The 57,671-nt window shown below is 69.7% G+C and carries 48 protein-coding genes (2 of these 48 running past the window's edge); 26 read left to right on the top strand and 22 right to left on the bottom strand.

Going from position 1 to position 57,671, the window contains the following annotated elements; genetic code table 11:
• On the bottom strand, positions 1–1,984 hold the 5' portion of the coding sequence (gene lon, locus OHB21_RS08095; protein ID WP_228790004.1) for an endopeptidase La. 383 nt of this gene lie to the left of the window's left edge; only the first 1,984 of its 2,367 coding nucleotides appear in the window; its start codon is at positions 1,982–1,984; its stop codon lies off the left edge, out of view.
• A 389-nt stretch (positions 1,985–2,373) separates the two neighbouring features.
• Between lon and OHB21_RS08090 the strand changes: the two genes are divergently transcribed.
• The 8 genes from OHB21_RS08090 (at position 2,374) to OHB21_RS08055 (ending at position 11,712) form a co-directional block, all read left to right on the top strand.
• Positions 2,374–4,002, top strand: a complete 1,629-nt coding sequence (locus OHB21_RS08090) for a peptide ABC transporter substrate-binding protein (protein ID WP_228789769.1) — start codon at positions 2,374–2,376, stop codon at positions 4,000–4,002.
• Between the two features lie 114 nt (positions 4,003–4,116).
• Complete coding sequence (locus OHB21_RS08085; protein ID WP_195125017.1) at positions 4,117–5,730, top strand: FAD-binding oxidoreductase; 1,614 nt, start codon at positions 4,117–4,119, stop codon at positions 5,728–5,730.
• Positions 5,731–5,864: 134 nt separating this feature from the next.
• Positions 5,865–7,220 carry a hypothetical protein gene (locus OHB21_RS08080; protein ID WP_067502937.1) on the top strand — a complete coding sequence of 452 codons (1,356 nt, stop codon included), beginning with the start codon at positions 5,865–5,867 and terminating at the stop codon, positions 7,218–7,220.
• Positions 7,221–7,379: 159 nt separating this feature from the next.
• A complete protein-coding gene (locus OHB21_RS08075) occupies positions 7,380–8,171 on the top strand; it encodes a TIGR03084 family metal-binding protein (RefSeq protein ID WP_067502934.1) in 792 nt (263 codons plus the stop codon).
• 416 nt (positions 8,172–8,587) lie between these two features.
• A complete protein-coding gene (locus OHB21_RS08070) occupies positions 8,588–9,307 on the top strand; it encodes a hypothetical protein (RefSeq protein WP_195125016.1) in 720 nt (239 codons plus the stop codon).
• Positions 9,308–9,339: 32 nt separating this feature from the next.
• Positions 9,340–10,518, top strand: a complete 1,179-nt coding sequence (gene lhgO, locus OHB21_RS08065; RefSeq protein ID WP_084537279.1) for an L-2-hydroxyglutarate oxidase — start codon at positions 9,340–9,342, stop codon at positions 10,516–10,518.
• A gap of 134 nt (positions 10,519–10,652) precedes the next feature.
• Complete coding sequence (locus tag OHB21_RS08060; RefSeq protein WP_067502923.1) at positions 10,653–11,123, top strand: SRPBCC family protein; 471 nt, start codon at positions 10,653–10,655, stop codon at positions 11,121–11,123.
• A 10-nt stretch (positions 11,124–11,133) separates the two neighbouring features.
• A complete protein-coding gene (locus tag OHB21_RS08055; protein ID WP_067503344.1) occupies positions 11,134–11,712 on the top strand; it encodes a ribonuclease H family protein in 579 nt (192 codons plus the stop codon).
• 91 nt (positions 11,713–11,803) lie between these two features.
• Here OHB21_RS08055 and OHB21_RS08050 read toward each other — a convergent pair whose 3' ends face one another.
• The 9 genes from OHB21_RS08050 to OHB21_RS08010 all read right to left on the bottom strand — a co-directional run bounded on the left by OHB21_RS08050 (position 11,804) and on the right by OHB21_RS08010 (position 21,311).
• Positions 11,804–12,595: a hypothetical protein gene (locus tag OHB21_RS08050; RefSeq protein WP_195125015.1), complete on the bottom strand. Its 792-nt coding sequence runs from the start codon at positions 12,593–12,595 to the stop codon at positions 11,804–11,806.
• Between the two features lie 128 nt (positions 12,596–12,723).
• On the bottom strand, positions 12,724–13,890 hold the full coding sequence (locus tag OHB21_RS08045; RefSeq protein ID WP_067502915.1) for an MlaD family protein: 1,167 nt from the start codon (positions 13,888–13,890) through the stop codon (positions 12,724–12,726).
• Entirely contained in the window at positions 13,887–14,978 is a 1,092-nt protein-coding gene (locus tag OHB21_RS08040; RefSeq protein WP_084537309.1) for an MlaD family protein, read from the bottom strand. Before OHB21_RS08040 ends, OHB21_RS08045 begins: the two co-directional genes overlap by 4 nt.
• Positions 14,979–14,986: 8 nt before the next feature.
• Entirely contained in the window at positions 14,987–16,096 is a 1,110-nt protein-coding gene (locus tag OHB21_RS08035; protein ID WP_195125014.1) for an MCE family protein, read from the bottom strand.
• Positions 16,093–17,088 (bottom strand): MCE family protein, encoded by a 996-nt coding sequence (locus tag OHB21_RS08030; protein ID WP_195125195.1) that lies wholly within the window; start codon positions 17,086–17,088, stop codon positions 16,093–16,095. The genes OHB21_RS08035 and OHB21_RS08030 overlap by 4 nt, the downstream gene beginning before the upstream one ends.
• Positions 17,088–18,131, bottom strand: a complete 1,044-nt coding sequence (locus OHB21_RS08025; RefSeq protein WP_067502901.1) for an MCE family protein — start codon at positions 18,129–18,131, stop codon at positions 17,088–17,090. Before OHB21_RS08025 ends, OHB21_RS08030 begins: the two co-directional genes overlap by 1 nt.
• On the bottom strand, positions 18,128–19,618 hold the full coding sequence (locus OHB21_RS08020) for an MCE family protein (protein WP_067502899.1): 1,491 nt from the start codon (positions 19,616–19,618) through the stop codon (positions 18,128–18,130). The genes OHB21_RS08025 and OHB21_RS08020 overlap by 4 nt, the downstream gene beginning before the upstream one ends.
• A gap of 6 nt (positions 19,619–19,624) precedes the next feature.
• Positions 19,625–20,488, bottom strand: coding sequence for an ABC transporter permease (locus tag OHB21_RS08015; RefSeq protein WP_067502895.1), 864 nt, complete (start codon positions 20,486–20,488; stop codon positions 19,625–19,627).
• Positions 20,489–20,492: 4 nt separating this feature from the next.
• On the bottom strand, positions 20,493–21,311 hold the full coding sequence (locus OHB21_RS08010; protein ID WP_084537308.1) for an MlaE family ABC transporter permease: 819 nt from the start codon (positions 21,309–21,311) through the stop codon (positions 20,493–20,495).
• 552 nt (positions 21,312–21,863) lie between these two features.
• Here OHB21_RS08010 and OHB21_RS08005 point away from each other — a divergent pair.
• Positions 21,864–22,538, top strand: coding sequence for a S1 family peptidase (locus OHB21_RS08005; protein ID WP_067502888.1), 675 nt, complete (start codon positions 21,864–21,866; stop codon positions 22,536–22,538).
• 265 nt (positions 22,539–22,803) lie between these two features.
• Here the strand turns inward: OHB21_RS08005 and OHB21_RS08000 are convergent, their stop codons facing one another.
• Together OHB21_RS08000 and lppU are read right to left on the bottom strand one after the other, a co-directional pair.
• Positions 22,804–24,252 carry an MFS transporter gene (locus tag OHB21_RS08000; protein ID WP_067502885.1) on the bottom strand — a complete coding sequence of 483 codons (1,449 nt, stop codon included), beginning with the start codon at positions 24,250–24,252 and terminating at the stop codon, positions 22,804–22,806.
• A 48-nt stretch (positions 24,253–24,300) separates the two neighbouring features.
• On the bottom strand, positions 24,301–24,909 hold the full coding sequence (gene lppU / locus OHB21_RS07995; protein ID WP_067503341.1) for an LppU family putative lipoprotein: 609 nt from the start codon (positions 24,907–24,909) through the stop codon (positions 24,301–24,303).
• A 208-nt stretch (positions 24,910–25,117) separates the two neighbouring features.
• Here lppU and OHB21_RS07990 point away from each other — a divergent pair, with 208 nt between their 5' ends.
• From OHB21_RS07990 to OHB21_RS07960, 7 genes are all read left to right on the top strand, one after another.
• Entirely contained in the window at positions 25,118–25,630 is a 513-nt protein-coding gene (locus OHB21_RS07990; RefSeq protein ID WP_067502882.1) for a DUF6764 family protein, read from the top strand.
• A 40-nt stretch (positions 25,631–25,670) separates the two neighbouring features.
• Entirely contained in the window at positions 25,671–26,999 is a 1,329-nt protein-coding gene (locus OHB21_RS07985) for a cytochrome P450 (RefSeq protein WP_195125013.1), read from the top strand.
• Positions 27,000–27,250: 251 nt separating this feature from the next.
• Positions 27,251–28,153, top strand: a complete 903-nt coding sequence (locus OHB21_RS07980; protein ID WP_228789766.1) for a L,D-transpeptidase — start codon at positions 27,251–27,253, stop codon at positions 28,151–28,153.
• A gap of 178 nt (positions 28,154–28,331) precedes the next feature.
• On the top strand, positions 28,332–29,258 hold the full coding sequence (locus OHB21_RS07975; RefSeq protein WP_067503334.1) for a carbohydrate ABC transporter permease: 927 nt from the start codon (positions 28,332–28,334) through the stop codon (positions 29,256–29,258).
• Positions 29,255–30,121, top strand: coding sequence for a carbohydrate ABC transporter permease (locus OHB21_RS07970; RefSeq protein ID WP_067502876.1), 867 nt, complete (start codon positions 29,255–29,257; stop codon positions 30,119–30,121). The genes OHB21_RS07975 and OHB21_RS07970 overlap by 4 nt, the downstream gene beginning before the upstream one ends.
• Positions 30,122–30,140: 19 nt before the next feature.
• Positions 30,141–31,469, top strand: coding sequence for an ABC transporter substrate-binding protein (locus OHB21_RS07965; protein ID WP_067502873.1), 1,329 nt, complete (start codon positions 30,141–30,143; stop codon positions 31,467–31,469).
• A gap of 24 nt (positions 31,470–31,493) precedes the next feature.
• Entirely contained in the window at positions 31,494–32,576 is a 1,083-nt protein-coding gene (locus OHB21_RS07960) for an ABC transporter ATP-binding protein (protein WP_067502870.1), read from the top strand.
• Positions 32,577–32,697: 121 nt separating this feature from the next.
• On the opposite strand, the gene OHB21_RS07955 is transcribed toward OHB21_RS07960, so the two are convergent.
• From OHB21_RS07955 to OHB21_RS07945, 3 genes are all read right to left on the bottom strand, one after another.
• Entirely contained in the window at positions 32,698–34,734 is a 2,037-nt protein-coding gene (locus tag OHB21_RS07955; RefSeq protein ID WP_067502866.1) for a M13 family metallopeptidase, read from the bottom strand.
• Positions 34,735–34,821: 87 nt separating this feature from the next.
• The gene (locus OHB21_RS07950; protein WP_067502863.1) at positions 34,822–35,199 is read right to left on the bottom strand and encodes a DUF397 domain-containing protein; all 378 of its coding nucleotides are present in this window, start codon (positions 35,197–35,199) and stop codon (positions 34,822–34,824) included.
• A 10-nt stretch (positions 35,200–35,209) separates the two neighbouring features.
• On the bottom strand, positions 35,210–36,061 hold the full coding sequence (locus tag OHB21_RS07945; protein WP_067502860.1) for a helix-turn-helix domain-containing protein: 852 nt from the start codon (positions 36,059–36,061) through the stop codon (positions 35,210–35,212).
• 130 nt (positions 36,062–36,191) lie between these two features.
• Here OHB21_RS07945 and OHB21_RS07940 point away from each other — a divergent pair, with 130 nt between their 5' ends.
• A complete protein-coding gene (locus OHB21_RS07940) occupies positions 36,192–36,731 on the top strand; it encodes a hypothetical protein (protein ID WP_067502858.1) in 540 nt (179 codons plus the stop codon).
• 3 nt (positions 36,732–36,734) lie between these two features.
• Here OHB21_RS07940 and OHB21_RS07935 read toward each other — a convergent pair whose 3' ends face one another.
• Positions 36,735–37,229 (bottom strand): DUF4190 domain-containing protein, encoded by a 495-nt coding sequence (locus tag OHB21_RS07935; RefSeq protein WP_067502856.1) that lies wholly within the window; start codon positions 37,227–37,229, stop codon positions 36,735–36,737.
• A gap of 134 nt (positions 37,230–37,363) precedes the next feature.
• Positions 37,364–38,128, bottom strand: coding sequence for a pirin family protein (locus tag OHB21_RS07930; RefSeq protein WP_067502854.1), 765 nt, complete (start codon positions 38,126–38,128; stop codon positions 37,364–37,366).
• A gap of 262 nt (positions 38,129–38,390) precedes the next feature.
• Between OHB21_RS07930 and OHB21_RS07925 the strand changes: the two genes are divergently transcribed.
• Both OHB21_RS07925 and OHB21_RS07920 read left to right on the top strand, forming a co-directional pair.
• Positions 38,391–38,852 carry an NUDIX hydrolase gene (locus OHB21_RS07925; RefSeq protein ID WP_067502852.1) on the top strand — a complete coding sequence of 154 codons (462 nt, stop codon included), beginning with the start codon at positions 38,391–38,393 and terminating at the stop codon, positions 38,850–38,852.
• A 321-nt stretch (positions 38,853–39,173) separates the two neighbouring features.
• Positions 39,174–40,493, top strand: a complete 1,320-nt coding sequence (locus tag OHB21_RS07920) for an MFS transporter (protein WP_084537278.1) — start codon at positions 39,174–39,176, stop codon at positions 40,491–40,493.
• A gap of 98 nt (positions 40,494–40,591) precedes the next feature.
• Here OHB21_RS07920 and OHB21_RS07915 read toward each other — a convergent pair whose 3' ends face one another.
• Entirely contained in the window at positions 40,592–41,122 is a 531-nt protein-coding gene (locus OHB21_RS07915) for a hypothetical protein (protein WP_067502849.1), read from the bottom strand.
• Positions 41,123–41,285: 163 nt separating this feature from the next.
• Here OHB21_RS07915 and OHB21_RS07910 point away from each other — a divergent pair, with 163 nt between their 5' ends.
• Entirely contained in the window at positions 41,286–42,875 is a 1,590-nt protein-coding gene (locus OHB21_RS07910) for a DUF4185 domain-containing protein (protein WP_067502846.1), read from the top strand.
• Here the strand turns inward: OHB21_RS07910 and OHB21_RS07905 are convergent.
• From OHB21_RS07905 to OHB21_RS07895, 3 genes are read right to left on the bottom strand one after another with little or no spacing between them, the layout of a single operon-like run.
• Complete coding sequence (locus OHB21_RS07905; RefSeq protein WP_195125010.1) at positions 42,853–43,728, bottom strand: 5-oxoprolinase subunit C family protein; 876 nt, start codon at positions 43,726–43,728, stop codon at positions 42,853–42,855. The two genes, OHB21_RS07910 and OHB21_RS07905, sit on opposite strands and share 23 nt — an antisense overlap.
• Positions 43,725–44,396 carry a 5-oxoprolinase subunit B family protein gene (locus OHB21_RS07900; protein WP_067502840.1) on the bottom strand — a complete coding sequence of 224 codons (672 nt, stop codon included), beginning with the start codon at positions 44,394–44,396 and terminating at the stop codon, positions 43,725–43,727. Before OHB21_RS07900 ends, OHB21_RS07905 begins: the two co-directional genes overlap by 4 nt.
• Positions 44,397–44,407: 11 nt before the next feature.
• A complete protein-coding gene (locus tag OHB21_RS07895) occupies positions 44,408–45,160 on the bottom strand; it encodes a LamB/YcsF family protein (RefSeq protein WP_195125009.1) in 753 nt (250 codons plus the stop codon).
• Between the two features lie 178 nt (positions 45,161–45,338).
• Here OHB21_RS07895 and OHB21_RS07890 point away from each other — a divergent pair, with 178 nt between their 5' ends.
• Positions 45,339–46,154, top strand: a complete 816-nt coding sequence (locus OHB21_RS07890; RefSeq protein ID WP_067502838.1) for a hypothetical protein — start codon at positions 45,339–45,341, stop codon at positions 46,152–46,154.
• A gap of 12 nt (positions 46,155–46,166) precedes the next feature.
• Here the strand turns inward: OHB21_RS07890 and OHB21_RS07885 are convergent, their stop codons facing one another.
• Entirely contained in the window at positions 46,167–47,627 is a 1,461-nt protein-coding gene (locus OHB21_RS07885) for a CCA tRNA nucleotidyltransferase (RefSeq protein ID WP_195125008.1), read from the bottom strand.
• Positions 47,628–48,158: 531 nt separating this feature from the next.
• On the opposite strand from OHB21_RS07885, the gene OHB21_RS07880 reads away from it, so the two are divergent.
• The 5 genes from OHB21_RS07880 to OHB21_RS07860 form a co-directional block, all read left to right on the top strand.
• A complete protein-coding gene (locus tag OHB21_RS07880) occupies positions 48,159–48,695 on the top strand; it encodes an NUDIX hydrolase (RefSeq protein ID WP_067502835.1) in 537 nt (178 codons plus the stop codon).
• Positions 48,692–51,175: a DUF6049 family protein gene (locus tag OHB21_RS07875; RefSeq protein WP_067502832.1), complete on the top strand. Its 2,484-nt coding sequence runs from the start codon at positions 48,692–48,694 to the stop codon at positions 51,173–51,175. The genes OHB21_RS07880 and OHB21_RS07875 overlap by 4 nt, the downstream gene beginning before the upstream one ends.
• A 1,168-nt stretch (positions 51,176–52,343) precedes the next feature.
• On the top strand, positions 52,344–56,096 hold the full coding sequence (locus OHB21_RS07870; RefSeq protein ID WP_113975135.1) for a murein biosynthesis integral membrane protein MurJ: 3,753 nt from the start codon (positions 52,344–52,346) through the stop codon (positions 56,094–56,096).
• A gap of 277 nt (positions 56,097–56,373) precedes the next feature.
• A complete protein-coding gene (sigM, locus tag OHB21_RS07865) occupies positions 56,374–56,934 on the top strand; it encodes an RNA polymerase sigma factor SigM (protein WP_067502826.1) in 561 nt (186 codons plus the stop codon).
• 115 nt (positions 56,935–57,049) lie between these two features.
• Positions 57,050–57,671 carry the 5' portion of a hypothetical protein gene (locus OHB21_RS07860; protein ID WP_195125007.1) on the top strand. 155 nt of this gene lie beyond the right edge of the window, so 622 of the gene's 777 nt are visible here — the first part of the coding sequence; the start codon lies at positions 57,050–57,052; its stop codon lies beyond the right edge, outside the window.

The raw sequence follows: 57,671 nt of genomic DNA, 5'->3' as shown, positions 1-57,671 counted from the left end.
GGTCGAGCACCTTCGGCTCGATCCCGATCTCCTCCAGGTGCGAGCGCACGTAGGTGAGGGCGATCTGCGCCGACTCCTTCATGACATCGCCCAGCTGACCGGTGAGGGTGAGTCCGCGCTCGCCCTCGGCGGCGTTGGCCTCGATGTAGAGGACGTCGCCACCCGCGCCCGTCACGGCCAGTCCGGTCGCCACACCGGGAACCGCGGTGCGTTCCACCGAATCCGGGGTGAAGCGGGGGCGGCCCAGGTAGTCCTTCAGATCGCCCAGACCGATGGTCAGGGTATCCGAAGGGCTTGCGGCCACGGACTTTTCGAGGACGTCGTCGTAGCCGAGTTCCGGGTCGTAGCCGAGTGTCGCCGCGCCCGAGGCATTCTCACCCTCGGAGAGCCGAGTCGCCGCCTTGCGCAACGCCTTCGCGATCAGGCGCTCCATCTGTCGGACGCCGGCCTCCCTGGTGTAATTGGCCGCGATCTCGCGCAGCGCCTCCTCGGTGATGGTCACCTCGTCGGCGGTCAGCGCGTTGCGCTCCAGCTGCCTGGGCACCAGGAAGTCGCGGGCGATGGCGACCTTGTCGGCCTCGGTGTAGCCGTCCACGGTGATCAGTTCCATGCGGTCCAGCAGCGGGCCGGGGATGGTCTCCATGACGTTGGCCGTGGCGATGAACAGCACGTCGGACAGGTCCAGATCCAGGTCCAGGTAGTGGTCGCGGAACGTGTGGTTCTGCGCCGGGTCCAGCACCTCGAGCAGGGCCGCCGCGGGATCGCCGCGGAAGTCGGAGCCGACCTTGTCGATCTCGTCCAGCAGGACGACGGGATTCATCGACCCCGCCTCCTTCATGGCGCGCACGATGCGGCCGGGCAGCGCGCCGACGTAGGTGCGCCGGTGCCCGCGGATCTCCGCCTCGTCGCGCACGCCGCCCAGGGCGACGCGAACGAACTTGCGGCCCAACGCCCGTGCCACGGACTCGCCCAGCGAGGTCTTGCCGACACCGGGCGGGCCCACCAGCACCAGCACCGCGCCGGACCCGCGGCCGCCCACGACCTCGAGGCCACGCTGGGCGCGCCGGGCCCGCACGGCCAGGTACTCGACCATGCGATCCTTGACCTCGTCCAGGCCGTGGTGGTCGGCGTCCAGCACCGCACGGGCGCCCGGAACATCGGTGGAGTCGGTGGTCTTCACCGTCCACGGCAGTTCCAGGACGGTGTCGAGCCAGGTGCGGATCCAGCCGGATTCCGGGCTCTGATCGCTGGCCCGTTCCAGCCTGCCGACCTCGCGCAACGCGGCTTCGCGCACCGATTCGGGCAGGTCGGCCTGCTCGACGCGGGTGCGGTAGTCGTCGGCGCCGTCGGGCTCGTCCTCGCCCAGTTCCTTGCGGATGGCGTTGAGCTGCTGGCGCAGCAGGAATTCCCGCTGGCCGCGCTCCATGTTCTCCCGGACCTCGTCACTGATCTTCTCGGTGACCTCGGCCTCGGCGATGTGGGATTTGGTCCACTCGATGAGGGTGGTGAGCCGCTTGGCGACGTCGGGAGTGTCGAGCAGTTCGCGCTTCTGATCGGGGGTCAGGTACGGCGCGTAACCGGCGGTGTCGGCGATGGCGGACGGGTCGGTGAGCTGATTGACCGCGTCGATGATCTGCCACGCCTCGCGGCGCTGCAACACCGAGACGACGAGCTTCTTGTATTCGGCGGCAAGCTCTTTGGTGCGGCCATCAGGGGCGGGAATCTCGACCGGTTCGGCCTCGACCCACAGCGCGGCGCCCGGCCCGGTGACGCCGTGGCCGATCTTGGCGCGGCGCTCGGCCTTGAGCACCGCGGCCGCCCCGCCGCCGCGCATGCGGCCGACCTGCTCGACGCTCGCGACCACACCATAGGAGGCGTACCCCTCGGTCAGTCGCGGAGCGAGCAGCACGGCCTCGGTCTTGCCGGCCCGCGCGGCGTCGATGGCCGCCTGCGCCGATTCGTCCAGTTCGATGGGCACGACCATGCCCGGCAGCACGATCGGATCGGTCAGGAACAGCACCGGCAGATTCTGAGGTGTAGTCACGTCTTCGACCCTTCCAAAAGTTGAGCGATGCCTACTCAACCCCGAGCCCCGGAGGTTTGTTCCGGCGATGTAGTCGAGTTCACTCAGAGCGAAGTCCGGGCCCGCGCGACAGCCCTGTGCCGGGGAATTGACGGTCGGTTCTCCGGGGCGGTGGTGATCAATGGTGCTCGGGTCCGCCACGGGTACCCGCGACCCTGGACGGTTGACCGGGTTTGATTGTCCTGCCGGACGACCCATGTCGGTCATCGTCCGGCGCTGCTGCACTGGGTGTGGGCCGCGCCGGGCCACTGCCGGAGCGTGCCTTGCGTCACGCACGAAAGGCAGTACCGATGCGAACATCTCGACTCGCGCTCAGCGTCGCCTCCCTCTGTATCGCGACCGCCCTGGTCGCCACGGTGGGCGGATGCGGCAGCGAGACCACCGCACCCACGGCCATGACACCGGCGGCGGCGGACACCCTCACCCTCAACACCACCGAGCCCGAGAACGCGCTCGTCCCGGGGAACACCACCGACGCGGGCGGCTCCAAGATCCTGCGCACGCTGTTCAAGGGTCTGGTGGACTACGACCCGAAGACGGCGGCGCCGCGCAACGCCGTGGCCGAGTCCATCGAGACGACGGACTCGCGGATCTTCACCATCACGCTGCGGCCCGACTGGACATTCCACGACGGCACCCCGGTCACCGCGCGCAGTTTCGTGGACGCGTGGAATCACACCGCGTACCGCCCGAACGAACAGCTGGGCGCCGGATTCCTCTCCGTCATCGACGGATTCGACGCCGTGCACCCGCTCGACCCGGCGATCGAGCCGAGCGCGCGGGAACTGCGCGGGCTGCGCCTCCTCGACGACCACCGATTCGTCGTCACCCTGGCCGCACCGCTGCCGAGCTTCGCGACCCGCCTGGGCCACCTCGCCTACGCGCCGCTGCCCGCGAAGTTCTTCGACGACCGCGCGGGCTACCTGGCGCGTCCGGTGGGCAACGGTCCGTTCGAGTTCGTCTCCCACACAAAGGGTTCCAGCATCGTCGTGGCCCGGCACGACGGGTATCCCGGCGCGGCGCGCCCCTCGATCGAGCGCGCCGAGTTCCGATTCAACGCGACGCTGGAGGCCGCCTACGCCGACGTGGTGGCCAACCGGCTCGACTTCCTGGAGGTCCTGCCCGGTGACGCGCTGGTGGGCGGGCGCTACAAGCGGGACCTGGCGGGGCGTCACTTCACCAGGGAGGGCACCGGCCTGCAATCGCTGACCTTCCCGCTCTACGATCCGCGCTTCGCCGATCCTCGGGTACGCCAGGCGATTTCGATGGCGATCGACCGGCAGGGTGTGATCGACGCGGTGTTCACCGGTGATCGACTGCCCGCCGACGGACTCGCGCCGGCCAGCGTGCGCGGCGGCACCACCGGCCAATGCGGCGACCTGTGCGCGCACCGTCCCCGAGAAGCGCGAGAGTTGTTCGACAGCACCGGATTCCAGGGCCCGATCGACATCATGTCGAATATCGACTCGGCCAACGAGAAATGGCTGACCGCGGTGTGCGATTCGATCACCGCCGCGCTGGATCGCGAGTGCCGGTTCCTGCCGGTACCGACGCTGAGCGAGTTCCGCAGGCAGATCAACGGACAGCAGATGACCACGCTCTACCGCACCGGCTGGGTGGCCGACTATCCGTCGATCGAGAACTTCCTCAATCCGCTCTACCGCACCGGCGGGTCGTCCAACACCGGGGCCTACAGCAACCCTGCCGTGGACGAGCTGCTGGCCCGCGCCGATTCCGCGGTCACCGACGAGCAGGCGTGGCCGCTGTACCAGGAGGCCGAGCGGCTGATCCTGCGCGATATGCCCGCGATTCCGCTGGTGGTGCCCGGCGTGCAGACAGGCTGGTCGGACCGATTGCGTGACGTGGTGGTGACGCCGTTCCGTGACCTCGACCTGGAAACGGTGACGCTGGCATCCTGAGCGGGCGCGCCACGGCCCCCGGCGGACGCCGTCGGGGGCCGTGCGCACCCTTGCCAGTTGAATTTGAGGTAATTTACCCTCTAGTCAATTCGCATCCGGTGGAGAGGACGTGGCATGACGACGAGGTCGTGGTGGGGTTGGGGGACCGTGGAAGGGGCGGTCACCGGGAGCGAGCGGGAGGAGTTGACCCGGCGGGTCGGGGCGATGCTGCCGGGCGCGGATCTCGCACCGCACGAGCCGCCGGACGTGACAGCGCTCGGCGTGGGAGAGGGCCGGGCGCGCGCGCCGGAGTCGTTGGCGCGGTTGGCATCCGGGGATCTCACCGATCGGGTGGCGCACGCGCACGGACAGGCGTTCCGCGATGTGGTGCGGTGCCTGCTGGGGCAGGTGACGAACGTGCCGGACCTGGTGATCCGTCCGGAGAACGACCAAGACGTGGTGGACGTGCTCGACTGGTGTACCCGCGCCCGGGTGGCGGTGGTGCCGTTCGGCGGCGGCACGTCGGTGGTCGGCGGGGTGGAACTGCGCGAGGCCGATGCGTACGCGGGCAGCGTCGCGCTGGACATGGGCCGGATGAACCGGGTGCTGGAGGTGGACCGGACCAGCCGTGCGGCCCGCATCCAGGCGGGCATGCTGGGCCCCGACATCGAGGCCGCGCTGCGCCCGGACGGGCTGACGCTGCGCCACTTCCCGCAGAGTTTCGAGTTCTCCACGCTCGGCGGCTGGCTGGCGACGCGGGCGGGCGGGCACTTCGCCACCGTCTACACCCACATCGATGACCTGCTGGAATCCCTGCGCGTGGTGACGCCGCTGGGCACGGGCGAATCGCAGCGGCTCCCGGGATCGGGCGCGGGCCCCTCCCCGGACCGGATGTTCCTGGGCTCGGAAGGCATCCTCGGCGTCATCACCGAGGCGTGGATGCGCGTCCAGGAACGGCCGCGGTGGCGCGCGGGGGCGTCGGTGGTGTTCGACGACTACGACAAGGCCGTCGCCGCCACCCGCGCGATCGCGCAGTCCGGGCTGTTCCCGGCCAACTGCCGCCTGCTCGATCCGGCCGAGGCGTACCTCAACGCGGGCACCGCCACCTCCGGCGGCGTCCTGGTGCTCGGTTTCGAATCGGCCGACCACCCGGTGGAGGCGTCCATGCGCCGCGCGGTGGAGATCTGCCGCGAGCACGGCGGCACGATGCCCGACGGCGTGCGCGTCACCGACTCCGCCGAGTCGAGCGCGCGGGCGGGCGCGGCCGACACCTGGCGCTCGTCGTTCCTGCGGATGCCCTACCAGCGCGACGCGCTCGCCGCGCGGTCGATGATCGTGGAGACCTTCGAAACCGCCTGCACCTGGGACAGATTCGACGCGCTGCGCGCCGCCGTGCTCGCCGCGGCGAACGACGCCTTCCGCGCGACCGGCGTGACCGGCGTGGTGACCTGCCGCTTCACCCACGTCTACCCCGACGGCCCGGCCCCGTACTTCGGCATCTATGCCGCGGGCACCTGGGGACGCACGGTCGAGCAGTGGGACGAGATCAAAGCCGCCGTCTCCGAGGCGCTCGCCGCCTCCGGCGGGACCATCACCCATCACCACGCCGTCGGCCGCGACCATCGGCCCTGGTACGACCGCCAGCGGCCGGACCCGTTCGCCGCGGCCCTGCGCGCGGCCAAGGCGACGCTGGATCCGGCGGGGATCCTGAATCCCGGCGTCCTCGTCGACCCGGTGGGCCCCGCCTGAACCACCCCCGCGACCTCGCGATTCCGCACCGTCTGTGACGGTGCGGCCGCGGCGTTGACACCCTCGCGAGCGCAATGAGAATGTGGGGTGCTCCGACACGCGCTCCGCACCCACGGCACTAGGGGGACCCCAGGATGACCACACTCGCCTCCGGAGTGTTCATCGACTGGGAGGAGCTGACAGGGCTGTCGAAATTCACCGTCGAACTGATCAGCTTCCCGATCTTCGCGGCGGCCGCAGGCTGGCTCACCAACTGGACCGGCGTGCTGATGCTGTTCTGGCCGGTACAGTTCCGCGGCTTCCGCGTGCCGGGGCTGTCCATCCTGTACCCGTATCTGCCGCGCCGCGTGCAGGTGCTGCCCACGTTCTCCGGTGACGGGCGCCAACTCGGCTTCCAGGGCTTCATCCCGGCGCGCGCGGAGAAGATGGCCAGCATCTGCGTCGACAAAGCGCTCATGCGGATCGGCAACCCGAAGGACTTCATCCACGAGCTGGACCTCGACGTCATCGCCGACTACATCGCCGAACTGGCGCGCCCGCAGGTACAGCAGGTCGTGGACGAGATGATGCACCGGGAGAACCCGGACCTGTGGCGCAGCATGCCGCGCCAGATGCGCCAGGTGATCTACCAGCGGGTGGAGCGGCAGCTGCCCTCGCTGTGCCGGCGCGCGTTCGAATCCCTCGGCGACAATATCGACCAGCTCATCGACGTGAAGAGCTTCGTCATCCGCTACCTGCGGGACAACCCGAACATCCTCAAGGACCTCACCACCACCATCGCCGAGCCGGAACTGAAGTTCATGGTGCGCATCGGCCTGCTCGGCGCGCCGTTCGGCCTGCTGCTCGCGCTCTACCTGCACGTGCACAACGACATCCCGGTGCTGGGCTGGGTGCCCGCCTGGGTGATCGTGCTGCTGGCCTCGGCGGCGATCGGCGTGATCGTGAACGTGATCGCGGTGAAGATGGTGTTCGAGCCGGGCGATCCGCAGCCGCGCTACAAGTACCTGTGGCGCCAGGCCCTGCTGGCCAAGCGCCAGCCGCAGGCCGCGACCGATCTCGCGCACCTGCTGGCCTACCAGGTCCTCACGCTGCCGAACCTGTCGGCCGAACTGCTGGAGGGCCCCAACGGCGACAAGACCCGTCAGCTCATCGAACGGCTCATCGCCGAGGAGATCCACCGCCAGCTCGGGCCGACCCACTCGATGGTGCGCGCGGCCTTCGGCAAACGGCAGTTCGACAACCTGACCGTCGGCGCGGCGGGTGTGGCGGTGAGCCTGGCGCCGAGCATGGTGCAGGACGAGGAGTTCGCGCGCGAGCAGGCGAAGAAGATCGACGAGTTCGCGGCGCGCAAGCTGCAGGAGCTGAGTCCCGGCGAGTTCATGGAGATGTTCTACGCGTCGGTGGAGCAGGACGCGTGGTTGTTGTATCTGCACGGGGCGGTGCTGGGGTTGGTGGTGGGGGCGCTGCATTTGGTGTTGTTCGGGTGGTGAGAGGGGGCGTTCGGGTTCGGGGGTAGGCATTCACCCTCTCGTTCGAGAGGGTTCGAATCCCTTAAAAAAGCACGCACGCTTGCATTTTTTCTACGGCGCTGCGATCCTGGGTCACACCTGGCACACACGGGGGTGTGCCGTGATCGGCAAGGGATTCTGATGGCTGACCTCGAGACGTTGCTCGCCGATTTCGCGGGCGAGTGCGCGGACCTGGAACGGCTCGTCGCGCCGCTGCCCGCGGCCCAGTGGGCCCGGTCCACACCGGCGCCCGGCTGGACCATCGCGCACCAGATCGCCCATCTGACCTGGACCGACGAGGTGTCGGCGATCGCCGCCTCGGATGCGGAGAAATTCGGCGTGCTGGTCGCCGAGGCCGCCCCCAAGGCCCTGACCTTCGTCGACGAGGCGGCCGAGGAGATGGCCGCCATCCCGCCCGCCGACCTCCTGGAACGCTGGCGCGCCGGGCGCGCGCGGCTCATCGAGACGCTGCGCGCGGTGCCCGCGGGCGTCAAGCTGCCCTGGTTCGGCCCGCCGATGAGCCCGGCCTCGATGATCACCGCCCGCATCATGGAGAACTGGGCGCACGGGCAGGACGTCGCCGACGCGCTCGGCATGCGGCGCGAGCCCACCCACCGGCTGCGGAACGTGGCCCACATCGGCGTGCGGACCAGGAACTTCGCGTATTCGGTGCGCGGGAAGACGCCGCCCGCCGAGGAGTTCCGGGTGGAGCTCACCGCGCCCGACGGCAGCGTGTGGACCTGGGGGCCGGAGGACGCGGCGCAGCGGGTGAGCGGGCCGGCGCTGGACTTCTGCCTGCTCGTCACGCAGCGCAGGCACCCTGACGACCTGGCGCTGGACGTGGTGGGCGCCGACGCGGCGGAGTGGTTGAGCATCGCCCAGGCGTTCGCCGGGCCGACGGGCGCCGGACGCACCGCGGGCCAATTCGCCTGAATATTGGGCGCGGCCTGAAGGTGAGCGACACCTGAATGTTCAGCACCCGGCCAGAGCAACGAATACCCGCCCCGAACAGCGAGCACCCGGCCGGACGAGACGCCCGGCCGGGTTCACCCGACCCGATTCGGTAGCTTCGGGAGCGGGCGAGCGCCACACTTGGGTGCGCCGTTCGTGTCGACGGCCGGACGCCGTTGGCCGGGTGTCTCATGGTGGCAGTCGAGAATGACGCTCGCCAGCTACATGCGTTTTACCCGTTCGTCAGCGCGCGGAAACATCCACCGGCCGGTGGAATGTGATCCTGCTCCCAGCGAGGGGGCGCGTTCCGGGGCCGCGACCTAAACTGGACAAGCGTACGGCTTCCATCGGTGCGGGCCGTCGCCGTGCAGGCAGCTACGCGGAGGAAGGAACGCATCGTGACAGCACACAACCCGGCTCAGGTCGTGCGCCTCGGCGCGGTGGTGTTCGCCGGAGCGGCCAGTCTCAGTCTCACGGTCGCCGCCGGTGCCTACGTGGTCAATCAGATGGCGAGCACCGCGGGTTCCGGTACCCATGTCGCGGCGCCGCCGCAGTCTCCCGGACCGGTTCTGGACAACTTCGCGCCGAATCCCGGCCCGCGCGCGGGCTCGCCCGTGCTGGTCGCCAACGGTGACCGTTCGCCCGCCGTCTACCAGGCCGCCGTGTACCCGGCGACGCCGGAAGTCGCTGTACCGCAGACGGATTCGGTGGTCGAGCCGTCGCGTCCCGCAGGTGTGGGCGGCCGGGTCGGCCTCGGCACCACCTATGTCGGCGCGCGCGTCGCCCCGGTGCATACGAACACCGTGGCGTTCACCGTCGATACCAACGCTTTCTCGGCACTCACCGACATCCTGCTCTCCGAACCCGTGCAGGAGCGCCTCGGCGTGCACATCGACCCGGCCGGGATCACCCAGGTCCGCACCGAACTCGACACCCGCAGCGGCGAGATCACCTTCGTGCTGTCCGACGCCAACCTCGGCGAACACGAGGTGCAGTTGCAGCGCAAGCCCGCCCCGGCCGACGTGCCCGCGCACGCGACGGACCCGTCCGCCGCGCAGCCGCAGGCCGACGCACCATCGCAGGCCACCGCACCCGACGCGGGCACCGTCACCCTCTGAGTCCGCCCGCGCCGGGCAGTAGGGTCGGCGTCGTGTACGACTACTGCGTGATCGGCGGCGGCATCGTCGGCGTGGCGACGGCGCGACGGCTGCTCGAACGGCACCCAGGTGCGCGTGTGGTGCTGATCGAGAAGGCCGCCGGCCTCGCCGAACACCAGACCGGTCACAACAGCGGCGTGATCCACTCCGGAATCTATTACGAGCCGGGCAGTCTCAAGGCCGAGCTGTGCCGCCGCGGCGCCGCGTGGACGAAGGAATTCGCTGCCGCGCAAGGGATTCCGTTTCAAGTGTGCGGAAAGCTGTTGGTAGCTACCGACTCCGGTGAGTACGTGCGGATGCTGGCGCTGCACGAGCGGTCGGTCACCAACGGGGTGGCGGTGGAACTGCTCGACGCCGCCGAACTGGCGCGCCGCGAACCGCGCGTCACCGGCGTCGGCGCGCTGTTCGTCCCCGGAACCGGCATCATCGACTATCGGAAGGTGACGGCGGCACTGGCTGCGCGGGTACGCGAGGACGGCGGGGAGATCGTGCTCGGCGCGGAGATCACCGCGATCGACGAGTCCGACGCGTCGGTCACCGTGTCGGGACCGGCGGGTTCCTGGACCGCGCGCACCCTGGTGGTGTGCGCCGGACTCCAGGCCGACCGGATGGCACGCCTGGCCGGGCTGGACATCGACTTCCGGATCGTGCCGTTCCGCGGCGAGTACTACCGCCTGCCGCGCGCCCGCGCCGGACTGGTGCGCACACTCATCTATCCGGTGCCGGATCCGAGCCTGCCGTTCCTCGGCGTGCACCTGAGCCCGACCATCGACGGTGACCTGACCGTGGGCCCCAACGCGGTGCTCGGCCTGTCCCGCGAGGGCTACCGCAAGGGCAGCGTCGACCTGCGCGACGCACGGGACGCGCTGGGCTTCCCCGGTCTGCACCGGGTCGCGCGCACCCACCTGCGCACCGGCGTGCGGGAACTGCGCAATTCGCTGTTCAAGCGCGGCTACCTGGCCGAGTGCCGCAAATACTGCCCGGAGCTGACCGCGGCGGACCTGCTGCCGCAACCGGCGGGCATCCGGGCGCAGGCGGTGCTGCGCGACGGCACGCTGGTGCACGACTTCCTCATCGAGCGCACCCCGCGCTCGGTGCACGTGCTCAACGCGCCCTCCCCGGCGGCGACCTCGGCCGTGCCGATCGCGGAGTACCTCGTCGACCGGATCTGACCGGACCTCGCAGACACCACCAAGCAACCGCCCGGTCGCGATCTGGCAATCGCCGTATCCGAAATCCTGCCAACCCCTCGAATAAAGAGGAGAGCTGTAGTACTTTTGTCGCAGCCGTGGAGCAGGGAGGGCCGATGGGCCACATCAAGTACGCGAGTGACGTCGGCGCGCCCGTCGAGGTGGCGTTCACCTACACGGACAACCACCTCTTCGTGCCCGACTGGATGTTCGGCGTCGCGGCCTTCGAACCGGCCGGGGATCTGGACCGCGGACTCGGCGCGACCTTCGCCGCGACGCCGCGCCTGGCACTGTGGCATCCCGAAATCGCTTGCGAGATCACCGAGTACCGCCGCAACGTGGTGATCGGGTATACGCTGCGTGGGCGGTTGTCGGGAACCCTGACACTGCGCTTCGACCCGCTGGGCTACGGCCGTTCGGTCCTGACCTCCGAGGCGGATTACGCCGCCCCGCGCGGCGTGCTCGGCCGCCTGTGCGCCGGCGCGGTCGACGCCGCCGTGCGCTCGGCGCTACGTCGCACCGAGGCTCAATTGCGAAGGGAGATAGAGGAATTCCACGGAACCGATCTTGTCGGTCGGATTGCGTAAGGTGCGTGCCATGATCATCGTGAGCACCGACGGATCCTGCCTGCGCAATCCCGGCGGCGCCATCGGCTGGGCCTGGGTCGACCACCAAGGCGGTGGCGCCCGCAGCGGCGGCGCCGCGGCGGGGACGAACCAGATCGCCGAGCTGCGCGCGATCCTCGAGGCCGTGCTCGACCACCCCGGCCCCGAACCCCTACTCATCGAAAGCGATTCGCTCTACGCCATCAAATGCGCGTCGGAGTGGATCGCGGGCTGGCGGATCAACGGCTGGCGCACGTCCTCGGGCGGCGCGGTGAAGAACGTCGAGCTCATCAAGCAGATCGACCACGCCATCGCGAGCCGCCCCGGCCCCGTCCGCTTCCGCTGGGTGCGCGGGCACGTGGGCAACTACTTCAACGAACAGGCCGACGCGCTGGCCGGCGAGGCCGCGCGCAAGGCCGCCGCGGGCGCGGTGGGCGGCGTCGAGACCACCGAACCCGTCGCCGAGGCCGCACCCGAAGCGGCGGCGACCACCGCGCCATCCACAGCCACCGGGCCGCGGGCCTCGGGGAAGGCGGTCGCGTCGGCGTCTCAGAGCCTGACCTTGTTCTGAGCGCCGCGCGCGAGCGCAGGTAGGACCGCCCGAAGAAGAGACCTCCGGCGGTGGGACTGGGCCCACCGCCGGAGGTCTTTCGGAACGAACGTCAGTTACCGGGCTGCTGCTGCGGCTGCTCGGTCGGCGCGGGCTGCTCGCCCGGCGCCGGGGTCTCGGCCGGCGCACCCGGCAGGCCCGTGCCCATCCCGCGCAGCATCGGCGAATCCAGCTTCGCGACCTTCCAGCGGCCGTCCTCGTGGCGCATGTCCGCGATGATCACCACGAACTGCCGGTCCGGCTGCGGCTGGCTGAAGTTGGTGCGGAACTGCGTCAGGGTGACCAGCACCTTCGCCTCCGACGTGTCGCCGGACTGGTAGCCGCACTGCACGTCGTCGACCCAGGACTTGACCTGGGCCTGGTTCATGGCGTCGGCCAGCGCGGTGGTGGCGTCACCGAACTCCTGCAGGAACTCGCCGGTGGAATCGTTCTTGACCTTGTCGAAGTAGGCCTGCAGGTTGTTCGCGTAGTCGTACTCCGACACGGTGCGACCGAACGCGCAGCCGGCAGCCGTGGCCTCGCGCACCGCCGCCAGCTCGTCCTTCTTCTGCTGGGCCTGCATATAGAACGCCACCACGGCGGTCACGGCCGCTACGAGCAGGATTCCGGCCACGAACGCCGCGATCACCGGCAGCAGGTTCGACCTGCCCTCGTTCGCGCTCGGCGCGGGCGCCGCGGCGGGCTGCCCGGTCTTCTTCTTCGAGTCGTCGCCGGACTTCGCCGACTCGCCCCCGGTCTTCGCGGCCTCGTCGGTCTTCGCCTCGGCCGCGGCGGGCGCCTTGTCGAGTTCGATCTTCTCGGTGGCTTCGGCGTCCTTCTTGGCGTCGGCGTCGTCGGTGGACATCGATAAATCCTGCACTTTCCCGGCGCGCGAGCGCGCCGAATCGGCTGTCCGGCCCGGGCGTGCGGGCCGTCACATGTTCCGTGGGCGAGTATGCCGGGCCGAGGTGAACCACCTCGGCCCGGGTGCGCTCACCGAACCGGCGGAAGGGTCCGCTCGTTGGGGTCCACACCCGGCGGCATCTGCGCGCCGTTGTTCGGCACATCCGGGCGCGGAGCGTTCGCCGCGCCGCGGATCAACTGTCCCGGAGGCGGATTCACGCAGTAGTTCCAGCGCGGCAGCGTGCCGTCCTGCACGACCTCGTTGCGGATCATCGGGGTCTCGAAGGTGCAGTAGGGCCGCGGCCAGATGTCGATCACGGCGTGGAACTCGTTGTCGTGCGCCGGTACGCCGAGCGCCTCGGCGCCCACGGCCAGCGAGGGGAACAGCGCCCGCAGCGCGGGCAAGCGCAGCTGCGCGGCCCGGGTGATCACCACGAAGTTGGTGGCCAGGCTGGTGATCGGATCGCTGGTGGTGTCGAGCACCGCGCCCAGGCTGGCCAGCTGGCCCGGCGCCGCGTCGAGCACGCTCTGCAGCTCGGCGTTGGCGGCGTTGAACTGCTCGAACAACACACCGGAGTTGCTGGTCAGGGTGGCCAGATCCGGCTGGGCCATGGACGTGGTGTTGGTGATGGTCTGCAGGTTCGTGATCAGGCTGGTCGTCTGCGGCAGCAGCGAATGCAGGCCGGCCGTGGCCAGGCTGATGCCGTTGACCAGGCCGCGCAGCTGATCCGGGCCGCCGCTGAGCGCGATGTCCAGCTCGTCCAGGATGACGGCGAACTTGTCCGGGTCCACCTGGTCGAACAGGGCGCTGGTGTTGTCCAGCACCGACCACACCGGCGTCGGCGTCTTGACGACCTCGGGGTCGAACTCGATCACCGCGCCGTCGGACAGGTAGGGCCCGTCCTCGGTGCCGGGACGGAAGTCCATGTACTGCTCACCGGCGGCCGACAGCGCCTGCACCGCGACCGCGGTCTGGACCGGGATCCGGTAGGTGCTGTCGATCTCGGCCTTGGCCGCGATGGACTGGCCGCGGTCGACCAGCTCGATCGCGGTGACCTTGCCGACGCGGTAGCCGCGCAACGTCACGTCGTTGCCCGGCTGCAAACCGCCGGACCGGTCCAGGTTCACCGTCACCGTGTAGGTCGAGCGCAGCGGATTCACCCGCATCACGCTGACCAGCAGGTAGGACGCGCCCAGGATCAGGATGAGCACCAGGCCGATCCCCGACAGCACCAACTTGTTGCGCAGGATGCTCATCGGTGGCCGCCTTCCACTCGCTGCTGCACGAGTTGCAGCACCTGAATGAGGCTGCCCGCCATGTCCTGAAGGTCTTCCAGGTTCTGGAGCCTGCCGTGCCGCGGATCGGTCAGCGCGCTCAGATCCAGGTGGGTCGCCGTCGCGAAGACCGCGAAGCTGCGGCCGCGGAAGGTGGCGTCGACCTTCGGGCGGATCGTGTGCAGGCGGTCCAGCAGCACGCCGAACTGATCACCGGTCTGGGCGATGGCATTCATCAGCTGATGGGTGTTCTCCAGCAGCGCGGCCAGATCCTCGGTCGAGGTGTTGGCGTAGTCGCCCAGCGCCGCGCTGGTGGTGGACAGTCTGGTCAGCAGATCGCCGATGGCCCGGTTGTTCTCGGCGATCGCGCCGATCATCTGCGGCAGCGTGTCGGCCACCTGGCCGAGTTCGCCGCGGCGCGACTCCAGCGTGTCGGCCAGCGTGCCGAACTGCGAGAGCACGCTGTCGACCCGGGCGGAATTGTCGTTGAGGCTGCCGATCACCCCGGTCATCTGGGAGAGCAGGTGCCCGACCTGTTCGCCGCGACCGCCCACGATCGAGTCCAGCTCGGAGGTGAGCTGGGTCAGCGAGGCGATACCGCCGCCGTTGAACAGCATCGACACCGAGATGAGCAACTGCTCGACGGTGGCGCCCGCCGAGGTCTCGTCGATGGTGAGGGTGTCGCCGTTCTCCAGAATCGACGCGTCGGTCGGCTGCTGCGGTTTGGACAGCGCGATGAACACGTCGCCGAGCGGAGTGGCCTGGCGCAGTTCGGCCGTGCTGCCTCGGGGCAACTCGATGCTGGTGCTGATGCTCATATCGACGATGGCCTGGAAGTTCTCGGTCCTGATGTCGGTGACCACACCGACATCGGAGCCGCCGATCTTCACCTTGGCCTGGTCGGGCAGGTTCAGCGCGTTGTCGAAGACGGCGTGCAACGTGTACGTCTCACCCGACTGCCCCGGCTTGGGCAGCGGCAGATCCTCCACGGTGAAGCCACATCCGGAGGTGAGGGCGAGCCCGGCCACCGCGGCGGTGGCCACCAGCGCCCTGCGTGCCTTGATCGTCATGCGGTCCGTCATTTCGTCAGTCCGAGCAGTGCGGCGGTGAGCCCGTAGTCGGGGCCGAAGTCCTGCATGTTCCCGGTGCGGCAGCCGTCGGCGCGCATCTGGATGCGCTCGCAGAACAGGCTCACCAGCTCGCCGTTGAGGGCGGTGCCGATGAGCGCGTGCAGGCGCACGTACCGGCCTTCGCGGTTCATCATCCGGTCGATGTTCTGCATCAGCAGCGGCGCCACATCGGCCACCTCGGTGAGCCCGGCCGCGTGGTCGCGCAGCTGACTGGTGACGTTGGTGAGACCGGCCAGCGTGCTCGCCAGCTCGCCCTCGTACTGGCCGAGGGTGCCGCTGGTGTTGGCGAGGAAGTCGTTGAGCTGGTCCAGGGTGGCCTGCAGACCCGGCGCCTGCTCGGCCAGCAGGCCGGAGAGCTGGGTCATCCGGTTGCTGAAATCGCGCACCGACTGGTCGTTCTCGGCCAGCATCGTGGTGAGCTCGTTGAGCTTGATGATGATGTTCGAGATGGCGTCCTTGTTGTCCACGCCGACCTTCAGCGCGCCCGACAACGCATTGAGGGTGTCGCGCAGCTTCTCGCCGTTGCCGTCGAGCATCGGGTACAGCACCCGGCCCGACAGCGGGCCGATGCCCTCGAATTCCTCCGACGGCGCCAGCGCCGCCGAGAACTGGTCGATGGTCTTGATCATCGTGTCCAGCTCGACGGGAGTCCTGGTGCGCGCCTTGGGCAGATGCGTGCCGCTGGGCATCGTCTCGCCCTCGGTGTAGACCGGGGTGAGTTCGATGTGCCGGTCGGTGACGATGGACGGCGAGATGATCGCCGCCTCCGCCTCCCGCGGGATCTTCACGCCCGAGTCGACCGTCATGTGGACCTCGACCAGCGTGCCCTTCGGCACGATCTTGTCGACCCTGCCCACCTGCAGGCCGAGCACGGTGATCGGATTGCCCTCGTAGATACCCGCGATGTTCTCGAAATCGGCCGTGATCTTCGTGGCGCCGCCGAACGCGTTCTCCACCGAGGAGGGCAGCAGCGAGCAGCTGCCCACGGCGAGCGCGGCCGCGCCGAGGACGCACGCCTTCGCGACGGTACGGATCCGGGCGGTTACGGAATTCGTCACTGGCACCCCTCGATGACTTGGGCGAAGCACAACCAGTTGTCCGGGAACAGCCACGGCAGGCCGACCGAGCCGTAGGGTCCGCTGCCGCCGTAGGCGTTGGACAGGTACCGCACCGTCGGCGGAAGCAGCGACAGCATCCGGTCCAGGTTGTCCTTGTTCTTCTGCAGGCCCTCGGCCATGGTGTTGAGCTGCTGGATGGTCGGGCCGAGCTGGTTGTCGTTCTGGGCGCCGATCTCCTGCAGCTGCCTGGTCAGGGTCGCGACATTGTCCAGCAGCTGGCGGATCAGGCCCTGCCGTTCCATCACCCGGTTGGCGATGGCCTCGCCCTGGGTGATCACCAGCAGCACGCTGTTGCGGTTGTCGCCCAGGATCTGGGTGACCCGGTCCAGATCCTTGAGCAGCTGGTCGACCTCGCCGCGGCGCTGGTCGATGACCTTGGCCAGCGCGCCGACGCTGTCGAGCGCCTGGGCGGTGAGCTCGGGCGAGCCGCCGATCTCGACATTGATGACGTTGAGCGCCTCGGCCAGCTTCGCGGTGTCGAGCGCCTCGAACTTCGGGGTGCCGATCTGCACCACGTCGGCCAGGTTGTACGGGACGGCGGTGTTGGACAGCGGGATCCGCCCGCCGGCCAGACCGGAACCGTCACCGGGGATCAGATCGACGTAGCGCGCGCCGAGCAGCGTCGCCATCTTGATGGAGGCGCGGGCGTCGGGTCCGAGCTCGACGCCGCGGTCCACGTTCATCGTGATGAGCACGTGGCCGTCCTCGAGTTCGGCGCCCGACACGGTACCCACCGGCACGCCCGCCGCGTTCACCTTGTCGCCGACCTTGATGCCCGCCGCCTGCGCGAACTCGGCTTTGACGGTCTGGTCACCGACGCCGAGCATCGTGTACACGCCGGAGATGAGCAGCAGCACCACGATCAGCGCCGCGCCCAGCACACCGAGCCAGAAATTGCGGTTGCTCTCGAAACGACTTCTCAGCTTGGCCATCATGGGCGGCACACCGCCGAGTTCGAAGTTCCGCCGATCTGCGAGAACAGGCCGCGCGGGAAGAGGACGCCGTAGAGCGAGACGTCCAGCCCGCAGAGGTAGGCGTTGGCGTACGCGCCCTCCGAGACGTGCCTGCCCGCCGAGGACAGCACGTTGGGCAGGTCGATCGCAGCCTGGTCGAGCTTGGCGCCGTTGGCCAGCAGCAGCGACAGCGCCGCGCTGGTGGAGTTCTGCGCCACCTCCAGACCGGGCTGGATGCGGTCCACCATGCCGACCAGGGCGGTCGTGGCATCGGCGATCTGGACCGTGGACGCCTGCAGCGACTGGCCCTGTTCGTAGAGCCCGCCGATCAAGGCGCGGGTCTGGGTCACCAGTGTCTCCAATTCATCACCTCGTTTGGCCAACCCCTGCATCACGCCGGACAAGTTGACGATCACGTCGGACAGGATGGCGTCGCGGCGCTGGAAGTCCGAGGCCAGCTGCGCGGCCTGCACGATGAACGAACTCAGCGAGACGTTGTCGCCCTGCAGCGCCTGGATGAAGGTCTCCGACAGCCGGTTGACCTGCTCGGGCTGAAGCACCTGGAACAGTGGCTGGAATCCGTTGAGGAGACCGGACACGTCGAACGACGGTTCGGTGCGCGCCAGCGGGATCTTCGCCTTGTTCTCCAGCGGCGCCGGGCTGTCGGCGTCGCCGGGCTGCAGCGCGACGTAGCGCTGGCCGATCAGGTTCTGGTAGCGGACCAGCGCCTTGGTGTCGTCGTAGATGGTCTGATCGCGCTGCACGATGAAGGTGACGTTGGCGACCGAGGCCGCGGTCTCCTCGTCGCGGCCCAGCTCGATCTTCTCCACCTTGCCGACTCGCACACCCGCCATGCGCACGTCGTCGCCCTCGCGCAGGCCGAGCACGTCGGTGAACGTGGCCGTGTAGGTGTTGGTGGCACCCGTCACCGTCCTGGCCAGCGTGTTCCAGACGACCACGGTCACCAGGATGGACACGATCGCGAAGATGCCGAATCCGATCAGCGGTTTGCGAATGCTCATCGGCCTGCACCGCTTTCGGAGACTTCCATGGTGGCGCCCTTCATGATCGGACTCAGCAGCAGGTACTCCGCGGCGGTCGGCTTGCGGCCGAGCAGCGCGGCGATCGCGTCGTCACCGTGGTAGGCGATCGGCCCGGCGGACGGCGTGTTCTCGCCGTCGGCGGCGGGCGCGACCGGCGCGGGCGGCGGCGGCGCGAACAGACCCGGGAGGCCGGGCAGCATCGGGAACACGCTCTCCAGCGGCGTGCCCTGGAACGGGTTGGGCAGGTCCTGCGTCGCGTCGGCGGCGATGCGGGCCGGATCGGGCATGGTCACGCCCGGGATGAGCGGCAGGCCCGGCATCGGCACCACGGGCGGCAGCCCGGCCGCCGAGTCCAGCGCGCGGGGGCGCAGGTTCTCCGGCAGCGGCGGCAGCTCGTTCACCGCGGGCGCGGTGGCGCAGCTGGGACCTGCCATCTCGTCGTAGCGCGGGCAGTCGGCGACGGTGTACGGCTTGTACGGCGTGAGCGTGATGCCGGCGTTCCAAATCTGCTGCTGCTGCGGACCCCAGCGGAACGTGGTGTCCAGCTTCGCGACGGTCTCGCTCAGGTTCAGCAGCGCCCGGGTGATCGAGGACGGGTCGGCGGCCAGCGCGCCGAACATGTCGGCGGTGCCGCCGGTGACCTGCTTTCCCACATCGGGGTTGCGGGCGAACAGCGCGTTGATCCGGTCGGCGGTGGCCGAGGTGCCGGTGATCAGCGCGACCAGCTCCGCGCGCCGCGAGGCGATGGTGCTCGCGGTCTGCACCGAGCTGCCGAGCACGTCGAGCAGTTCGGGGGCGGACTGATTGAGCGCGCGGGCCGAGCCGGCGAAGTCGTCGAGCAGCGTGCCCAGGTCCGGGATGGACTGGTCGACGGCCAGGATCCACTCGTCAAGGCGCTCGACGGTGGAGCCGGGCATCCGGCCGCTGCCGTCCAGCGCCTGCGACAGCGTGCCGAGCACGCGGCCGAACTGGACCGGGTCGATCTTCTCCAGGATGTCGCGGACCGTGGTCAGCGTGTCCTGCAGCGCGATGGTGCCCTGGCTGCGGTCCTCCTCGATGACCGCGCCTTCCTCGAGGTAGGTGTCGGCCGGGCCGTTGAAGACCAGTTCGATGGACGTGACGGCGAACAGGTTGCTGGGCACCACGCGTGCCGTGACGTTCGACGGGATGCTGCCCGCGTACTCCGGCTTCAGCTCGATGTTGACCTGCTGCTGCGCGCCGCCGTCGGCCACGTCGACGTCGTCCACGACGCCGACCAGGATGCCGCGGAACTTCACGTCCGCTTCCGAGGGCAGGCCGTCACCGGTGGTGCCGAGCTCGGCGACCACGTTCACCTTCGGGACGAAGTAGCCGGTGTAGCGGGCCATCAGGAAGCCGAGCACGAGCGCGAAGACGACCAGACCGCACGCGCCCGCGATCAGCAGCTGCCGCATGGTGGGTCCGCGCCCACTGGGATCGATGATCATGTGTCCCTACCCCGAGATCCGGATGCCGGGGTTGACGCCCCAGATCGCCAACGTCATGAACAGGTCCGCGAAAACGACCAGGATGATGCACATCTTGATCGCCCGGCCGGCCGCGACACCCACGCCCTCCGGGCCGCCCGAGGCGAAGAACCCGTAGTAGCACTGGATGAACGTGGTGATCGCGACGAACACGATGACCTTGAGCAGGGAATAGAGCACATCGGTCGGTATCAGGAATTGGTAGAAGTAGTGCGAATAGGTGCCGCTGGCGGTGCCGCCGATCATCTGCACGGTGAGCGCGCAGGAGATGTAGGCGACGGCCAGGCCCACGCAGTACAGCGGGACGATCGCCAGGATCGCCGCGAACATCCGGGTGCTGACCAGGTAGGGCAGCGGGCGGATGGCCACCGACTCGAGCGCGTCGATCTCCTCGGAGATGCGCATCGCGCCCAGCTGCGCGGTGAAGCGGCAGCCCGCCTGGGCGGCGAACGCCAGTGAGGCCAGCAGCGGGCCGAGCTCACGGGTGGTCGCGAACGCGGAGATCGCGCCGGTGATCGGGCTCAGGCCGAGCAGGTTGAGCGAGGTGTAGCCCTGGATGCCGACGGTCATGCCGCCGAATGCGCTCAGGATGATGATGACGCCGATGGTGCCGCCACCGACGATGAGGTTGCCGTTGCCCCAGGTGACGTCGGAGAGCAGCCGCCACACTTCCTTCGGGTACTGCTTGAGCGCGAGCGGAATGGACCCGATCGAGCGCAGGAAGAAGAAGACCTGGTGGCCCAGGCGCGCGAGCAGGTCGACCGGCGCCTGCGCGGAGCGCCTGAGCGACTGGAGCGGCCGAAGCAGCGGGGGTACATAAGTTGAGGACACCGGCTCAGACCACCTGTGGGGGGAAGAGGGCTGTGTACACCTGGGTGATGATCAGGTTCACGCCGAAGAGCATGAGCGCGGAGCTGACCACCGCCGAGTTCACCGAGTTCGCGACGCCGCCGGGGCCACCCCGGGTGTTGAGGCCGGTGTCGCAGGCGATGATCGCGGCGAGCAGGCCGAAGATCAGCGACTTCAACAGGGCCACGAACAGGTCGAGGGTGACCGCGAAGGACGAGAAGGTCCCGACGTAGGAACCCGGCGTACCGCCCTGGGCGAAGATATTGAAGATGTAGCCGGTCAGGAAGCCGACGAAGACGACGAACCCACACAGCAAAACGCTGACCAGCATGGCCGCGCCGAGGCGGGGGGCCACCAGCCTGCGCATCGGGTCGACGCCCATCACTTTCATGGCGTCGATCTCCTCGCGGATGGTGCGCGAGCCGAGGTCGGCGCAGATGGCCGAACCGACCGCGCCCGCGATCATGATCGAGGTGACCAGCGGTGCGCCCTGCTGGATGATGCCGAGGCCGTTGGCGGCGCCGATGAACGAGGTCGCGCCGACCTGGCCTGCGACGGCGCCGACCTGAATCGAGACGATCACGCCGATGGGCACGGCGACCAGCAGCGTCGGCGCCGCGGCCACATTGGCCATGAACGCGCACTGCCGGACGAACTCACCGAACGGGAATCGCCGCCGGAAGATCGCGATGAACAGCTCGGCGACGGCCGCGATCCCCATGGTGATCTGCCGTCCCAGCGTCTCCAGCGACCGCTTCGGATGGTCTTCCCAGTAAGACCGTGTCCAATCGACCGCTTCGCTTATCCGTGATCCCGCGGGAGGACTCTTGGTCGACACTGGCTAACCCCTCTCGACGCCGGTTGCTCACCCCGGCGACTTGTTTGCTTGACGCACCTTACTACGGAGTAGTGCAGAACACACCACCGACATGTGATCGCAGTCATAGATGAGAGTCACTACCTTCCGAATGCCCCGAGAGGGTCACCGGACATTTGTCGTCGCTCCCATAATTGCGCGCGCGAAGTCTGGAACAAGTTACAGGCGAAGCCCGCCCACCTGGGCGGCCTCGAGCACCCGCGGAAAATTAACCGGATACCAATCAGGCAAAACCGGCGGCGCGGAATAGCTTCGCGCAATCCGAACGCGGCCGACTGAAACATCCCGGGCGCGACGGCCGATCAACTATTCGATAGGACATCGCTATAACCGCGCGTGTCCTCGGCCGCCCGCACACCACGATCCGCGCCGCGGCCACCACCCGGCGCGTCCCGCGATCTGAGACGCGCCCGAGACCGAATACTGACACGATGAGTGCGACAGATTGATATCGTGCGTGCTTCCGACGTCTGGAGGGACATGTTCAGCAAACTCGCGAAGGCGGCCCGTGCCGCCTGCGCCGTCGCCCTCGGCGCGGCGCTGCTGGGGACGGGCGCTGGCGCCGTGAGCGCCGCTCCCGGGCCGCCCGCGATCGGCGGCGGTTCCGGGATCATCATCAACGACACCTTCGAGTGCACGCTCACCGCGGTCGGGTACGACAACGCGGGCAGACTCGTCGGACTCACGGCCGGACACTGTGGCGACCCGGGCAACGAGGTGTTCGCCGAGGTGGACCGCGGGGCGGGCGTGATCGGCCGCTTCGCCTACTCCAACCCCGATCTGGACTACGCGGTGATCCAGTTCCAGCCGGGCGCGATCATCCCGGTCAACCGGGTCGGCAACGTGACCATCACGGGGATCGGCGCGCCGCCGCAGTTCCCGATGATCGTCTGCAAGGAAGGCCGCACCACCGGCAACACCTGCGGGGTCACCTGGGGCGACGTGTTCCGCACCAACGTCGAGACCTGGACGCAGATGTGCGTGGTGGAGGGCGACTCCGGCGCCCCGGTCGTGGTGGGCACCACCTTGGTCGGCATGGTGAACGCCTACCTGGCCGTCGCCTGCTTCGGCCCCGAGGTCGGCACCAATATGGACGCCATCATGAACGATCTGAACGGGCGCGGCGGCGTCGGCGCCGGCTTCCGGCCCATCTGATCGAGAGAAACCTCCCGGGGAGCGGTGTTCGCGCACCGCTCCCCGTTTCTGTTTCCCCAGCTTGTGTGAACACCGGTCGAAACGATGTGGACAACTACGTATCCACTCCGTTTTCCGAGGACCGCGCGACCGCCGCCGGTATCTGTTACTCGCGTGCGAAAAGCTGAGATCAGACCGCATTCGAGTAGTAAGCGGGGCAACCGTATGATCACGGCCTTATATACGTCTTAATACCGGACCCGGCGCCGGGAAAATCCCCGAGGGGTCAGGACACGCGCTTGGGGGCCAGTGCCGGGCCCGCCACCGCGCATTGCGGTAGGCACTCCACACTGTCCAGGTCGGGGGCGCGGCGGACGGGGCGCAGCAACAGTCCGGCGATCAACGCGCCCGCGAGCAACAGGCCGACGCACAGCCACATCGCGGTGGCGAAACCCGCGTCGAAGGACACCGGATCGTCCAGCGCGCCGGACAGTCCCGCCAGGCCGGGCAGCGCCGCCACCGCGAGCAGTTGCGCCGTCCTGGCCACCGCGTTGTTCACCCCCGACGCGATGCCGGCCTCGGACGCGGGCACCGCGCCGAGCACCGCCCCGGTGAGCGGCGCGACGAGCACCGCCAGCCCGAGGCCGAACACCACCACGCCGGGCAGCACATCGGGCAGGTACGCCGAGTCCGGGCCGATCCGCAGCATCAGCACCAGGCCGGCGGCGGCCAGCACCGGGCCCACCGTCATCGGGATGCGCGGCCCGTTGACCTGCGCCCACCGGCCCGCGGGCGCGGAGAGCACCAGCATGATCACCGTGATGGGCACCGTCGCCACACCCGAGGCCAGCGGCGAATAGCCCGCCACCAGTTGTAGTTGCAGCACCAGCAGGAAGAACACCCCGCCCAGCGCCGCGTACACCGCCAGCGTCACGAGATTGGCCGCCGTGAAGACCCGCGACGCGAACAAGGACGGCGGCACCAGCGGATGGTCGCTGCGCAGTTCGATCACGACGAACAGCGCGAGCAGCAGCACACCGGCCACCGTCAGCAGCGGCACACCGTCGATCAGGCCGAAGGTCAGCGTGCCGAGCGCCAGGGCCACCAGCAGCGCGCCCGGCACGTCGAGCTTCGCGGCGGCGGCCGGGTCGACGCTCTCCGGCACGTGCCGCAGCGCGACGTACACGACCACCGCGACCAGCGGCACGTTGAGGAAGAAGATGGACTGCCACCCGGCGACATCGATGAGCCACCCGCCGAGAAACGGGCCCAATGCGCCCGCGATCCCGCCGAAGCCCGACCACAATCCGATCGCCGCGCCCTGGTCGCGCTCATCTATCGACGACGAGATCAGCGCCAGGCTGCCCGGCGTGAGCATCGCGCCCGCCACACCTTGCAGCACGCGGGCCGCGACCAGCATCTCGATATCGACCGCCAGTCCACACAGGACCGAGGCCACACCGAAACCGACCGCGCCCCAGACGAATACCTTGCGCCGCCCCAGTTTGTCGCCGAGCGAGCCGCCCAGCAGGATGAACGAGGCCAGCGTGAGGGTGTAGCCGTTGAGAGTCCACTGCAGGCCGGCCACGTCGGTGCCGAGCGATTCACCGATCCGGGGCAGCGCGATATTGACGACGGTGGCGTCCAGCGACGCCACCGACGAACCGAGGATCGTGGTCAGCAGCAGCCACCGGCCCGCCGCCGACCGCAGCCGGGGTGGCCCGTCGGTGCTCACCGCTCCACGGTAGCCGCGCGGTGGGCACCCGGCGCCCGCGACGCGGGATCAGACCTCTTCGACGCAGACGACGAAATTGCGCTCGCTGTACTCGAAGCCGAGGCCGCTGTCGCACGCGCCCGCGTCGCTCACGCCCTCCTGGATATCGGTCACCCGGACCACATCGGTGCCGGGCTCGGTGCACTCGACGCGCTGCGGATCGTCACCGCCCACATCCATGCAGCCGTTCATCACCCAGTCGATGTCCAGACACAGCGCGCCCTGCTGGACGCCGTTGAGCGTTTCGGCGTAGTAGTTGTCGCGGTCGGCGGGGCAACCGGAGCTGTTGGGCGCCTTGGCGATCACCTTGTAGTTGGACGCCCGGCTGCCGCAGGAAGCCTTCTCGATGGTGGCGTTGGTCATGGTGCCGCCGAGGGTGACGCAGTCACCGATCGAGGCGTCGAACTTGACGTCGCCGCCCTGCGGGCGCGTGCTGGTGGGCCTGCTGCTGGAGCTGGGCGCCGAACTCTTCGGCGTGCTGGTGGACACGGCGTCCACCGTGCCGCCCATGGCGGGTTGGGCGGTGCCCTCGACGCTGCGCGTACACGCGGCGAGCGTCAGCACCGTCGCCACGGTCACCACCGCGAACGTGAGACCGGTCAGCAGTTGACGAGACACGTACAGTCCTCCCGAGCTGTAGCGCTCCGAACTCACACCCCCGTAAGAATCCGAAGTACTGGTACACCTTGAAATATCACGCCATGCATACACGATGGCGCGACGGCCGTCGAGTCGTACACCCACCGGGGGCGGCACCGACGTGAGCACCCCCGCCCAGCAACCATCGTGGGTATGGTGGGAAGCACGGTGTGAAAGGGGTCTTCCCGTGAAGCTGATCAGCGCAATCCTGTGCTCGACCGCCGCGGTCGGCGCCTCGTTCGCACTCCCCGCCCTCGCTTCGGCTAACGATGTGCATTGCGTCGCCGAGCGGGGGGCCGACGTCACTGTCCTCTCCGGTACCACCGGCTGCCGCGCGGCGAGCGACACCTTCGGCCACGCCCGGGCGGCCGGGGTGAGCGGGGTCGGTTACGCGCGCGCCACCGAGGGCGCCACCGCGTACGGCATCGGGCTGGCGGGCGGCATCGGCGCCAGCGAAGGGGTGGGCGGTTTCCCCCTCGCGATCGGGCACGGCCGCGACGCCGTCGCGCTCACCTCCGTCACCGATCCGGGCGGCTCGGCCGTCGCGGTCACGATCGCCTTCGAAGGGTCGCGGGCGCAGGTGGTCACCGCCGACGGCACGGTGGTGTGCCTCGGCGCGGCCGCGCTGGCCTGGGACGCGCGCACCGGCGCGTCGTGCCTGGCCACGCCGTTCGGGCGCTGGGTGGTCTCACCGGCCTGAGGCGATCGAACCGCGCGGGCGCGTCGACCGTGACAACGCCATGGTGAACACCACGGCACCGGAGCCGAAGTGGACGCCGCTGCACGCGCTCGCGGCGGGCCTCGATTTCGAAGGCTACTTTCGCCTGCGACGGTCCCGCGACGGTGATCCGTTCCGCGTGCGCTTCCCGGGCCTGGGGTCGGTGCTGTTCACCGGCACGCCCGAGGGCGCGCGGGAGGTGTTCCGCGCGCCCGCCGCGCTGCTGGAGCCGCCCCGGCCGAATCCGATCGAGCCGATGGTGGGCCCCACCTCGCTCATCCTGACCTCCGGTGCGCGGCACCGACGCGACCGCGCGCTGCTCGCGCCCGCCTTCCACGGCGCCCGGGTGCGCGAGTACGCCGAGGTGATGCGGTCCGCGACGCTCGACGAGATCGCGCGGGCCGGGTGGCGGCCCGGCGCGCGGGTGGACTCGCGCGCCGCCGCGCGGGCGATCACGCTGCGGGTGGTGATGACCGCGATCTTCGGCGCGGCCGGCGTCGAACGGCGCGCGGAGTATCGCGCCGCGATCACCGAATTCCTGACCGCGTTCACCGGTCCGCTGCTCCTGGTGCCCGCGCTGCGCCACGGTGCGTTCGGCCGCGCGCCGTGGGACCGGTTCGCCGCCGCCCGCGCGCGCCTGGACCGGCTGGTGCTCGCCGACATCGCGGCCCGGCGCGCCGCGCCCCCGTCGGACGCCGATCTGCTCGGCCTGCTGCTGAGCACCCGCTACGACGACGGTTCGGCCCCGACCGACGCCGACCTGGCCGACCAACTGCGCACCTTGCTGGTCGCCGGACACGAGACCACGGCGACCACACTGGTCTGGCTGCTGTTCCACCTGCATCGCGCGCCCGGCGCGCTGCAAGCGATCCGCGACGAACTCGCGACGGCGGGCTCCGAGGCCGCCGACCTGGTCGGCCTCCCTTATCTGGACGCGGCCTGCCAGGAGACGTTGCGCCTGCACCCGCCCGTGCCGATCGTGCTGCGCCGCGTCACCGAGCCGTTCACGCTGCGCGGCGCGGCGCTGGCGGCCGGCGACACCATGGGCATCGCGGTACCGCTGCTGCACTCCGACCCGGCGGTGTGGCCCGACGCCGACCGGTTCCGGCCCGAACGGTTCCTGGAGCGCAGATACAGCCCGTTCGAGTTCGCGCCGTTCGGCGGCGGCCACCGGCGGTGCGTGGGCGCGACGCTGGCCGAGTACGAACTGCGGATCGTGGCGGCCACCCTGCTCACCCACGTGCGGTTGCGGCTGCCCGACCGCTGGGCGCGGGGCAGGCCGCCGCGCGCGGTGCCGCACAACATCGCCGCCGGGCCGCGCCGAGCGATCCCCTTCGACGTCATCGAGTGATTTGCATCACGAAAGTGTTTGATCTCGCCCAAAACCGGACGGACGGCAGGTTGGCCCGCGAAACCCGGACTCGCCGGGCCGACCGGCACGTTTCCCGGACGGCGACGGTCCGGACGAGTCGGTGTGACGACATGCACAATTGACCGACCGGACGAATCACACTGCGGGACGGCTGGATTCCCGTCGTACCCGGACGGTAGGAAGGACGACAGGTCGGGCCGTCACTACCATCCGGAATGGACGAGAAACGTATGCATGCCGCTTCGAACACCAGGTCGCTGCCGACTTCCCCGAGGGAAGCACGGGCGACCCGCCGCCTACGGCAGGGCGTCCTGCTGTCCGCGGCGATCGCGGCGGCGGGTGCCATGATCGTCGCCCCCGCCCAGGCCGACCCCGCCCTGCCGGGCCTCGGCGCCGGATCGGCCGCCGTCGGCGTCGAGCCGGAACCGCAGCCGAACTTCGCGCCGCCGAACATCAACATCGCCGACGGTGAGACCGTGGGCGTCGCGCAGCCGATCATCATTACTTTCAAGGAGCCGATCGCCGATCGCGCGCTGGCCGAGAAGGTCATCAGGGTGACCTCCTCCAAGGAGGCGCCGGGCCACTTCTACTGGTTCAGCGACCGGCAGGTGCGCTGGCGGCCGAACGAGTTCTGGCCGGACAACACCGACGTGCGCGTCGAGGCGGGCGGCACCAGCAGCTCCTTCCGCATCGGCGACGCGATCATCACCACCGCCGACGACGCCACCAAGACCATCACGGTCACCCGCAACGGCGAGGTGGTCAAGACCATGCCGACCTCGCTGGGCAAGCCGAAGTACGAGACGCCCAACGGCACCTACATCGTGGGCGAGCGGCACCGCGAGATGGTGATGGACTCCTCCACCTACGGCGTGCCGATCGACGCGCCCGAGGGCTACAAGCTCGACGTGGAGTACGCCACCCGGCTGTCCAACAGCGGCATCTTCCTGCACGCCGCGCCGTGGTCGGTGGGGTCGCAGGGTGTGGCCAATGTGAGCCACGGCTGCCTGAACGTGAGCACCGAGGACGCGCGCTGGTTCTTCGAGAACGTGCAGAAGGGCGATCCGGTCATCGTGCAGAACACCGCGGGCGGGACGCTGAACTCGCGCGACGGTCTGGGCGACTGGAACTGATCACCCGCTGACAACGCCGGCCGTGCACTCGCACGGCCGGCGTTCTCGTTGCGGAGGGCCCATTTTCGGCCATCGGCGCTTCGGTGACACGCGATCTCGCCGAACCGGGGGCAACTGTTCAGTCGATCGATAGTCCGCATTAACCGCACGGTTGCTGTACCCCGTCAAAGTCTGCCGGGTGCGAACAGGTCCGGAACGGGTGCTCCCGCGACCGCGAGGCAAGGGCCTGCGGAATCGTCCATGGCAGGACTACGCGCTGTTCGCCGTGCTCGTGGTGCCGAATCTGGCGTTGCTGACGCTGTTCGTGTATCGGCCGCTGCTGGACAATATCCGGCTCTCCTTCACCGACTGGAACATCTCCGACCCGGTCGCCACCTACATCGGCTTCGAGAACTACCGGGAGTGGTGGAGCAGGGCCGACTCGTGGGAAATCGTCACCAACACGGTGGTTTTCACCCTCGCCGCGGTGGTGGGCAGCATGGTGCTGGGCTTGGCGCTGGCGCTGCTGCTGGACCGGAAGTTGTTCGGGCGCAACGTGGTGCGCTCGGCGATCTTCGCGCCGTTCGTCATCTCCGGCGCCGCCATCGGCGTGGCGTTCCAGTTCATCTTCGATCCCAGCTTCGGCCTGGTGCAGGACGTGCTGCACCGAATCGGCGTCACCGCGCCCGATTTCTACCAGGACCCGGGCTGGGCGTTGTTCATGGTGACGGTCACCTACATCTGGAAGAACCTCGGCTACACCTTCGTCATCTATCTGGCCGCGCTGCAAGGAGTTCGGGCCGAATTGATGGAGGCCGCCGAGATCGACGGCGCGAGCCGCCTGCGCACCTTCACGAAAGTGCTGCTGCCGCAATTGCGTCCGACGACGTTCTTCCTGTCCATCACGGTGCTGCTGAACTCGCTGCAAGTGTTCGACATCATCAATGTGATGACCAGGGGCGGGCCGCTGGGCACCGGCACCACGACGATGGTCTACCAGGTCTACAACGAGTCCTTCCGTAATTTCCGCGCGGGCTACGGCGCGACGGTGGCCACGATCATGTTCCTGGTGCTGCTGGTGGTGACGCTGGTGCAGGTCCGCGTCATGGATCGGAACGAGCGATGAAACACACCGGTGTGCGGACACTTTCGTATCAGCGGCGCCAGCGCTTGGTGACCGTACTCGGTTACGCCGCGATGCTGTGCGTGCTGGTGATCGTGGGCGTGCCTTTGTTCTGGATCCTCATCACCTCGTTCAAGGACCGCCCGGACATCTACACCCAGCCCGCCATCTACTGGCCGCGCTCCTGGCATCCGGAGAACTATTCGCACGCCACCACGACGTTGCCGTTCTGGACGTTCCTGCGCAATTCGGTGATCGTCACCGGAATCGTCGCGGCAGTGAAATTCGTGCTCGGCGTGTTCAGCGCGTACGGATTGGTGTTCCTGCGCTTCCCCGGCAAGAACATCGTGTTCCTGGTGATCATCGCCGCGCTGATGGTGCCGAACCAGATCACCGTGATCTCCAACTACGCCCTCATCGCCCAACTCGGCTGGCGGAATACCTTCCAGGGCATCATCATTCCGCTCTGCGGCGTCGCCTTCGGCACCTTCCTGATGCGCAACCACTTCCTCTCGCTGCCCGCCGAGGTGATCGAGGCGGCGCGCATGGACGGCGCGGGCTGGTGGCGGCTGCTCACCCGGGTGGTGCTGCCGATGTCGGGCCCGACCATGGTCGCGTTCGCGGTGGTCACGCTGGTCAACGAGTGGAACGAATACCTCTGGCCGTTCCTCATGGCCGACGACACCCGCGTGGCGACCCTGCCGGTCGGCCTCACCCTCTTGCAGAACACCGAGAACCCGAGCGTCACCAACTGGGGGCCGGTCATGGCGGGCACGCTGCTCACCATGCTGCCGATCCTGGTGGTGTTCCTGCTGCTCCAGCGCCACATGATCAAAGGCCTCACCTCCGGTGCGGTCAAGGGTTAACCGATACAGGAGAAAGCACGTGTCCACATCACAGTTCCCCGCGCTCTCGCGGCGCGGATTCCTCGGACTGGCGGGCGGCATCGCCGCGGGTGCGGCGCTCACCGCGTGCGCGGGCACCGGCGGGGGCGGCGGTCAGGGCGGCGACGCGAACACCATCACGTTCTGGTCCAATCACCCCGGCACCTCGAAGGATTTCGAGTCCGAGCTGATCAACCGCTTCCAGGCGAAGTTCCCCGACCTCACCGTCAATCTGGTCGACGCGGGCAAGAACTACGAGGAGGTGTCGCAGAAGTTCAACGCGGCGCTCTCCGGCGGCGAACTGCCCGATGTCGTTGTGCTGTCTGATGTCTGGTGGTTCAACTACGCGCTGAACGGCACCATCGAACCGCTGGACGGGCACTTCGGCGACGCCGGGGTGGATCTGAGCGACTACGTGGACTCGCTCGCCTCCGACTACGCATTCAACGGCAAGCACTACGCGTTGCCCTACGCCCGCTCGACGCCGCTGTTCTACTACAACAAGGACGTGTGGGCCCAGGCCGGTCTGCCCGATCGCGGACCGGAGAGCTGGCAGGAGTTCGACGAGTGGGGCCCGCGCATCCAGGAGATCGTCGGCGACGGCAAGCTCGCGCACGGCTGGGGTGACGCCAAGAACTACCTGGCCTGGACCTTCCAGGGACCGAACTGGACCTTCGGCGGCGCGTACTCCGACGAGTGGACGCTGAAGTTCACCGACCCCGGATCTGTCGCGGCGGGCACGTTCCTGCGCGACATGATCCACACCAAGCGCTACGCGGGCATCAAGCCGCAGATCGCCGTCGACTTCGGCACCGGCGTGATCGCCTCGACCATCGCCTCCACCGGCGATCTGCGCGGCATCCAGAAGAACGCCGAGGGCAAGCTGGAATTCGGCACCGCGTTCTTGCCGCACCCGAACGGGCCCGGCGTCACCACCGGCGGTGCGGGACTGGCCATTCCGGCGCGGATCTCCGACGAGCGGAAGGTGAACGCGCTCAAGTTCATCGAGTTCATCACCAATACCGAAAGCACCGTGTACTTCTCGCAGAACACCGGGTACATGCCGGTGCGCAAGTCGGCGGTGAACGACCCGGCCGAACAGACCTTCCTCGCGCAGAATCCGAAGGCGAAGGTGGCCATCGACCAGCTGTCGGTGACGAAATCCCAGGACTACGCACGGGTTTTCGTGCCGGGCGGCGATCAGATCATCGGCACCGGGCTCGAGCAGATCGGCTTGCAGAACGCCGATCCGGCCGCCGCGCTGGCGAGTGTGCAGAGCCAGATCCAGACCATCATCGACCGGCAGATCACGCCGAAGCTGCCCAAGTAAGCACAGACGAGGAGATCGACGGCCATGGCGAGCGTGCGTTTCGACGGGGTGACCCACCGGTATCCGGGGGCGCCGTCGCCCGCCGTCGATCGACTCGAATTGGACATCGCCGACGGGGAATTCATCGTCCTCGTCGGCCCGTCCGGCTGCGGGAAGTCGACCAGCCTGCGCATGCTGGCCGGACTGGAGGCGGTGGCCGACGGGCGCATCCTCATCGGCGACAAGGATGTGACCGGCTTGCCGCCGCGCGCCCGTGACGTGGCGATGGTGTTCCAGAGCTACGCCCTCTACCCGAACATGACCGTGGCGCAGAACATGGGCTTCGCGCTGCGCAACGCGGGAATGAGCAAGTCCGACACCATGATCCGGGTCCGCGAGGCCGCGAGGATGCTGGAGCTCGAGGAGCTGCTCGACCGCAAACCGGCGAAACTCTCCGGCGGCCAGCGCCAGCGGGTGGCGATGGGGCGCGCCATCGTGCGCCGCCCGCAAGTGTTCTGCATGGACGAGCCGCTGTCGAATCTGGACGCCAAGCTGCGGGTGAGTACCCGCTCGCAGATCGCCGCCTTGCAGAAACGCCTGGGCACCACCACGGTTTACGTGACCCACGACCAGGTCGAGGCGATGACGATGGGCGACCGGGTGGCCGTGCTGCGCGACGGCAAGCTCCAGCAGATCGCCGCGCCCCGCGAACTCTACGACGATCCGGTCAACACCTTCGTGGCCGCGTTCATCGGCTCGCCCGGCATGAACCTGCTCGAGGCGCCCGTCGAGGACGGTGCGGCGGTGCTGGAAACCCTGCGAATCCCCTTGCCCCGCACCGTGAAAACGGGCGAGCGGGTGATCGTCGGCATCCGCCCCGAGTCGTGGGAGGTGACCACCGACCCCGTCGGTTCACTGACCGTCGAGGCCGAACTCCTCGAAGAGCTCGGCGCCGAATCGTTCGTCTACGCCCACGGCGTCACCGACACCTGGCGCAGCCGGTCCACCAAACTCATCACCCGGGTGGACCGCCGCTTCCAGGTCTCGCTCGGCGACCGCCTGCACCTGCGTCCCAACCCCGAGGAAGTGTTCTTCTTCGACGCCGAATCCGAGAACCGGCTGCGCTGAACAGTATTCACCGCACCGCTTCATCGAGGGCGCGGCGGTGGTCGGCCGGTGCGCGCAACGCCTTCGCGGCCGACCCCTGGAATGCGCCGATCCCGCGACGGAATCGGCGCGCGGCCCGCCCTCACCAGATCTTCACGCGCTCCGCGGGCGGGAGGTAGAGGGCGTCGTCGGGTTGGATGGCGAACGCCTCGTGGAAGGTGTCGATATTGCGCACCACCGCGTTGCAGCGGAACTCCGGCGGGGAGTGCGGATCGGTCGCGAGGCGGCGGATGGCCTCCTCGGGACGGGCCTTGGTGCGCCACACCTGCGCCCAGCCGAAGAACACGCGCTGCAAGCCGGTGAGCCCGTCGATGACCGGGGGCTCCTGGCCGTTCAGTGAGATCTTGTACGCCTCCAGCGCGATCGACAGACCGCCCAGATCGCCGATGTTCTCACCGATGGTGAACTCGCCGTTGACGTGGTGATCGTCGGCGAGATCCTTGGGGGACAGGGCGTTGTACTGGTCGATCAACGCCTTGGTGCGCTTGCCGAATTCGGCGCGATCGGCGTCGGTCCACCAGTCGACCATGTTGCCGTCGCCGTCGTACTTGGCGCCCTGATCGTCGAAGCCGTGGCCGATCTCGTGCCCGATCACCGCGCCGATGCCGCCGTAGTTGGCGGCGTCGTCGGCGTTCATGTCGAAGAACGGCGGCTGCAGGATCGCGGCGGGGAACACGATCTCGTTCATGCCCGGGTTGTAGTAGGCGTTGACGGTCTGCGGCGTCATGAACCACTCGTCGCGGTCCACCGGGCCACCCAGCTTGCGCAGATCGCGGTCGTGCTCGGCGGCGTAGCCGCTGCGGTAGTTGCCGACCAGATCGGCCGGGTCCACGGTCACCGCCGAATAGTCGCGCCAGCGGTCCGGGTAGCCGATCTTGGGCGTGAACTTCTCCAGCTTCACCAGCGCGGCCTCGCGCGTGGCCGGGCTCATCCAGTCCAGCTGGGAGATGTTGCGCCGGTAGGCCTCCTGCAGATTCTCGACCAGCTCGAGCATCCGCTCCTTGGCCTCGGGCGGAAAGTGCTCGGCCACATACAGTTTGCCGACCGCCTCGCCGAGCAGTTCCTGCACCAGCGACACGCCGCGCTTCCAGCGTTCGCGGTTCTCCTGCGCGCCGGTCAGCGTGCGGCCGTAGAAGTCGAAGTTCTCCTCGACCAGATCGTCGGTGAGATACGGTGCGCGAGCGCGCAATACGCGCCAGGCTGCCCAGGCCCGCCAGTCCTCGAGGTCCTCGGCGGCCCAGGTCTGGGCGAAGGTGCGCACGTAGGAGGGCTGGCGCACGACCAGTTCGGCGAACAGCTCCGCGCCCGGCTTCTCCACCGCCTCGGCGGTCGCGGAAACCCAAGCGGCCCAGTCGAACTCCGGGTAGTCACGGGCCAGGTCGGCGAACGTGGTGAGGTTGTAGCCCAGTTCGGCGTCGCGGCGGCGCACCACATCCCAGTGGCCCGCGGCGAGTTTGCGCTCCAGCTCGAACACCCGCTGCCCCACGCCCTCGAGGTCGGCGGGCAGCAGCGCGGCGATCCTCGGGTCGGCGGCGGCCAGCGCGAACATGCGCCCGATGTGGGCGATGTAGGCGGCGCGGATCTCGGCGAACTCGTCCTGCCGGTAGTAGGACTCGTCGGGCAGGCCGATCCCGGACTGCACGGCGTGCACCAGGTAGCGGCTGGAGTCCTTGTCGTCGGTGTCGACGTAGAAGCCGACCGCGCCGCCGATGCCGACCCGCTGGAACCGGCCGAGCAGGGCGGCGAACGCCGAGCGGTCGGGCACCTCGCGCACCGCGGCCAGCTCCGCCGAGATCGGCGACAGGCCCGCGGCGGCGACCGTCTCGGTGTCCATGAAGCTGGTGTACAGGTCGCCGATCTTGCGCGCGTCGGTGCCAGGCTCGGCGTCGGTGGCGGCGGCGTCCTGGATGATCTTCTGCACGTCCAGCTCGGCCTGGTCGTACAAGGCGCGGAAGGCGCCGTCCACCGCGCGGTCGGCCGGGATCTCGTAGGAGTCCAGCCATTTGCCGTTGACATGCGCGAACAGGTCGTCCTGGACCCGCACCGCCTGGTCCAGATAGCTCAGATCGATACCGGAAGGGCTGGTCAGTTCGGAAGTCACGACCTCCAGTATGCCCATCAGCGTGGGGTGCGCGGGACGGTTGCCCGCGGCCCGCGCCGAACTCCGGACACTGAAGAGCCCCGGGCGAGCCGGGGCCGGAGACGGTCAGACGGACAGGGGAGCGCGGTCGAATTCGCCGTCGCGAGCGCCGGCGAGGAAGGCCTCCCATTCCTCGGGGGTGTAGTCGAGGGTGATGTCGCCGTGGCGCAGCGTGGTGGCGCCGTCCGCGGCGGTGTGGGCGATCAGCTCGGTATGAGCGCGCCCGCTGTCGAGCAGAGCGAGGAACGCGGTCCAGACGCTCGCGGTGACGGTGATGATGGGCTCGTCGGCGGGGCGGTTGGCCGGATTGCGGCGGTATTTGCTGTCACGGATGAGCACCGCATCACCATCGAACCGGATCTCGACGCACTGGTTCCCGTTATTGGATCGGGTCGACGTATACCAGCCGGTAGTGCCCGGCCGGAGGCTAGCGGTGGTGGCCATGCGCAGGATTTTACCCGAGTGCGCACCGTCTGATCAGCGCGGATGATTCGGTGCGTGAGAGCGATTGCTCGACGGCGCGCTGATAGGCGAAGCGCAGATCGCGCACCAGATCGGGATCGTCGACCGCACCGCCGAAAACGGCGCTCTCCGCCCAGCCGAAGGTGGGCAGTCCCTCCCCGGGGAAGTCGATGAGATGGAAGCTGCAGCCGCCCAGCGTGGCGCCCGCGGTGGCCGAGAACGGGATGACCCGCACCTCGAGGGTGTCGAGCTCGTCGATCAGATCGGCCAGGTGCTCGAGCTGGCCGCGCAGTACCTTGGGGCCGCCGGTCTGCTGGTGCAGGGCGGCCTCGCCGATCACCGCGGTGAGCTCCACGCGGTCGGGTCCGTGCAGTCTGGCCTGTCTTCGCATCCGGATCGCGACCAGCTGCTCCACCTGCACCGGCCGGATCATGACGTCGGCGCTGATCAGGGCTCTGGCGTAGTCCTCGGTCTGCAACAGGCCCGGCACGATGAGGCTGTCGTAGCTGCGGATGCTGTGCGCGCCGAACTCCATGCCGTAGAGGCGCTGCAACTCGGGGCCGATCAGCGCGGAGGATTTGGCCCACCAGCCGCGCTCCTTGCTGGCGTCGAGCAGGGCGAGCAGTTCGGCGCGTTCCTCGGCGGTCACCTCGAGCAGGTCCAGCACGGGTTCGATGGTGTTGGTGGTGAGCACGCGTCTGCCCTTCTCCACGTGCGACCAGTTGGCCGGGGTGAAGCCGACCTGTCTGGCGAAGCCCGCGGAGTCGAAGCCGCGTTGTTCGCGCAGCTCCCGCAGTCGCAGCACCAGTTCCCAACGCGCGACGGTAGGCGAGACGGGTGCCATGACACGCGATGCTACGCCTCATCGTTTCCCCCGCTTGTGACTATTGTCATAATAGTTGCCCAGGGCTAGGGTCCATGGATAGCGGCCGATTCACCCGTCACGTTCACTCCGCATCGAGGCGAGGTACGTCATGAGCAGGTCCCGCATCGCATCTGGCAGTCACCCGCAGGCCGGGCCACCGGACATCCGGTCACCGCAGGCCGCCGCGCAGGAATTCACCGCCACCCAGGACGCCTTCGCCCGCTGCCGCCGCTACCGCAAGGAGAACGGCCTGTTCGCGGTGGTCGAGCCCGCGCTCGGGCGCATCATGCTCGAGATCGGCTCGGTCGGCGCCGTGGTGATGCCGGGCGTGCTGGGCGAGCGGGTCCGCACCCTGCTCACCGCGCACGGTCAGCCCGGCGGGCCGATCATCGCCCACCCCCGCTCGGGGCGCTGGACGTTCCTCACCGGCCCGACCGACAACTCCTACCTGGACATGGCGCTGTTCGCGGACCTGTTCCGGGTGTGCGCCTCGGTCGCGCTGCCCGGCAGCCGGATCGTGCTGCCCTCACCCGCCGACGAGCACAGCGGCTACCGCACCTGGGTGGCGCCGCCCGCCGGCGACCACCGGCCCGACCTGCCCGAGGTGATCGCCGCGACCAGGGCCGCGGCGCTCCCCTCACCGCCCTGAGGTCTACGGCGTGGGCTGCGGCGTCAGCGTGATGCTGAAGCGGTCCTCGATGTTCTGCTCCCACTTGCGTTCGCACTCGTCGATCGCCGCCTGGTCGTTGCCCGCCTTGTTCAGGCAGTCGATCAGGTCACGGCCGCCGGACTCCACGAAGAAGCTCCAGCCGACGATGCCGATGAGGATCGACCCGATGATGGCCAGCACGCTCAGCACCAGACCGGTCACGGCCATGCCGGTGCCGCCGCCGGTGCCGCGGCGGGTCTTCACGAACGCGATGATGCCGAAGATCAGGCCGAACAGACCGAACAGCAGGCCGCCGACCACCGACCAGAAGGTCAGCAGCGCGAGGATGCCCAGCACCAGCGCGGTGATCGCCATGCCCTTGCCCTTGGGCGATTCCTGCCAGTACTGGCCCTGGCCGGGGGGCGGGTAGTTGCCGGGCGGCGGCGGGTAGTTGCCGGGCGGCGGCGGGTACTGACCGGGCGGGGGATATTGCGACATGGACTTCCTCTCAGTCGGTGCCGCTGGACAGGACTCACGCGACAATGCGCACCCGGCGGACGCGCTCGACAACTGATCGCGCACACCGGGTTCGGATGTTAATGGGACAAACCGTACGTCGCGCTACGCCGCGCTCACTGGCCGCCGAGGCGCGCGTGCATCTCCCACACCAGGATCTCGGCGGGGCCGCGCGCGGTGATCCGCTGCCCGCCGCTGCGGGTGAGGCGCACGGCGTCACCCGCGTACAGCGCGCCGACGCCCTCCATCTCGACCTCACCGCGCGCGACGAAAAGATGCAGGTAGGGGGCCTCGGGCAGGTCTATCGCGGCGTCGGTCCTGGCGACGTGCAGCGCCGAATGCGAGCTGTTGATGGCGATGGCCGTGCGGTCGCGGTACTTCGGCAGCCCCGAGGCCACCGTGACCAGGCCGCCGCGCGCGAGCTCGTCATCGATCTCGAGCTGCTGGTAGCCGGGGGTGAGGCCGGGCTCGTCGGGCACCACCCACATCTGCACGAAATGCACCGGGTCGTCGTGTTCGGCGCCGTTGTCCAGGCGCCAGGAATCGTTCTTCTCCGAATGCATGATGCCGGTGCCCGCGCTCATGCGCTGGGCGAGGCCCGGATAGATGACACCCGCGTGGCCGAGCGAATCCTGGTGCACCAGGCTGCCGTCGAGGACCCAGGTGACGATCTCCATATCCCGGTGCGGGTGGGTATCGAATCCCTGGCCGGGCAGGACTATGTCCTCGTTGTTCACCAGCAGCAGGCCGTGGTGGGTGTTGTCGGGATCGTAGTGCTCGCCGAAGGAGAAGGAATGCTTCGAATCCAGCCAGGACACCCGCGTTTTCCTGCGGTCGCCGCCGCGGTGGACGTCGATGTGCGGCGTCGTGAGTGTGGACATCGCGGTCCTCCTCTCCACGGCGTGGCCCGGTTCGCCATTCGGGGCGCGCGCTCGACGTCGCGATACTCGCCATTCCTAGTAGATTGTGCTGCACTCGGCATTTTACGCGAGCGACGCGGGGGTGAACGGCAGGCGAGCACTGCCGCCTACTGTCGCCCTCGGCGGCGGCCACCGCGTGGCGTACGACCGACCGGAACGGGCCCGTCCGGCGTGTTTCCCGCGTAACCCGATGCGTCCCAACGGAACCGGAGGTGAGAGCGGCATGCGACCCGAAGCGCTCGCGCGGATCGAACGACGGCTGCGCACCGAGGCGCACCGCGACGGCATCAACGATTTCGTGGTCGGCGTGGCGGTGTTCCGGCAGCGCCGCCTGCTGGTGGTGCGGCGGGTGCCCGACGACTACAACGGCGGACTGTACGAACTGCCGGGCGGCGGCGTGGAATCGGGCGAGACCTTCGCCGATTGCGCGGCCAGGGAATTGCTCGAGGAGACCGGACTGCGCTTGCGCGGTATCACCGAATTCCTCGGCGGTATCGATTACGCCACCCGCACCAAAGCCCGCGTCCGCAAATTCAGTTTCGTCGCCGAGGTGGAGCCCGGCGAGGTCGAGCTGGCCCCCGGCGAACACGACGATTACGCCTGGATCGACGCGAACGAACTGGAAGACCTCCCCATGGCCCCGGATATGCGCGCCTCCGTGCGCTCCCTGGTCCACGCCATTTGAGCGGTACGCGCGAACCATCCCGACACGCCCAAGCACGGCAACGCAACGCAACGCAAGATACGCGCTCTCCCAGCCACGTCGGGGAGGGAGCCCGACGACCGACCGTTCGCGGCCGTCTCGCAACTCAGCGCTCGAAGCGCATGCGCGCAGCGCGAGTCTCGAGCGCTGAGTTGCGAGACATGAAGGGCCGCGAACCCGCGCGCGCCAGCGCGCCAAAAACACAGCCCGTACACCCGCCCCGGGCTCGGCCCAACCATCACCGCCACCGAACCGTCCGACCCCGTCCTTCGAGCGCGCCGAGAACACTGCACAATCGGGGCGGTGTCGATCGGTCGCCCAGAGGATGCGCAGTCACTGCCGCTGCGGACAGCGTTGCGGGAGAGTCCCGGGGTGGGGCGGCTGGCGATCGTGCGGTTCGCGGGGCAGTTCGGCGACGGGATGTTCCAGGCGGCGCTCTCGGGGGCGATCCTGTTCAACCCGGAGCGCGAGACCGATCCGCTGGCGGTGGCGGCGGGGTTCGCGGTGCTGTTGCTGCCGTATTCGCTGATCGGGCCGTATGCGGGGGCGCTGCTGGACCGGTGGGATCGGCGGGCGGTGCTGCTGGTGGCGAATGTGTTGCGGGCGGCGCTGATCGGTGTGGTGAGCGTCGGGCTGCTGGCCGGCGTGGGGGAGACGCCGCTGCTGTTGCTCGCGCTGGCGGTGGTGGGTATCAGCCGGTTCGTGATGGCGGGCGTGTCGGCGGCGTTGCCGCGGGTGCTGGCGCAGGAGTGGCTGGTGCCGATGAATTCGGTGCTGGCGACGGTGGCCTCGGGCTGTGCGGGGGCGGGTGCGGCGATCGCGGTGGCGATCATCGGGGTCATCGGGGCGGGTGATCAGGGTTCGGCGGTGGCCGTCGCGGTGAGTGCGACCGGTTCGGTGCTCGGGGCGGTGCTGGCGGCCGGGTTCCGCCCAAGGGTGCTGGGGCCCGAGGGGAAGATCCGGACGGAGCGCGGCGCGGTGCGCGCGATCGCGACGGGTCTGCGCACCGGCGCGACGGCGGTGTGGCGCTCCAAGCACGTGACCACCGCGATGGTCGGGATCGGCACGCACCGCGTGGTGTTCGGCGCGAACACGCTGATCATGGTGCTGGTGCTACGCCAGGACGCGTCCGGGCCGACGGGCGGGCTGATCGGTTTCGGGGTGGCGATCGCGGCGACGGCGACCGGCATGCTGGTGGCGGCCGTCCTCGCGCCGCTGCTGATCCCGCGGCTGGGCCGCCCGCGCACGGTGGTGGCCGGGCTGGTGACGGCGATGCTGGTGCAGCTCACGCTGGTGACGCCGACCGCCCTCGCTGCGCCCGACGCGGCGGACCGCGCGCATCAGCTCCTGCTCGCGGGCGCCTTCCTGTTCGGCCTGGCCGGGCAGACCATCAAGCTCACCGGCGACGCCACCATGCAGATCGACATCGACGACGACCGCCGCGGTCAGGTGTTCGCCCTCCAGGACACCGTCTTCAACATCACCTTCGTCCTGGCCATCGCCGCCACCGCCCTGGTGGTCCCCGCCGACGGCCGCTCCCTCCCGGTCGTGCTGACCGGCGCCCTCGGCTACGCCGTCGGCATCCTCGCCATCGCCTTGAACTCGCGTAGGCCGACCAAGTAGCCGAAGAAGCGCCTGGGCGGGCAGGCAGGTGGAACTGCCGAGTCCACGGGACGGTCGAGTGCCCGGTCGAGCCGGTCGGCTCACGCGCCCTGTACCGATCAGGAGGACGGGTGGCGATCGGACGTGGGTTCGGCCTGGTCGGCGGTGGCGAGTGGGTCGCGCAGTTCTGGCCACGGCTGAGTGGGCGGGTACATCGCGATCGGGTCGGTGCGGGGCAGGTAGGCCGGGGGGATTGCTTCGACCGGCAGCGCCGTGACGTCGAGGGGGTAGTCGGCCAGCGCCTCGGTGACCGGGTCGGCCTGCGGTGCCGGGGGTTCGGTGTAGGAGCGGAGGAGTTGGTCGGCGGCCGGGTCGGCGGTGCCGGTGATCTGCTGGTTCCAGGTGCCGAGGCCGGTGGGGTCGAGGAAGAAGGCGTCGAGCAGGCCGTCGTCGTCGAGGTCGAGCGCGGCCACGTCGGCGACGCCGGTGCCGCGCGAATCCCACAGCGCGTCGTCGGCCAGACCGTCGCCGTCGAAGTCCAGCTGGAGGGCGTCGGCGGTGCCGGTGCTCGCCAGATCGAGATCGGCCGGGCTGGTCCAGGTGCTGACGACGCCGTCGCCCGTCCCGAACACGTACTCGATGTCAGTCATACCCGGTTGGACGCACGCGCGGCCCGCGCGGTTCCACGATTTGTCCACAAGACCGCACCGGACCGCGAACCTGTGGACAACCAGCCCGCCGGGCCCGCCGCATACGTCCGATTCCGGTAAGTTGATCTCGCCCCGCACGAATCGACCAGGGAGCCACCGCATCATGGGAGCGATGCCGAAGCGTCTCGACGTGCCCGCGCTGTTCGGCGTCGTGCTCGCCGGCATGCTCACGGTCCCCACGGCCGCGCACGCCGCGCCCCACCCGTGGGCGCCGCCACCGGTGAACATCTGCGGTGAGACCGGCTTCGATCCGCTGGCGCGCGAACCCGATCCGAGCCTGCCGCCGCCACCGCCGATCAGCATCCCGCCGCGCATCGACATCCCGATCCCGTGGCCGGAGATCACCACGGTGCCGATTCCCGATCCGCCGCAGGACAACACGCGCATCGTCGCCGAGCCGCTGCCCGACGACCCGTGCCGCAACCCGTGCCCCGACATCCGCGACACGCCGAAACCCGATCCCGAGGCGACCGAGCCCTCCGATCAGGGCACGGGGTCCGGCTCTGGCTCGGGTTCGGGATCTGGCTCGGGTTCGGGGTCCGGGTCCGGTTCGGGGTCCGGCGGTTTCCAGATCCCCACGATCGAGATCCGCCCCGAGATCGAACCCATCCCGATCCCGGTCCCCGGCGGCCCCGGCGAGGAACCCCAGCCGGCCCCGCCCGCCGTGGTGAACCCGGCCGAGCCCGGCCCGGCCGCCGCCGCGCCCCCGCGCCCACAGGTCGGCGCCGTGGATCTGGTGAGTCAGGTGACCGGCCACGGCTCGGACAACCGCACCGATATGCGCTGGCAGGTCGACGGCACCGACCTCGGCCTGATGTGGGAGACCAAACCGGGCGAGATCGCGATCGTCTTCGGCGACACCTTCGGCGAGGGCTGGCAGCTCGGCGGCGCGGGCGGACCCGACTGGCGCAGCAACGTGCTCGGCTACAGCACCGACCGCGACCTCGCCGACGGCCTGACCATCGACACCATGGTGCAGGACAGCCGCTGCCACGCCGCGGAGTTCCTGAGCAGCCGCAAGATCAAGAACTGGGAGACCACCGTCATCCCGACCTCCGGGTTCGCGATCGGCGAGCGCCAGTACCTGAGCTACATGTCGGTGAACCGCTGGAGCCGCATCCCCGGCCTGTGGGTCACCAACTTCGGCGGTATCGCCTGGTCCGACGACAACGGCAGCACCTGGACCAAGGATCAGCACGCCCGCTGGGACAACCTGTTCGGCCTCGGCCGCTTCCAGGTGGCGGCCATGGTGCCGCACGGCGAGTACGTCTATATGTTCGGCACGCCCAACGGGCGGGTCGGCGTGGTCGGCCTGGCCCGGGTGCCGAAGGACCAGGTCCTGAACAAGACCGCCTATCAGTACTGGGTGGACGGCACTTGGGCGCCCGCCGCCGAGAACCACGCGACGCCGCTGTTCCTCGGCATCGCCAGCGAGGTGTCGGTGCGCTACGACGCCGTGGGCGAACGGTGGCAGATGGTGTACCTGGACTCGGCCGCGGGCGCGATCGTGCTGCGCGAGGCCGCCGAACCGCAGGGTCTGTGGACCGAGGCCGCGCCACTGGCCTACACCTCCGACTACCCGAAGGCGTACGGCGGGTTCATCCACCCGTGGTCGCCGGAGGGCGAGCTGTACTTCACGATGTCGGCGTGGGACACCTACAACGTGTATCTCATGCGCGCCGAGGTGAACTGAGTTCGGCGCTGCGGAAGCGCAGGCGCTGCCCGGGTCTGGCCTGGGCGACGGCGTCCACGTCGGCGTCCAGCACCACGGCGATCACCGGGTAACCGCCGGTGATCGGATGGTCGGCCAGGAACACCACGGGCTGCCCGCCGGGCGGCACCTGCACCGAGCCGAGCGCCACGCCCTCCGTGCGCAATTCGCCCTCGACGCGGCGGTCCAAGGGTGGTCCGGACGCGCGGTCCAAGCGCGCGCCGATGCGGTCGGTGTCGGTGGAGATCGTCCATTCGCCCGCGAACAGCGCCCCGGGATCGGTGAACCAGTCCGCGCGCGGTCCGGGCAGCGCTCTAACCGTCACCAGGTCGGCCGGCGGCGCGAGCGGCGCGTGGTCGACCAGCGGGAGTGCGCGCGGCGGCGGCCCGACCGGCAGCGCGTCACCCGCGCGCAAGGGTTCGGGGCCGAGCCCGGCGAGTGTGTCGCGGCTGCGCGAACCGAGCACCTCCGGCACGGTGAACCCGCCGCGCACGGCGACGTAGCTGCGCAGTCCGCTGGCCGCGTAGCCGAGTCGCAGGGTCTGTCCTTCGTCGAGTTCGAGGACGCACGCGTGCCCGACGGGGATGCCGTCCACGGTGGCCTGCGCGGGCGCACCCGTCACCGCGACGGTGTGGTGACGGTCGGCACGCAGCACCAGCCCGCCGAGCAGCACCTCGAGCGCCGCCGCGCCCTCCGGGTTCCCGACGAGGCGGTTGGCCAGCCGCAGCGACGCCCGGTCGGCCGCGCCCGCCACCCCGACGCCGGAGTGGAACCAGCCGGGCCTGCCCAGATCCTGCACGGTGGCCAGCGGACCGACCCGCTCGACGCGCATCATCGGGCCACCTCGAAACGGACGGTCGCCCCGGCGCGGATCAACGCCGGCGGATCGCGATCGGCGTCCCACATGGTGAGGTCGGTGTGCCCGATCAGCCGCCAGCCGCCCGGCGACACCCGTGGATAGACCGCCGAGAAGCCGCCCGCCAGGGCGACCGCGCCCGCCGGTACAGCCGTCCGCGAGACGGGGTGGCGCGGGACGGCGAGACGCCCGTCGGGCGATTCGAGGTACCCGAAGCCCGGTGCGAATCCGACGAAGGCGCACCGCCATTCGGTGCCGGTGTGCGCGGCGATCACGTCGTCCGTCGTCATGCCGAGCAGTTCGGCGACGTCGTCGAGATCCGCACCGTCGTATCGCACCGGGACGGTCACCACGTGTTCGGCGGATCCGTTGCGCGACAGTGTTCCACGGGAAACATCGCCCGAATCCGTCTCCTGTGCAAGCTCTTCCAGCAGGGTGCCGAGGGCGCGGCGCACCGGTTCGGCGTCGGCGGGGGCGCGCAGGGTGACCAGCACGGTCTCGGCGGCGGGCAGCACGTCCTGCACACCGGAGATCCGCGCGGCACGCAGCACGGTGGCGACCCGCACCGGATCGCCGAGCGTGATCAGGAACGCCCGGTCACCCGCGGGCCGGACACATTCCACCGCAGCCGATTTCCGATCCGCCATACCGCCCCCGGTCACGCGAACGATTCGACCGCGACGCCCGACTCCGCGAGCGCGGCACGAATGCGGCGCGCCATCTCCACGGCGGCGGGTGTGTCGCCGTGCACGCACAGACTCGACGCGGGTACCACGATGGAGCCACCCGCCACGGTGCGCGCCGACCCCGAGGAGGCAATCGAAATGGCTTGGGCGACAGCGTCGTCGGCGTGCAGCACAGCGCCCGGCACGCCGCGCGGCGCGAGCGAGCCCTCCGGTGTGTAGGCGCGGTCGGCGAAACCCTCACCCACGAAACGGATCTTGGCGTCGACGGCGGCGGCCTCCAGCTGCGTGCCCGCCGGGCCGAGCAGCGCCAGGCCGGCGTCGTACTCCGTCAGCGCCGCCAGCACGGCGTCGGCGATCTCGCGGTGCCCGGCGGCCGAATGGTAGAGCGCGCCATGCGGTTTCACGTAGCGCACCCGGTCGCCCGCGACCTTGACGAACGCGTCCAGCGCGGCGATCTGGTACAGCACCTCGTCGCGCAACTCGTCGGGGGAGACGGCGATCTCCCGCCTGCCGAACCCCACCAGATCGCGGTGGCCCACGTGCGCGCCGATGCGCACCCCGCGCTCCACCGCGAGCGCGCAGCTGCGGCGCATGATCGACGGATCGCCCGCGTGGAAGCCGCAGGCGATATTGGCGCTGGTGACGATGTCGAGCATGGCGGCGTCGTCACCCATCGCCCACGGGCCGAAGCCCTCGCCGAGATCGCTGTTCAGATCCAGCGGCATCGGAAATCCCTCCTGCGTCGATCGGTGTCTGCCCTCCATTGTCGTCGCCCGGCGCACGGGCGGACACGCGATCGGCGCGGACCGATCAGGTATGTCACGGTTCACAAGATCGTCCGCGGGGGATTCGGGTCGCGACGGATGGTCGCGCCGAGCGGGGGCTTGTACGCTCGGAGCAATCATGGCCACGTATTTCGATCCGAAGTCATGGTCACCTCTGTGGGCCGTCGACCTCGGCAAGCGGCTGTTCGACCAATCCTGGGTGGAACAGTGGCTCGCGACCACCACCTCGTGGGTGGACCCCGTAGTCGACCTCGGCTCCGGCACGGTCACCGCGCTGATGCCGGATGTGCTGATGACCGTGCTCAGCGAGGGCATCCTGAGCCGCTTCGGCGGGCGGGAGATCGCCGCGACCCTGCTCGGCCACCAGCTCACCGCCACCCTGGACGTGCTGAAAGTGCGCAGGCGCGGCGCGCACTTCCAGACCAAGACCGTGCTGTCGGGCCTGCTGTGGGACGGCCATCCGATCGAGACGGTCACCGTGATCGCGCACGGAATGCGGCTCATCCCGGGCGTACCGACCAAGGTGCGCACTGCCTCGCTCGATATCGAAGGCACGGTCACCACCGCCGCGCTGCTGGGCTGGCTCAACACCCAGCCATTGGACTGGGAACTGTCCACGCACGAGAGCGGGCTGATCCGGGCCGCGCACCGCAAGCGCGGGCTGACCGCGCTGGTGGACGCCACCATCGAGAACAACCTGCTCACCGTGCGCGTGCACCGCGCCACTTGGTTCGGGATCCGGCTGCCGAAGCGGATGATCACCGATCCGGCCATCCTGCTGGAGAACCTGCCGCAGCACGCGCGGATCGCGCACGCCGCGCGCGAGGGGGATCAGGTGCGGTTCCGGGTGGATCTGCCCGAGACCACCGGATCGTTCGACCTGGCGCAGATCCGCGACGCGATCGTCGCGGGCACCACCCTCATCGTGTTCTGACCTGCGAAAATCTCAGTCCTGCTGGGTCTTCCACCACGCCAGCAGCGCCGCCTCCGCCTCGTCGCGGGTGAGCGGGCCGCGATCCAGGCGCAGTTCCTTCAGGAAGCGCCACGCCGTGCCGACCTCGGGGCCCGGCGCCAGGCCGAGCAGCTCCATGATCGCGTTGCCGTCCAGGTCGGGGCGGACCTTGGCCAGGTCCTCCTCCTGCCGGAGGCGTTCGATACGCGCCTCGAGGTCGTCGTAGGTGGCGCGCAGCGCGGCGGCCCGGCGCTTGTTGCGGGTGGTGCAGTCGGCGCGGACCAGTTTGTGCAGGCGGGGGAGCAGGTAGTCGGCGTCGGTGACGTAGCGGCGGACCGCGGAATCGGTCCACTGGCCCTTGCCGTACCCGTGGAACCGCAGGTGCAGGAAGACCAGGCGGGCCACGTCCTCGGTGAACTGCTTCGGGTACTTCAGCGCGCGCATGCGCTTGCGCACCATCTTCGCGCCCACCACCTCGTGGTGGTGGAAGCTGACACCGCCGCCCGGCTCGTTGCGCTTGGTGTCGGGCTTGCCGATGTCGTGCAGCAGTGCCGCCCAGCGCAGCACCAGGTCGGGATCGCCGTCCTCCAGGTCGATGGCCTGTTCGAGGACGGTGAGCGAATGCCAGTACACGTCCTTGTGCTGATGGTGCTCGTCGATCTCGAGCTTCATCGCCGGGACCTCCGGCAGCACGCGCTGGGCCAGCCCGGTCTCGCACATGATGTCGATGCCGTCGATGGGGTGCGCACCGGCGATGAGCTTGTCCAGTTCGGCGCGGACGCGCTCGGCGGTGATGCGGTCGATCTCGCCGGCCATCGCGACGATCGCCGCGCGCACGCGCGGCGCGAGTTCGAACCCGAGCTGGGAGACGAACCGGGCCGCGCGCAGCATGCGCAGCGGGTCGTCGTGGAAGGAGTCCTCGGGCGCGGCGGGGGTGTCGAGCACCCCGGCCAGCAGCGCGTCCATACCGCCGAGCGGGTCGACGAATTCGAGCGATCCGTCGGAGGCGATCTTCACGGCCATCGCATTGACGGTGAAATCGCGGCGCACGAGATCCCCCTCGAGCGTGTCGCCGAAGGTCACCTCCGGATTGCGCGAGACGCGGTCGTAGGAATCGCTGCGGAAGGTGGTGATCTCCAGCTGCTGATCACCTTTTGCCGCGCTGACCGTGCCGAACGCCAGACCCCCCGTATCCCACAGGTGGTCGGCCCAGCCCCGCATGATCTCCTGCACCACCTCGGGCCGCGCATCGGTGGTGAAGTCCAGATCGGTCCCCAACCGCCCGAGCACCGCGTCGCGCACACTGCCCCCCACCAGGTAGAGGGCGTGCCCCCGCGCCGCGAACAGTTCGCCGAGCGGGGTCAGGATGCCCGACAACCCGCCGAGCGTCACCGCCGCGGCCGCGAGCAACCGCGTACGCCGTTCCTCGGCGGGAATCAGGGCGGAACCGGTCACGTGCGCATCCTCGGACTTGGGCGAAACCACGAAAGAGCAGCTTACCGAGCCCCCGCCACCCCTTTTCCCCCGCACGATCCCCACCCCCGCGCCATATATAAGGACGCCCGCATAGTGCCACGTAGGCCTGCATCCATCCCACCGATTCTCTGGCACAGCCTGCTGAGCCCACCCGAAACCCGCCAACCCGCCACGACACCTACAGCCCTCAACCACAACGCACCATCCGCACTCTCCCAACCACCTCGGGGAGGGAGCCATACGACCGACCGTTCGCGGCCCGGCGCGCCACAAGCACAGCGCCGCACACCAGCCCCCGACCTCGCCTCAACGATCACCCGAAACGCACACTCCGCACTCTCCCAGCCACCTCGGGGAGGGAGCCCGACGACCGACCGTTCGCGGCCGTCTCGCGTTCCAGCGCTCGAAGCGCATGCGCGCAGCGCGAGTCTCGAGCGCTGGAACGCGAGACATCAAGGGCCGCGAACACGCGCGCGCCAGCGCGCAAAAAAACACAGCTAGGATTGCCAGGTGTCTCCGGCGGATCGTGCGAACAGTCGACGCCGCCAGCCGCGGCGCCGCGGTTCGGCGGGGAATGCGGCTAAGCCTCGTATGCGTACGGTGCGGGAGACTTCGGCCGGGGGATTGGTCGTGGACGGTCTGGACGGGCCGAGCGACAAGCGGAGCGCGGCGTTGATCGGGCGGACCGATCGGCGCGGCCGGTTGCTGTGGTCGTTGCCGAAGGGGCATATCGAGGAAGGCGAGACGGCGGAGCAGACCGCCATTCGCGAGGTGGCGGAGGAGACCGGTATCCAGGGGGTGGTGGTGGCCGAGCTGGGCAGTATCGATTACTGGTTCGTCACCGAGGGTCGCCGGGTACACAAGACCGTGCATCATTTTCTGTTGCGTTCGGTGGGCGGCGAGTTGTCCGACGCCGACGTGGAGGTCACGCAGGTGGCGTGGGTTCCCTTGAGCGAGTTGGATTCCCGGCTGGCGTACGCGGACGAGCGGCGGCTGGCCGAGGTGGCGAATCGGCTGATCGATCGGATGGAGATCGGCGAGCGATGACGCGTGGACTGTGCCGGATCATCGTGGCGGTCCTGACCTTGCTCGCCGCGGTGGCCGCGCCCCTGGTGCTGGCCGGGCCGGGGTCGGGGCAGCCCAACGGGTCCAACACCACGTCGGGGCCGCAGTTCTTGAAGTTGTCGCTGGATTCGGTGTCGCCCTCGGCGGTGACGGTGACAAGCGATCCGCTGCTGACGGTGTCGGGCACGGTGACCAATATCGGCGACCGCGTGGTGGACGACATCAGCGTGCGGTTGCAGCGCGCGCCCGCGGTGTCGGAGCCCAGCGGGCTGCGGTCGTCGCTGAGCCTGGACCAGGTGAACTTCGATCTGTCCGGCCCGTTCGAGGAAGTTGTCGACCGGCTCAGTCCGGGGCAGCGCAAGCAGTTCACGTTGAGCATGCCGTTGCGCCAGGACGGCAGTGGTGAAGCGTCGCTGGGGATTTCGGAACCTGGCGTGTATCCGCTGTTACTGAACGTCAACGGCGAACCGGCGTACGGCACGCAGGCGCGACTGGACGACGCCCGGTTCCTGTTGCCGGTGCTGGGCCTGCCGCCGGTGGAGCCCGACGGCGCGCAACCGGTGCCGCCGCCGGCGAATCCGCCGGTGGCGACGACGTTGCTGTGGCCGCTGGCGGATCGCCCGCGGTGGGTGGCGGGCGTGCCGGGTTCGGTGAACGGGATGGCGGAGCTGACCGATGACGAGCTGGCCGCCTCGCTGAGCAAGGGCGGGCGCCTGGAGCAGTTGCTGGGCGCTTTGGAATCCGCGATCGGCACCGGGGTGACCCGCAGCCGCGAGCTGTCTACCTCGGTGTGCCTGGCGGTGGACCCGGATCTGCTGCTGACGGTGCAGGCGATGACGAGCGAGTACCGAGTGCTGGCGAGCCCGTCGGATCCGGACGGCGCGACGCGCGAGGGTGCGGGCACCGAGGCGGCGCAGAACTGGCTGGACCGGCTGCGCGCGCTGGCGTCCTCGCTGTGCACGGTGGCGTTGCCGTTCGCGCAGGTCGATGTGACGGCGTTGGCGGCGGTGAACGATCCGGACCTGTCGGCGCGCGCCCTGAACGCGCCCGCCGACCTGGTGGATTCGATTCTGGGGGTGCGTTCGCTGCGCGGGGTGAGCCTGCCGGATTCGGGGACCGTCGACGCGGGCGGCGGAATGCTGCTGCGCGGCCACGGTGTCACGACGGCGGTGCTGGCGGATTCGGCGGTGGTGCCCGAGGGTTCGGCGGGTTCGATGACGGCGCGCCAGTCCGTCGATGTGCCGGAGTCCGCCGCGCCGGAGCTGGTGTCGGTGCCGAGCGTGACCGCTCCGCCCGCCCCGGCGCCCACTCCGGAAGCGGCGCAACCGGATCCGGGTCTGCGGGTGGCGACGTTCGACATCTGGTCGGCGACGGCGCTGGCCGCGGTCGGCTCCAATCCGCCGACGCCCTCGTTCACGCCGAACCGGGTGCGCTACGAGGTGATGAACGATTCGCGGACCGCGCGCCTGCAGGACGCGCTGGGTGCGATCTCCTGGAGCGCGCTGAATCCGCAGGCGGGCGGGCCGCGCTCGATGCTGTTGTCGCCGCCGCAGCAGTGGGGCGCCAACCGCGACGAGGCGACCGCGCTGCTGAAGCAGGTGGAGCTGCTGATGCGCGGCAATCTGGCCACACCGCGCGCGTTCGCCGATCTGGTCGCGCTGCCGCCGGATCCGCGTCCGTTCGAACTGTCCTATCTGTCGCAGGCGGCGGCCGACGCGGTGCCGGAACGATTCGTGCTGCCCGTCCGCGACCAGGGCAGGCGCGTCTCGGAGCTGATGCGCGCGCTGGTGGACGTGCCGGAGTTCGAGCCGACGCCGGGGCAGTTCCTGACCCCGTTGCGCGACGACCTGGTGCGGGTGCTCTCCCTCTCGGATCGGCGCTCGGGCAACGCCTCGACCCCGGACACGTTCGCGCAGCGGCGGTTGGACCAGACCACCCGCACCATGGACGAGCTGTTCGGCTCGGTGTCGGTGCTGCCGCCCGGCGGCGTGTACACACTGGCGTCGGAGCAGAGCCCCCTGCTGCTGGTGGCGCGCAACGATCTGCCGGTCGCGATCCGCATCCGATTCCGCATCGAGGCCCCCGCCGAGACGAAGATCACCGATATCGGCGAACAGCAATTACCGCCGAAGGGGACACGGTCGTTCCAGATCCCTACCGAGGTCAGCGACAGCCGTAACCTGGTGATCCCCATCTCGCTCACCACGCCGGAGGGCATCGGGCTGGGCGAGGCCACCTCGGTGTCGGTGCGGTCCAACGCGTACGGCCAGGCCCTGGCGATCATCACGGCGAGCGCGGGCCTGCTGCTGTTCGTGCTGGTCGGACGCCGGTTGTGGCGGCGCTTCCGCGGTCGTCCCGACCCGGCCGACGAGGGTGTCGGCCCGGATCTGCGCCGCCGGGCGAGCAGGTACCGTCGGGCACGCAAACGCGCGCTGCGAAAGGCAGGACAGGAGGCACGGTGAGGGATGATCGATCGGGCGCCCTCACCGTGCGGAACAATCGGTGGGGACGCGCGTCCGCGACGGGGCGGGATCGCGGGACGGCACGACGGGGGACGCTCGACGGGCGAAACGCCGATCGGGCATGCCGGATGCACGGGTCCGGTACGACACAGGAGGCATGATGAGCGACGATGATTCATCCGCTCATCGGTCTCGACCTGATGAACGACCTGACGGGCCGCCCGCCCGCCGGGCCCCCGCCGCGCCGTGGGAACGCGCGCCGCGACCGCCGGAGGAACCCGGTGTGACCCGCCGCGATCCGAACGTCCCGCCCCCGGTGCCCCGGGTGAGCAGGCCGCAGGACGGCCGGATGCCGCCCCCTCCCCAGCGCCCGCCGCATCCCGGGCGCGGTCCGGCGCGTCCCGATCATCCTGTCCCGCCCGAGTACGATCCGCGCGGCCCCCGTCGCGGTCCCGGTGAGTCGGGCGCGATTCCCGCGCAGCGCGGCCCGGCGCGCCCCGGGCCTGGTCAGCGCGCACCCGAACCCCCGCGTCGCCCGATGCCGGGTGGGCCGGAGGACTTCGCGGCCGGACGCGGTCCCATACCCCGCCCACCCGACGATCTCCCGGGCGGACGCGCACGCGTGCGGGGCACGCCAGAAGACTTCCCGGCCGGCCGCGACCCCATCCCCGGCGGACCCGACGACTTCCCCGATCGCCGCCCGATACCTGCCGAATCCGACGACTACCCGGCGGGGCGTCCCGGCGCGTATCCCGCGCAACGCGGTCCCGGCCCCGGCCAGTCCGGTGCCATCCCGGCGCAACGCGGCCCTCGACGCGGGCCGGAGCCCGGCCAATCGGGAGCGATCCCGGTCCAGCGCGGCCCCGAAGGCGGCCACCCGGGCAACATCCCGGCCCAGCGAGGTCCCGCGTCCGGTGCGATTCCCGTCCAGCGGCCGACCCCGTCGGGCCACTCCGGCCCCATCCCCGCGCAGCGCGGACCTGGTCAGCCGCCGAACCGTGGCCCCGGTGTTCCACCCGGTCCGGCTCACGCCCGCCCGCCCGCGCCACATCCCGGGCAGGGCGCGTACTCCGCCCAGGAAGACGGCGTCCTGGCGAAACCCGTGCGCGTCCCGCCGCAGCGTTTCGCGCCGCCGGACACCCGCCACGACCCGGCCGACGACGTCACCGTGCGCACGGCGCCCCCGCCGCGCTACGAACCCTCGCGCCCGCGCGAACAGGACGAACCGGAGGAGCCGCAGCCCAAGCAGAGCGCGTCGGCGCGCCTGCTGCGCGACTCCGGGTCGATCGCGATCGCCACCCTGGTCAGCCGGATCACCGGCTTCGGCAAGGTGCTCATGCTGGCGGCCGTGCTCGGCCCGGCCATCGCCAGCGCGTTCACCTCGGCCAGCCTGATCCCGAACATGATCGCCGAGCTGGTGCTCGGCGCGGTGCTGACCGCGATCGTGGTGCCCACGCTGGTGCGCGCCGAACAGGAGGACGCCGACGGCGGCGCGGCGTTCATCCGCAGGCTCGTCACGGCCGCGTTCACCGTGCTGGCCGTGGCCACGCTGTTCACCACCGCGGCCGCGCCCATCCTGGCCACCAGGGTGTTCGTCGACTCCGACGGCGCGGTGAACACCGACCTCACCACCGCGCTCACCTATCTGCTGCTGCCCGCGATCGTGTTCTACGGCATGTCCGCGCTGCTCACGGCCGTGCTGAACACCAGGCAGAACTTCAAACCCGGCGCCTGGGCGCCGGTGGTGAACAACGTCGTGGTGCTCACGGTGCTGGCCGTGTACGCGCTCACCCCGGGCGAGATCACCCTCGATCCGGTGCGGATGAGCGATCCGAAGCTGCTGGTGCTGGGCCTCGGCGTGACCTTCGGCGTGGTGTCGCAGGTGCTGATCCTGCTGCCCGCGATCCGCCGCGAGGGCATCGACCTGCGGCCGCTGTGGGGCATCGACAACCGGCTCAAGCAGTTCGCCGCCATGGGCGCGGCCATCATCCTGTACGTCCTGATCAGCCAGGTCGGCATGATCGTGGCCAATAACGTCGCGTCCAAGGCCGACGCGGCGGGCCCGGCCATCTACTCCTACACCTGGCTGCTGCTGCAGCTGCCCTACGGCGTGCTCGGCGTCACGCTGCTCACCGCGATCATGCCGCGCCTGAGTCGCAACGCCGCCAACGACGACACCCCCGCGGTGGTCGACGACCTGTCCGTCGCGACCAGGCTCACCATGATCGCGCTGGTGCCCGTGGTGGTGTTCTTCACCCTCGCCGGGCCCCAGATCGGTGAGGCGCTGTTCGGCTACGCGCGGTTCTCCGGCGATGCCGGGCGCCTCGGCGACGCGCTGAGCTGGTCGGCCTTCACCCTGATCCCGTACGCGCTGGTGCTGATCCACCTGCGGGTCTTCTACGCCAGGGAACAGGCGTGGACGCCGACCTGGATCATCCTCGGCATCACCGGCGTCAAGATCGTGCTCTCCGCGCTGGCCCCGGTGTTCGCCAGTTCCGGCGACCAGGTGGTGATCATCCTCGGCGCGGTGAACGGCGTGAGCTTCGCCGTCGGCGCGGTGATCGGCGGCTATCTGCTGCACCGCAGCCTCGGCGATCTGCGGATGATCAACGTGGGGCGCACCGTCACCCGCGTGGTGCTGGCCGCGCTGGCCGCGGGCGCGGTGATGCTGATCGTGGACAAGGTGCTCGGGCTGGACCGGATCACCAGCGCGCCAGGCTCGCTGCTGCGCGTGACAATCGACGCCATTGTGCTGTTCGCGGTGGCGTTCGGGCTCATGCGCCTGGCGGGGATCCCCGAGATCGTCGCGATCACGGTGGCCGTCTCGCGCCGTCTGGGCATCACCCCGCCCGCACCGGACCTCGACCTGGACGGACCGGTCGAGGACGAGTACGCCACCCAGGTCATGCGCAGGCCGCATCCGTACGCCTACTCCGGATTCGACCCCGTCATGGACACCCAGACGATGGTGCTGCCCGTGATCCGTCCCGGAGCTGTCGACCTGACCGGCAAGGGACAGTTCCCGTACCCTGTTCGGCAGGTGGGCACTCGTGGCGAGTACGCCGAGACCTCGACATACCAGGGCGAAGGAGGACCGAGGGTGAGCGACGACGCGGCGGCGGGCAGCGTCCCAGCCGCCGAACCTCCTGCGGGTGGGGCGGGCAGTCTGTCCACCGACAATCCCCCCGCGGCCGAGCAGCCACAGGGGCCGGGCGAGGCCGGCAGGCCCCCGCACGCGCCGGTGGGTCCCGCCGCGGCGCCCCCGCCCCGCGACGCACCGCCGCCGCAGCAGGCGCCGCCGCGCGATCCGATGTACGACACCGGCATGATCCCGGTGCCGCAGCTGCCGCCGCAGCAGCCCGTCGACCCCGGTCAACGCCGGGTTCCGCGCGGCCCCAAGCTGATGCCGGGCGCGTCGGTGGCGGGTGGCCGCTACCGGCTGCTGGCCAGCCACGGCGGTGCGCGCGGGCTGAAGTTCTGGCAGGCGCTCGACATCAAACTCGACCGCGAGGTCGCGCTCACCTTCGTCGACGCCGACCAGAAGGCCGGCGAGAACTCCGGTCACGACGGCCCGCAGGCGATCCTGTCGCGCACGCTGCGTCTGGGTCGGATCAACTCACCCGGCCTGGCCCGCGTGCTCGACGTGGTGCGCGGCAGCTCCGGCGGCATCGTGGTGGCCGAGTGGACGCCCGGTCGTTCGCTGCGTGAGATGGCCGAGACGGTGCCCTCACCGATCGGCGCCGCCCGCGCCATCCGGGCGCTCGCCTCGGCCGCCGAACTCGCCCACCGCGGCGGCGGTTCGCTGTCCATCGACCATCCCGACCGGGTGCGCATCAGCGCCTCGGGCGACGCGGTACTCGCCTTCCCCGGCACGCTGGCCGATTCCGACGCCCAGTCCGACGTGCGCGGCCTCGGCGCCATGCTCTACGCGCTGATCACGGCGCGCTGGCCGATCCGCTCCGGCGGGCTGACCGGGTCCGCCGCCACCGTCGGCGGCCTGCGTCTGGCCGATTTCGGCGCCGACGGCACGCCGGTGGAGCCGCGCCAGATCCGGCCGGAGGTGCCGTTCGAGATCTCGGCCGTCGCGGTGCGTTCGCTGGAGTCGAACAAGGGCGTGCGCACCGCGGCCACCGTGCAGCACGTGCTGGAGCAGGCGTCCGTGGTCGACCAGAAGACCGATTTCATCCCGGTGCTGCGGCTGGGTCAGCGGGCCCAGCACGTGCCCGCCGACGAGTCGCTGGCCGATCCGGAACTGCTCGCGCAGGAGCGGGAACGCTCGCAGCGCATGATGTGGATCATGGTGGGCCTGGGCATCCTGGCCGCGCTGGTGGTCGGCGTCGTGATCTGGTGGATGGTCAGCGTGTTCGCGCCGGGCGCCTCCGACGCGCCGCTGGACGAACAGCGCAATATCGGCCTCACCACCAACAGCACACCGGCGCCCGCGCCCGCCCCCGGCGCGGTGCCGAGCACGCCGACGGGCGGAGTTCCGGTCCCGGTCACCGGCGTCACGGTGTTCTCGCCCGAGGGCACGCCCGACGGTGTGAACAACGTGGCGGCCGTGCTGGACAACGATCCGGCCACCGTGTGGCGCACCGACCAGTACTTCCAGCAGTTCCCCGCGCTCAAGAAGGGCGTGGGGCTGCTGGCCACGCTGCCCAGCCCGGCGCGGCTGACCAACGTCTCGATCACCTCGCCGAGCCCGGGCACCTCGGTGGAGATCCGCACGTCGCCCACGAATTCGCCCACCCTGGACCAGACCCAGCTGATCGGCACGGCCCAGCTGGGCGACGGGGTCACCGAGATCCCGGTGCAGGCCGACCAGGCGGTGCGCTACGTGCTCGTGTGGATCACCGGGCTCGGCACCACCGGCAGCCAGTTCCAGTCGGCCATCGCCGACCTGCGGTTCGACGCCGCCCCCTGACCTTTTCCTTTCTCTCCCACCACCGTTGCGGCGTGGCCGGCATCCCGCTCGGTCTGGTTGCTGCCCCTTCGGCCCTGCCGATATGATCGGCACGCGCTCTCGGCAGGGGAGCTTCCCGGATTCTGGTGACGCGATTCCGGATGCTGCGAAAGTTTTCGGTGACAGGTGATCCACGCTGTCGCCCGGTGAGCGCCGTCGAGGGGTTGGATTGTCGGAGAGGAACGAGGGTTCCCGCGCGGGAAGTTCGCGGCCGGTCGCGGCCCGCGAGCGCTCGTTCGTGCCCGACGACCTCACCGACGCGCAGTTGCTGCGGGCGCACGTCGACGGGGAGCGCCACGCCTTCGCCGAACTGTTGCGCAGGCACAACGACCACCTCTGGCAGACCGCCCTGCGCACCTCCTACACCAGGGAGGACGCGGCCGATTCGCTGCAGGACGCACTGCTCTCGGCCCATCGCACCGCAGGTTCGTTCCGCGCGGAGGCCGAGGTGCGCAGCTGGTTGCACGCCATCGTGGTGAACGCCTGCCTGGACCGCATCCGGCGCAACAAGACCCGGCGCGCGGTGTCGTTCTCGCCGGATTCCATGCCGGAACCGATCGACGAGCGCGATGAGTTCGCCCACCTCGAGTTGTCGATCGTGGTGGATCGCGCCCTGTTCTCGCTGCCGCCCGATCAGCGGACCGCGCTGGTTGCGGTCGATCTGGAGGGGTATAGCGTGGCGGAGGCGGCCGCCATGCTCGGCGTCCCGGAGGGGACCATCAAGAGCCGGTGCGCGCGGGCACGGCAACGTTTGCAGGAACGTTTGGAATTTCTGCGCGATCCGCGGAACCGGAACTAGTGGCGCTGCGTCATTAATAGTGACGAACCACTGAGCGATGTATTCAGGGGCGGCCCGGTAGGCGGTCGCCATGGCGAACGGGACAGCAATGTCCGATGGGAATTACGGAGGTGCGATGGCGACCCGGTCAGTTCCGCAGCCTCCGTTCTCCACGGAGTTGCTGGCCGACCTGCATGCCGACAACATCGACCCCGAACTCGGAGCCCAGCTGTGGCCCCTGGTCCGCGCCGATGCCGACGCCAGCCGGTATCTGGACTCGCTGGACGAGGTGCGCGGCCACGTGCGCGAACTAGGTGCCGTCGACCCGGTACTCCACCCGATGCCCGACGACGTGTCGGTGCGCCTGTTCTCGTTCCTCGAGGATCTGGAGTCCGGCGAGGAGCCGCGCGCCACCGTCCACCGGCTGCCGGAACCTTCCGAAACATCTTCCGCCCCAACAGGTCCGAGTGAACACCTCGCCCCGCCCGTCTCGCTGGACGAACGCCGCGGCCCCCGGTTGCGCTGGCTCGCCGCCGCGGCGGCCGTGGCGGCCGTGGTCGCGGGTGTCGGGATCGGCGCCTCGGTGCTGGGCGGTGACGAGGAGGGCACGCCCGTCGCGTCACCGACCGAGAACCAGATCGGCGACGACCTCACCGCCACCGCCGCGCTCGCCGCGCTCGGCCGCAACGACGTCACCGGCCCGCTCGCCGACTACGCGGCCCGCGACGCCTGCGTGGCCGCGGCGGGCCTGACCCGCC

Origin of the sequence: Nocardia puris, from assembly GCF_036051655.1 — a bacterium.
Classification (GTDB): Bacteria; Actinomycetota; Actinomycetes; order Mycobacteriales; family Mycobacteriaceae; genus Nocardia; species Nocardia puris.
This window is presented reverse-complemented; position numbering and strand designations above follow the sequence as displayed.

Bases quoted from the DNA above. Each gene is read 5' to 3' on its own strand.
- OHB21_RS07900 (WP_067502840.1), bottom strand. From the start codon at position 44,396: ATGGCGGATCGGAAATCGGCTGCGGTGGAATGTGTCCGGCCCGCGGGT.
- OHB21_RS07895 (WP_195125009.1), bottom strand. From the start codon at position 45,160: ATGCCGCTGGATCTGAACAGCGATCTCGGCGAGGGCTTCGGCCCGTGG.
- OHB21_RS07960 (WP_067502870.1), top strand. From the start codon at position 31,494: ATGGCGAGCGTGCGTTTCGACGGGGTGACCCACCGGTATCCGGGGGCG.
- OHB21_RS08090 (WP_228789769.1), top strand. From the start codon at position 2,374: ATGCGAACATCTCGACTCGCGCTCAGCGTCGCCTCCCTCTGTATCGCG.
- OHB21_RS07910 (WP_067502846.1), top strand. From the start codon at position 41,286: ATGGGAGCGATGCCGAAGCGTCTCGACGTGCCCGCGCTGTTCGGCGTC.
- OHB21_RS07930 (WP_067502854.1), bottom strand. From the start codon at position 38,128: ATGTCCACACTCACGACGCCGCACATCGACGTCCACCGCGGCGGCGAC.
- OHB21_RS07915 (WP_067502849.1), bottom strand. From the start codon at position 41,122: ATGACTGACATCGAGTACGTGTTCGGGACGGGCGACGGCGTCGTCAGC.
- OHB21_RS07950 (WP_067502863.1), bottom strand. From the start codon at position 35,199: ATGGCCACCACCGCTAGCCTCCGGCCGGGCACTACCGGCTGGTATACG.
- OHB21_RS08025 (WP_067502901.1), bottom strand. From the start codon at position 18,131: ATGAGCATTCGCAAACCGCTGATCGGATTCGGCATCTTCGCGATCGTG.
- OHB21_RS08075 (WP_067502934.1), top strand. From the start codon at position 7,380: ATGGCTGACCTCGAGACGTTGCTCGCCGATTTCGCGGGCGAGTGCGCG.
- OHB21_RS08085 (WP_195125017.1), top strand. From the start codon at position 4,117: ATGACGACGAGGTCGTGGTGGGGTTGGGGGACCGTGGAAGGGGCGGTC.
- OHB21_RS07890 (WP_067502838.1), top strand. From the start codon at position 45,339: ATGGCCACGTATTTCGATCCGAAGTCATGGTCACCTCTGTGGGCCGTC.
- OHB21_RS08050 (WP_195125015.1), bottom strand. From the start codon at position 12,595: ATGTCCACCGACGACGCCGACGCCAAGAAGGACGCCGAAGCCACCGAG.
- OHB21_RS08080 (WP_067502937.1), top strand. From the start codon at position 5,865: ATGACCACACTCGCCTCCGGAGTGTTCATCGACTGGGAGGAGCTGACA.
- OHB21_RS07970 (WP_067502876.1), top strand. From the start codon at position 29,255: ATGAAACACACCGGTGTGCGGACACTTTCGTATCAGCGGCGCCAGCGC.
- OHB21_RS08030 (WP_195125195.1), bottom strand. From the start codon at position 17,088: ATGGCCAAGCTGAGAAGTCGTTTCGAGAGCAACCGCAATTTCTGGCTC.
- OHB21_RS07940 (WP_067502858.1), top strand. From the start codon at position 36,192: ATGAGCAGGTCCCGCATCGCATCTGGCAGTCACCCGCAGGCCGGGCCA.
- OHB21_RS07925 (WP_067502852.1), top strand. From the start codon at position 38,391: ATGCGACCCGAAGCGCTCGCGCGGATCGAACGACGGCTGCGCACCGAG.
- OHB21_RS07985 (WP_195125013.1), top strand. From the start codon at position 25,671: ATGGTGAACACCACGGCACCGGAGCCGAAGTGGACGCCGCTGCACGCG.
- OHB21_RS08055 (WP_067503344.1), top strand. From the start codon at position 11,134: ATGATCATCGTGAGCACCGACGGATCCTGCCTGCGCAATCCCGGCGGC.
- OHB21_RS08060 (WP_067502923.1), top strand. From the start codon at position 10,653: ATGGGCCACATCAAGTACGCGAGTGACGTCGGCGCGCCCGTCGAGGTG.
- OHB21_RS07945 (WP_067502860.1), bottom strand. From the start codon at position 36,061: ATGGCACCCGTCTCGCCTACCGTCGCGCGTTGGGAACTGGTGCTGCGA.
- OHB21_RS07980 (WP_228789766.1), top strand. From the start codon at position 27,251: ATGCATGCCGCTTCGAACACCAGGTCGCTGCCGACTTCCCCGAGGGAA.
- OHB21_RS08040 (WP_084537309.1), bottom strand. From the start codon at position 14,978: ATGACGATCAAGGCACGCAGGGCGCTGGTGGCCACCGCCGCGGTGGCC.
- OHB21_RS08045 (WP_067502915.1), bottom strand. From the start codon at position 13,890: ATGAGCATCCTGCGCAACAAGTTGGTGCTGTCGGGGATCGGCCTGGTG.
- OHB21_RS07955 (WP_067502866.1), bottom strand. From the start codon at position 34,734: ATGGGCATACTGGAGGTCGTGACTTCCGAACTGACCAGCCCTTCCGGT.
- OHB21_RS07875 (WP_067502832.1), top strand. From the start codon at position 48,692: ATGACGCGTGGACTGTGCCGGATCATCGTGGCGGTCCTGACCTTGCTC.
- OHB21_RS08005 (WP_067502888.1), top strand. From the start codon at position 21,864: ATGTTCAGCAAACTCGCGAAGGCGGCCCGTGCCGCCTGCGCCGTCGCC.
- OHB21_RS07935 (WP_067502856.1), bottom strand. From the start codon at position 37,229: ATGTCGCAATATCCCCCGCCCGGTCAGTACCCGCCGCCGCCCGGCAAC.
- OHB21_RS08020 (WP_067502899.1), bottom strand. From the start codon at position 19,618: ATGATCATCGATCCCAGTGGGCGCGGACCCACCATGCGGCAGCTGCTG.
- OHB21_RS07905 (WP_195125010.1), bottom strand. From the start codon at position 43,728: ATGATGCGCGTCGAGCGGGTCGGTCCGCTGGCCACCGTGCAGGATCTG.